The sequence below is a fragment of the Rhodococcus sp. IEGM 27 genome, assembly GCF_033142305.1.
Lineage (GTDB): Bacteria > Actinomycetota > Actinomycetes > Mycobacteriales > Mycobacteriaceae > Rhodococcus_F > Rhodococcus_F oxybenzonivorans.
This window is the reverse complement of sequence record NZ_JAWLSG010000003.1, coordinates 459668-517338: the sequence shown is the minus strand read 5'-3', so window position 1 is coordinate 517338 and position 57671 is coordinate 459668. Positions and strand designations below refer to the sequence as shown.

47 protein-coding genes and 2 pseudogenes (2 of these 49 running past the window's edge) are annotated in these 57671 nt (G+C 63.8%); 26 read left to right on the top strand and 23 right to left on the bottom strand.

Annotated elements, in window-relative coordinates; translation table 11 throughout:
• Together R4P95_RS13290 and R4P95_RS13285 are read right to left on the bottom strand one after the other, a co-directional pair.
• Positions 1–2036, bottom strand: the 5' portion of a protein-coding gene (locus R4P95_RS13290) for a 3-hydroxyacyl-CoA dehydrogenase NAD-binding domain-containing protein (protein WP_213575942.1). It extends 115 nt beyond the left edge of the window; 2036 of the gene's 2151 nt are visible here — the first part of the coding sequence; its start codon is at positions 2034–2036; its stop codon lies beyond the left edge, outside the window.
• Between the two features lie 17 nt (positions 2037–2053).
• Positions 2054–3265: an acetyl-CoA C-acetyltransferase gene (locus R4P95_RS13285; protein ID WP_317744237.1), complete on the bottom strand. Its 1212-nt coding sequence runs from the start codon at positions 3263–3265 to the stop codon at positions 2054–2056.
• Between the two features lie 178 nt (positions 3266–3443).
• Between R4P95_RS13285 and R4P95_RS13280 the strand changes: the two genes are divergently transcribed.
• From R4P95_RS13280 to R4P95_RS13265, 4 genes are all read left to right on the top strand, one after another.
• Complete coding sequence (locus R4P95_RS13280) at positions 3444–4490, top strand: LLM class F420-dependent oxidoreductase (RefSeq protein WP_213575940.1); 1047 nt, start codon at positions 3444–3446, stop codon at positions 4488–4490.
• A 258-nt stretch (positions 4491–4748) separates the two neighbouring features.
• Complete coding sequence (locus R4P95_RS13275) at positions 4749–6092, top strand: NlpC/P60 family protein (protein ID WP_213575939.1); 1344 nt, start codon at positions 4749–4751, stop codon at positions 6090–6092.
• 196 nt (positions 6093–6288) lie between these two features.
• Positions 6289–6510: a hypothetical protein gene (locus R4P95_RS33575; RefSeq protein WP_397517679.1), complete on the top strand. Its 222-nt coding sequence runs from the start codon at positions 6289–6291 to the stop codon at positions 6508–6510.
• Positions 6511–6913: 403 nt separating this feature from the next.
• A complete protein-coding gene (locus R4P95_RS13265) occupies positions 6914–10288 on the top strand; it encodes a protein kinase domain-containing protein (RefSeq protein WP_317744238.1) in 3375 nt (1124 codons plus the stop codon).
• A 116-nt stretch (positions 10289–10404) separates the two neighbouring features.
• Here R4P95_RS13265 and R4P95_RS13260 read toward each other — a convergent pair whose 3' ends face one another.
• From R4P95_RS13260 to R4P95_RS13250, 3 genes are all read right to left on the bottom strand, one after another.
• Complete coding sequence (locus R4P95_RS13260; protein WP_317744239.1) at positions 10405–10776, bottom strand: multidrug efflux SMR transporter; 372 nt, start codon at positions 10774–10776, stop codon at positions 10405–10407.
• A 5-nt stretch (positions 10777–10781) separates the two neighbouring features.
• Positions 10782–11096 carry a DMT family transporter gene (locus R4P95_RS13255; RefSeq protein ID WP_317744240.1) on the bottom strand — a complete coding sequence of 105 codons (315 nt, stop codon included), beginning with the start codon at positions 11094–11096 and terminating at the stop codon, positions 10782–10784.
• 163 nt (positions 11097–11259) lie between these two features.
• On the bottom strand, positions 11260–12351 hold the full coding sequence (locus tag R4P95_RS13250) for an alpha/beta hydrolase (protein ID WP_317744612.1): 1092 nt from the start codon (positions 12349–12351) through the stop codon (positions 11260–11262).
• Positions 12352–12694: 343 nt separating this feature from the next.
• Here R4P95_RS13250 and R4P95_RS13245 point away from each other — a divergent pair, with 343 nt between their 5' ends.
• A complete protein-coding gene (locus R4P95_RS13245; RefSeq protein ID WP_317744241.1) occupies positions 12695–12937 on the top strand; it encodes a DUF3263 domain-containing protein in 243 nt (80 codons plus the stop codon).
• A gap of 640 nt (positions 12938–13577) precedes the next feature.
• Positions 13578–14030: an AMP-binding enzyme gene (locus R4P95_RS13240; RefSeq protein WP_317744242.1), complete on the top strand. Its 453-nt coding sequence runs from the start codon at positions 13578–13580 to the stop codon at positions 14028–14030.
• A gap of 380 nt (positions 14031–14410) precedes the next feature.
• On the opposite strand, the gene R4P95_RS13235 is transcribed toward R4P95_RS13240, so the two are convergent.
• The 4 genes from R4P95_RS13235 to R4P95_RS13220 all read right to left on the bottom strand — a co-directional run bounded on the left by R4P95_RS13235 (position 14411) and on the right by R4P95_RS13220 (position 19363).
• Positions 14411–15256 (bottom strand): PaaX family transcriptional regulator C-terminal domain-containing protein, encoded by an 846-nt coding sequence (locus R4P95_RS13235; RefSeq protein ID WP_317744243.1) that lies wholly within the window; start codon positions 15254–15256, stop codon positions 14411–14413.
• A gap of 12 nt (positions 15257–15268) precedes the next feature.
• Positions 15269–17095 carry an AMP-binding protein gene (locus tag R4P95_RS13230; protein WP_317744244.1) on the bottom strand — a complete coding sequence of 609 codons (1827 nt, stop codon included), beginning with the start codon at positions 17093–17095 and terminating at the stop codon, positions 15269–15271.
• Between the two features lie 76 nt (positions 17096–17171).
• Positions 17172–17984, bottom strand: coding sequence for an SDR family NAD(P)-dependent oxidoreductase (locus R4P95_RS13225; protein ID WP_213575931.1), 813 nt, complete (start codon positions 17982–17984; stop codon positions 17172–17174).
• Positions 17981–19363 carry an MFS transporter gene (locus tag R4P95_RS13220; protein ID WP_317744245.1) on the bottom strand — a complete coding sequence of 461 codons (1383 nt, stop codon included), beginning with the start codon at positions 19361–19363 and terminating at the stop codon, positions 17981–17983. Before R4P95_RS13220 ends, R4P95_RS13225 begins: the two co-directional genes overlap by 4 nt.
• 413 nt (positions 19364–19776) lie before the next feature.
• On the opposite strand from R4P95_RS13220, the gene R4P95_RS13215 reads away from it, so the two are divergent.
• The 5 genes from R4P95_RS13215 to R4P95_RS13195 all read left to right on the top strand — a co-directional run bounded on the left by R4P95_RS13215 (position 19777) and on the right by R4P95_RS13195 (position 27130).
• Positions 19777–20940, top strand: coding sequence for a 2-hydroxyacyl-CoA dehydratase subunit D (locus R4P95_RS13215; RefSeq protein WP_397517680.1), 1164 nt, complete (start codon positions 19777–19779; stop codon positions 20938–20940).
• A gap of 31 nt (positions 20941–20971) precedes the next feature.
• Positions 20972–22297, top strand: coding sequence for a 2-hydroxyacyl-CoA dehydratase subunit D (locus tag R4P95_RS13210; RefSeq protein WP_213575928.1), 1326 nt, complete (start codon positions 20972–20974; stop codon positions 22295–22297).
• A gap of 20 nt (positions 22298–22317) precedes the next feature.
• Positions 22318–23196, top strand: a complete 879-nt coding sequence (locus R4P95_RS13205; RefSeq protein ID WP_317744246.1) for an acyl-CoA dehydratase activase — start codon at positions 22318–22320, stop codon at positions 23194–23196.
• 83 nt (positions 23197–23279) lie between these two features.
• Positions 23280–25445, top strand: a complete 2166-nt coding sequence (locus tag R4P95_RS13200) for a molybdopterin-dependent oxidoreductase (RefSeq protein WP_317744247.1) — start codon at positions 23280–23282, stop codon at positions 25443–25445.
• Positions 25433–27130, top strand: coding sequence for an FAD-dependent oxidoreductase (locus R4P95_RS13195; RefSeq protein ID WP_317744248.1), 1698 nt, complete (start codon positions 25433–25435; stop codon positions 27128–27130). Before R4P95_RS13200 ends, R4P95_RS13195 begins: the two co-directional genes overlap by 13 nt.
• Before the next feature lie 80 nt (positions 27131–27210).
• Here R4P95_RS13195 and R4P95_RS13190 read toward each other — a convergent pair whose 3' ends face one another.
• Positions 27211–28002 carry an SDR family NAD(P)-dependent oxidoreductase gene (locus tag R4P95_RS13190; protein ID WP_213575924.1) on the bottom strand — a complete coding sequence of 264 codons (792 nt, stop codon included), beginning with the start codon at positions 28000–28002 and terminating at the stop codon, positions 27211–27213.
• A gap of 354 nt (positions 28003–28356) precedes the next feature.
• On the opposite strand from R4P95_RS13190, the gene R4P95_RS13185 reads away from it, so the two are divergent.
• The 7 genes from R4P95_RS13185 to R4P95_RS13155 all read left to right on the top strand — a co-directional run bounded on the left by R4P95_RS13185 (position 28357) and on the right by R4P95_RS13155 (position 36070).
• Entirely contained in the window at positions 28357–29985 is a 1629-nt protein-coding gene (locus R4P95_RS13185; protein WP_317744249.1) for an AMP-binding protein, read from the top strand.
• A gap of 69 nt (positions 29986–30054) precedes the next feature.
• Positions 30055–31107, top strand: coding sequence for a nitronate monooxygenase (locus R4P95_RS13180; protein WP_317744251.1), 1053 nt, complete (start codon positions 30055–30057; stop codon positions 31105–31107).
• Positions 31108–31148: 41 nt separating this feature from the next.
• Positions 31149–32000 (top strand): PaaX family transcriptional regulator C-terminal domain-containing protein, encoded by an 852-nt coding sequence (locus tag R4P95_RS13175; protein ID WP_317744614.1) that lies wholly within the window; start codon positions 31149–31151, stop codon positions 31998–32000.
• Between the two features lie 135 nt (positions 32001–32135).
• Positions 32136–33308: a 2-hydroxyacyl-CoA dehydratase family protein gene (locus R4P95_RS13170; RefSeq protein ID WP_317744252.1), complete on the top strand. Its 1173-nt coding sequence runs from the start codon at positions 32136–32138 to the stop codon at positions 33306–33308.
• A gap of 91 nt (positions 33309–33399) precedes the next feature.
• Positions 33400–34674, top strand: a complete 1275-nt coding sequence (locus R4P95_RS13165; RefSeq protein WP_397517689.1) for a 2-hydroxyacyl-CoA dehydratase subunit D — start codon at positions 33400–33402, stop codon at positions 34672–34674.
• Complete coding sequence (locus R4P95_RS13160; RefSeq protein WP_213575920.1) at positions 34674–35609, top strand: acyl-CoA dehydratase activase; 936 nt, start codon at positions 34674–34676, stop codon at positions 35607–35609. The genes R4P95_RS13165 and R4P95_RS13160 overlap by 1 nt, the downstream gene beginning before the upstream one ends.
• Positions 35606–36070 (top strand): SDR family NAD(P)-dependent oxidoreductase, encoded by a 465-nt coding sequence (locus tag R4P95_RS13155; RefSeq protein WP_213575919.1) that lies wholly within the window; start codon positions 35606–35608, stop codon positions 36068–36070. Before R4P95_RS13160 ends, R4P95_RS13155 begins: the two co-directional genes overlap by 4 nt.
• A gap of 228 nt (positions 36071–36298) precedes the next feature.
• Here the strand turns inward: R4P95_RS13155 and R4P95_RS13150 are convergent.
• Positions 36299–36460: pseudogene (locus R4P95_RS13150) on the bottom strand (succinyl-CoA--3-ketoacid-CoA transferase); the annotation flags it as partial.
• Positions 36460–37473, bottom strand: a pseudogene (locus tag R4P95_RS13145) (serine/threonine-protein kinase); the annotation flags it as partial. The pseudogenes R4P95_RS13145 and R4P95_RS13150, both read right to left, overlap by 1 nt.
• 281 nt (positions 37474–37754) lie before the next feature.
• On the opposite strand from R4P95_RS13145, the gene R4P95_RS33570 reads away from it, so the two are divergent.
• Both R4P95_RS33570 and R4P95_RS13140 read left to right on the top strand, forming a co-directional pair.
• Positions 37755–38054, top strand: coding sequence for an NmrA family NAD(P)-binding protein (locus R4P95_RS33570; RefSeq protein ID WP_397517681.1), 300 nt, complete (start codon positions 37755–37757; stop codon positions 38052–38054).
• Positions 37969–38712 (top strand): NmrA family NAD(P)-binding protein, encoded by a 744-nt coding sequence (locus R4P95_RS13140; protein ID WP_397517690.1) that lies wholly within the window; start codon positions 37969–37971, stop codon positions 38710–38712. Before R4P95_RS33570 ends, R4P95_RS13140 begins: the two co-directional genes overlap by 86 nt.
• A gap of 532 nt (positions 38713–39244) precedes the next feature.
• On the opposite strand, the gene R4P95_RS13135 is transcribed toward R4P95_RS13140, so the two are convergent.
• Together R4P95_RS13135 and R4P95_RS13130 are read right to left on the bottom strand one after the other, a co-directional pair.
• Positions 39245–40816: an MFS transporter gene (locus R4P95_RS13135; RefSeq protein ID WP_397517682.1), complete on the bottom strand. Its 1572-nt coding sequence runs from the start codon at positions 40814–40816 to the stop codon at positions 39245–39247.
• Positions 40817–40980: 164 nt separating this feature from the next.
• Complete coding sequence (locus R4P95_RS13130; RefSeq protein WP_317744254.1) at positions 40981–42162, bottom strand: acetyl-CoA C-acetyltransferase; 1182 nt, start codon at positions 42160–42162, stop codon at positions 40981–40983.
• Between the two features lie 271 nt (positions 42163–42433).
• Here R4P95_RS13130 and R4P95_RS13125 point away from each other — a divergent pair, with 271 nt between their 5' ends.
• The gene (locus tag R4P95_RS13125) at positions 42434–43717 is read left to right on the top strand and encodes an amidohydrolase family protein (RefSeq protein ID WP_213575915.1); all 1284 of its coding nucleotides are present in this window, start codon (positions 42434–42436) and stop codon (positions 43715–43717) included.
• A 1381-nt stretch (positions 43718–45098) separates the two neighbouring features.
• Here R4P95_RS13125 and folE read toward each other — a convergent pair.
• Positions 45099–45716 carry a GTP cyclohydrolase I FolE gene (gene folE, locus R4P95_RS13120; RefSeq protein ID WP_317744255.1) on the bottom strand — a complete coding sequence of 206 codons (618 nt, stop codon included), beginning with the start codon at positions 45714–45716 and terminating at the stop codon, positions 45099–45101.
• 191 nt (positions 45717–45907) lie between these two features.
• Positions 45908–46423 carry a DoxX family protein gene (locus R4P95_RS13115; protein ID WP_317744256.1) on the bottom strand — a complete coding sequence of 172 codons (516 nt, stop codon included), beginning with the start codon at positions 46421–46423 and terminating at the stop codon, positions 45908–45910.
• A 267-nt stretch (positions 46424–46690) separates the two neighbouring features.
• Here R4P95_RS13115 and R4P95_RS13110 point away from each other — a divergent pair, with 267 nt between their 5' ends.
• Together R4P95_RS13110 and R4P95_RS13105 are read left to right on the top strand one after the other, a co-directional pair.
• Positions 46691–48004 (top strand): phenylacetate--CoA ligase family protein, encoded by a 1314-nt coding sequence (locus R4P95_RS13110; RefSeq protein WP_317744257.1) that lies wholly within the window; start codon positions 46691–46693, stop codon positions 48002–48004.
• Positions 48001–48705, top strand: coding sequence for a hypothetical protein (locus R4P95_RS13105; RefSeq protein WP_213575911.1), 705 nt, complete (start codon positions 48001–48003; stop codon positions 48703–48705). The genes R4P95_RS13110 and R4P95_RS13105 overlap by 4 nt, the downstream gene beginning before the upstream one ends.
• 102 nt (positions 48706–48807) lie before the next feature.
• Here the strand turns inward: R4P95_RS13105 and R4P95_RS13100 are convergent, their stop codons facing one another.
• On the bottom strand, positions 48808–49479 hold the full coding sequence (locus tag R4P95_RS13100) for a TetR/AcrR family transcriptional regulator C-terminal domain-containing protein (protein WP_213575910.1): 672 nt from the start codon (positions 49477–49479) through the stop codon (positions 48808–48810).
• A 90-nt stretch (positions 49480–49569) separates the two neighbouring features.
• Here R4P95_RS13100 and R4P95_RS13095 point away from each other — a divergent pair, with 90 nt between their 5' ends.
• On the top strand, positions 49570–50046 hold the full coding sequence (locus R4P95_RS13095; RefSeq protein WP_213575909.1) for a PaaI family thioesterase: 477 nt from the start codon (positions 49570–49572) through the stop codon (positions 50044–50046).
• 167 nt (positions 50047–50213) lie between these two features.
• Here the strand turns inward: R4P95_RS13095 and R4P95_RS13090 are convergent, their stop codons facing one another.
• The 6 genes from R4P95_RS13090 to R4P95_RS13065 all read right to left on the bottom strand — a co-directional run bounded on the left by R4P95_RS13090 (position 50214) and on the right by R4P95_RS13065 (position 55547).
• On the bottom strand, positions 50214–50981 hold the full coding sequence (locus R4P95_RS13090) for an SDR family NAD(P)-dependent oxidoreductase (RefSeq protein ID WP_213575908.1): 768 nt from the start codon (positions 50979–50981) through the stop codon (positions 50214–50216).
• Between the two features lie 56 nt (positions 50982–51037).
• Positions 51038–52585, bottom strand: coding sequence for an AMP-binding protein (locus R4P95_RS13085; protein ID WP_317744258.1), 1548 nt, complete (start codon positions 52583–52585; stop codon positions 51038–51040).
• A gap of 61 nt (positions 52586–52646) precedes the next feature.
• Entirely contained in the window at positions 52647–53459 is an 813-nt protein-coding gene (locus R4P95_RS13080; protein ID WP_213575906.1) for a VOC family protein, read from the bottom strand.
• The gene (locus R4P95_RS13075) at positions 53456–53878 is read right to left on the bottom strand and encodes a Zn-ribbon domain-containing OB-fold protein (protein WP_213575905.1); all 423 of its coding nucleotides are present in this window, start codon (positions 53876–53878) and stop codon (positions 53456–53458) included. The genes R4P95_RS13080 and R4P95_RS13075 overlap by 4 nt, the downstream gene beginning before the upstream one ends.
• The gene (locus R4P95_RS13070; protein ID WP_213575904.1) at positions 53875–54402 is read right to left on the bottom strand and encodes a MaoC family dehydratase; all 528 of its coding nucleotides are present in this window, start codon (positions 54400–54402) and stop codon (positions 53875–53877) included. Before R4P95_RS13070 ends, R4P95_RS13075 begins: the two co-directional genes overlap by 4 nt.
• Positions 54402–55547, bottom strand: a complete 1146-nt coding sequence (locus R4P95_RS13065; RefSeq protein WP_213575903.1) for a thiolase family protein — start codon at positions 55545–55547, stop codon at positions 54402–54404. The genes R4P95_RS13070 and R4P95_RS13065 overlap by 1 nt, the downstream gene beginning before the upstream one ends.
• A gap of 133 nt (positions 55548–55680) precedes the next feature.
• Between R4P95_RS13065 and R4P95_RS13060 the strand changes: the two genes are divergently transcribed.
• Positions 55681–56829 (top strand): acyl-CoA dehydrogenase family protein, encoded by a 1149-nt coding sequence (locus R4P95_RS13060; RefSeq protein ID WP_317744260.1) that lies wholly within the window; start codon positions 55681–55683, stop codon positions 56827–56829.
• A 43-nt stretch (positions 56830–56872) separates the two neighbouring features.
• A protein-coding gene (locus R4P95_RS13055) for an acyl-CoA dehydrogenase family protein (RefSeq protein WP_213575901.1) crosses the window boundary here: on the top strand, positions 56873–57671 show its 5' portion. Its footprint extends 236 nt past the window's final position; only the first 799 of its 1035 coding nucleotides appear in the window; it begins with the start codon at positions 56873–56875; its stop codon lies beyond the right edge, outside the window.

Genomic DNA, 57671 nt, shown 5'->3' with positions numbered 1-57671 from the left:
CCCGGGTAGCCGTTGATGTACTGGAGGACGCCTCCGGTCCACGCAGGGAACCCGATACCGAGCAGGGATCCGACGTTGGCGTCGGCGACCGAAGTCAGGACCCCTTCGTCGAGGCAGCGCACCGTCTCGAGGGACTCCGCGAACAGCATCCGTTCCTTGAGATCGTCGAACGGGATCTCGGTGCTCCCCGACTGGAATGCCTCGCGCAGCCCCGGCCACAGGCCGACGCGGCTGCCCGACTCGTCGTACTCGTAGAAGCCGCCACCGGTCGACCGACCGCGACGATCGAGTTCCTCGACCAGCCGGTCGAGGACGGCCTCCGATCCGTGCTCGACCCAGACGGCGCCGTCCGCCTCGGCCGCCGCCCGGGCTTCCTGACGAATCTTCCGCGGCAGGGTCAACGTCAGCTCGTCGAGCAGCTGCAGCGGGGGTGCGGGATAGCCGGCCTGTGCCCCCGCTTGCTCGATGATCACCGGTTCGATTCCCTCGCCGACCGCGGCGGCGGCCTCGTCGAGGAATTTCGTAATCACGCGGCTGGTGAAGAAGCCGCGGCTGTCGTTGACCACGATCGGGGTCTTCTTGATCTGCTGTGCGAAGTCGAAAGCCTTCGCCAACGTTGCCGGCGAGGTGTGTGCGCCAACGATGATCTCGACCAACGGCATACGTTCGACCGGGGAGAAGAAGTGCACACCAATGAAGTCTTCCTTACGGTCGACGCCTTCGGCCAGCGTGGTGATCGGCAGCGTCGACGTATTCGAGCCCAGCACGGCGTCGGGGGCGACGACGTCCTGGATCGACTTGAAGACCGCCTGTTTGACCTCCACGCTCTCGAAGACCGCCTCGACGACAAAATCGACATTCGCGAAGTCGGCCGGATTGTCGGTCGGGGTGATGCGGGCGAGCAGCGCGGTGGACTTCTCCTCGGTCGTTGTTCCACGCGCGAGGGCCTTGGCCTCCAGTTTTTCGGCGTAGGCCTTCCCTTTTCGCGCCGACTCGATCGATACGTCCTGTAGCACGACGTCGATTCCCGCCTTGGCCGAGACATAGGCCACCGCGGCACCCATCATCCCGGCGCCGATCACGCCGACCCTCTGCGCCGCGAACCTGGGATGCCCCTCCGGCCGGCTTCCGCCGGCTTTGATGCTCTGCAGATCGAAAAACTGCGCCTTGATCATGTTCGTCGACACCTGACCGGTGACGAGACCGACAAAGTAGCGTGTCTCGATCTGCGCCGCCGTGTCGAGGTCGACCAACGCACCCTCGGCGGCGGCAGCGAGGATGGCCCGCGGCGCCTCGAGGGGCGCCCCCGCCACGGTCCGGCGCAGGTTCGCCGTCACCGCCGGATTGAGCGCGGTACCGCCGGGGATCCGGAACCCCTTCCGGTCCCACGGCTGTACACCGCCCTCGGGGTTGTCCTTGATCCACTTCTTGGCGGCGGGAACGAGTGCGTCGGCGCTGGCCACCAGGTCGTCGACGAGGCCGAGCGTCTTCGCGGCCGCGGGGCCGAAGGTCTTCCCGGTCAGCAGCAGGCTCGTCAGTGCCTTCTCGAGCCCCAACATCCGAACTGTCCGGGTGATTCCGCCGACACCGGGTAGCAGACCGAGCGTGACTTCGGGCAGTCCGAAGATCACCGATCTCGAATCGACCGCGATGCGGTGGTGGGTGGCCAGGGTGATCTCGAGGCCACCGCCGAGTGCTGCGCCGTTGACCGCCGCCACCACCGGACGGCCCAGGGTCTCGAGACGTCGGAACTGGGCCTTGATCCCATTCGCGAAGTCCGTGAACTTGACCGCGTCCTGCGCGGTGGCACGGACCAGGTCGTTGAGGTCACCGCCCGCGAAGAAGGTCCTCTTCGCCGACGTGATCACGACACCGGTGACAGATTCACGCTCGGCCTCGAGCCGGTCGAGTACGTTGCCCATGGACTCGACGTAGTGCGAATTCATGGTGTTTGCGGACTGGGCCGGATCGTCGAGGGTCAGCAGCACGATTCCGTCCGAATCCTGCGACCACGTGATGGTTGATGTTGCACTCATGTTGTTGCCGTTGCCTTTCAGACTCGCTCGATGATGGCCGCGATACCCATGCCGCCACCGACACACAGGTTGATCAATGCGCGCCGGTCGCCGCGCCGCTCCAACTCGTCGACCACCGTTCCGACGAGCATCGCGCCGGTCGCTCCCAAGGGGTGGCCCATGGCGATCGCGCCGCCGTTGACGTTGAGTTTCTCGTCCGGAATGGCCAGATCCTTCTGGAATTTCAGGACCACCGAGGCAAACGCCTCGTTCAGTTCGAACAAATCGATGTCATCGACGGTGAGTCCGGCGACATCGAGGGCCTTCAGAGCCACCGGGGTGGGGGCGGTGAGCATGATCGTGGGGTCGGCCCCGGTGACAGCGGTGGCGATAACCCGGGCTCGGGGTGTGAGGCCGAACTGTTTGCCGGCCTTCTCGTTGCCGATCAAGACCAGCGCCGCGCCGTCCACGATGCCGGAACTGTTACCGCCGTGATGGACGTGGTTGATCCGCTCCACCGACGTATACTTCTGCAGCGCAACAGCATCGAATCCACCCTGTTGACCGAGTGTCGCAAAGGAGGGCTTCAGTGAGGCCAGCGATTCCACGGTGGTGCCTGGGCGGCGGTGTTCGTCGTGATCGAGCAGCGGGACACCGTTGAAATCCTTGACCGGAACAACCGACTTGGCGAAGTATCCACCGGACCAGGCGGCCTCGGCGCGAGCCTGCGACCGCGCTGCGTAGGCATCGACGTCTTCGCGGCTGAAACCCTCGATCGTGGCGATCAGGTCCGCACCGATTCCCTGCGGGGCGAAGTGAAGATCGTATGCGGTGGTCGGGTCGTTGAAGAGGGCCCCTCCGTCACTGCCCAGCGGCACCCGCGACATGGACTCGACGCCACCGGCGATCACCAGGTTCTCGAAGCCCGACCGCACCTTCTGGGCGGCCAGATTCGTCGCCTCGAGGCCCGATGCGCAGAACCGGTTGATCTGCAGGCCGGCCACGGTCAGGGGCAGGCCCGCCACCAGTGCCGCGGCCCGGGCGATATCACCACCCTGTTCGCCCACCGGAGAGACGACACCCAGCACGATGTCGTCGACGTAGCCCGGGTCCAGGTCCGGAAACCGTGCGCACAGCTCGTCGATCAGGCCCACCACGAGGTCGATCGGTTTGACCGAATGCAGACTTCCGTTCTTGCCCTTACCGCGAGGCGTGCGAATGGCCTCGTATACAAATGCCTCTTCAGACAAGGCAACTCTCCTCGGATCGTGAACGAATCCCTCGGGACGCGGTATTCGAGATGCGCAGAACCCAGGGGACGAAGTGAAAAACCTGCGGTCGAACCACTGTCGCCGACCGTTCGCTCACGGTATCGTCGAACCAACATCCGGTCAACCCTGACTGGATGTTGGAATAGTGGGAGTTCGGATGCTGATCGACGGCAACATAGGCGGATCCATCGACGGGACGGCAGGGGCAAGCCTCCACGAGATACACGAGCAGATCGGACTCGCGGAACGGGCCGGCTTCGACGGGGTGTGGTCGACGGAAGTCAGTCGCGACCCCTTCTTACCGCTTCTGCTCGCCGCGGAGAACGCACCCCGACTCCACGTGGGCACCGCCATCGCAGTGGCATTTGCACGCAATCCCATGACGCTCGCCACGGTCGCCAACGACATGCAGTCCTTCAGCTCCGGCAGATTCACGCTCGGACTGGGATCACAGATCAAGCCGCACATCGAGCGCCGGTTCAGCATGCCGTGGTCCGCGCCGGCGCCGAGGATGCGGGAATTCGTCAATGCACTCCACGCCATTTGGGAGAGCTGGCAAAACCAGACAGCCCTCGACTTCCGCGGGGATTACTACAGCCACACCCTGATGACACCCATGTTCCGACCTCCGCGGAACGAATTCGGCCCTCCCCACGTAATGATCGCCGCCGTAGGCCCGCAGATGACGTCCGTCGCCGCCGAGGTCGCGGACGGGATGCTCGTCCACGGCTTCACTACCGAACGATATCTCCGGGAAGTGACCGTCCCGCAAATCAAATCCGCTCTCGCCAAGGCCGGAAAGACCTTCGAGAATTTCACTCTGTCCTATCCCGGACTCGTCGTCACCGGATCAGATGAACAGCAATTCGAGGAAGCGGCAACCGCCGTGCGTAAACAGATCGCCTTCTACGGGTCCACACCGGCGTACCGGGCGGTCCTCGACCTCCACGGTTGGGGCGACCTGCAGACCGAGCTACACCGGCTGTCCAAGCTCGACGACTGGGAGTCGATGACACGACTGATCGACGACACCGTCCTGCGCACCTTCGCGGTCGTCGGCGAGCCCGAGGCGGCCGCGGCCGAAATATCACGCCGCTTCAGCGACATCATCGACCGATTCACCCTATACACCCCCTATGGCCTCGACGCGGCGACCCGGAGCGCCGTGGTCTCCGGAGTGCACAATCGGCATACCACTCCCTGATCCGCCACGGTGGTGCTCGTCCGCCGTGATCGCGCAGGTGAGGTCGGCGACGCCATCGCCGACCGTTGGGTGCGCGAGGTCGATTCGACGAGCGCACGGCTCGGCTGCAGGCGAAAGTACCGGTACGACATCTTGGGAATCTCCCTAAAGGTGGACCCTTATCCCCAAATGGTGTGAGGAACATGGTCGCCCGGTCGGCGAGACTTGAATCACACTAAAGGATTTCACACGGTTGGGTCACAGTACGGGAGGAAGTAGATGTCGGTCGATCCTTCGGCGATCATCGTCGCAGTCGCCACAGCACTCGGCGGCGCGATACACGGATCGGAGGCCCCACCGGCCTTGAAAGACTATGGCACCCAACAGGTACAACAGATCACCGATGCCGCACCCGCGGTCGGGCAACAGGTCAACGACGCCGTCGAGCAGCTACCGCCCGAGGCGCAAGGCGCAGCACAGCAAGCACTCACCGATACCGCGGATGCAGTCCAGGACGCGATAGAAACGTACGCGCCACCACCTGAGAGCGCCTCTCCCCCACCCGACACCACCGGCGACACCACTGGCGAGATTCCTGCCACCGAGCCCGAATACGAATACGAATACGGCGGGGCAATCCCCGAATACGGTGACACCGCTGACCGATTCGACTCGACGCCGCGTGCCGTCTCGGAGATCTCCCACCTCCCCACCGTCTCCGACGCCTCCACCCCGGCAGCCTCACAGCTGGGCGCGATCGCAGTATTCGTCCCCTGGTTCCAGAAGGCAGGAAGTATCTGCGACGGCATCAAGGCTCCTGTCCTGGCGGCCTTGTACTCGGCGGAGAACAACTTCCTATACGGCGCCTCGGCGCCCGTGTCTCAGGACGGTGCCCGTGGTCCCGGCCAGTTCATGCCCGGCACCTGGGCAAAATACGGGCGCGACGCCGACGGCGACGGAAAGGCGGACGTCCTTGCTGTCGGCGACTCGGTCATGGCGTCCGGACATCTGCTCTGTGACATGTACGAGGAGATCGATTCGTGGAAGCAGGCCGGCATCGTCTCAGGTGACGTGCTGGACCTGACGCTCGCCGGATACAACGCCGGGGTGGGAGCGGTCCGCCGATCGGGCGGAATGCCCTCGGGACTCCCCGACTACGAGAATCAGACAAAGCCCTACGTGGCGAAGATCCGCGCGGCCGAATCCCGGTACGCGGCGATCCTCGATTCTGGGTCGGGCGACAGGGGAGGCGTCGGCAGCAGGATCGTCGAGGCTGCCCTACGTTATCTCGGCCTTCCTTACGTGTGGGGCGGCGGCAACGTGAACGGGCCCTCCGGCGGCGGTTTCGACTGTTCCGGACTCACCTCCTACGCCGTCCACGCCGCAACGACAGAGAATGTATCCCTACCTCGGACGTCGGAAACTCAGTGGAAGGTCGGTACCGAGATTCCCCTCGCCGACGCAAGACCCGGTGATCTGTTGTTCGGCAACTGGGGTCCAGCCGGTCCTGGGCACGTCGCGATCTACATCGGCGCCGGCAAAATGGTGCACGCGCCCACCACAGGCGACGTGGTCCGTGTCTCTCCCGTGTTCGACGGAATGAAAGCGCGGCGAGTGGTGTGAGACGGCACCCGGGGATCCGTCGACACGGGCTCGACCACCATCCTGAGTGCGCCCCGGCCGAACCGCGGAGCCAGCGAACATCGCCTAGGGTTACGAGGAGGGCACCAGCAGGGAGGCCTTGGCCCAGCGAGCGGGAATCGCAACGTCGTCTATCTACCACCATGTTTCAGGCACGACCGAACTGCTAGAGCGACCGTTGGAGCGGGCACTCCCCGCACACTTCGCCCTCCCCACCGAACGGCAGGTCAGCAGCGGCCGCCACATCAACCGCCTCAAGTACCTCGTCCGGCGCACCGCCGAGATCCTGGTCGCAGAACTGCCCTACGTCACCCTCCTGCTGCGCGTTCGTGGGAACACTCCCGTGGAACGCCGTGCCATCGCCCGTCGACGGGAATTCGTTCTCTTTGTGCGTGGGTGACCTCGTCGTCGTACCGCGGAGGAGGGAGACCTCCGGCCAGGCATCGATCCCGCGCTCACCGGCCGCCTTGTGTTCGGCATGATCAACTCGCTCATCGAGTGGCACCGGCGGCGATGGAGGATCAGCCGAGCGTCTCGCCGAGGCAGTCCTACGCCCGACCTTCGAGTGAATGCGGCGTCGGTAGGGGCTGACCAGATGGGATCTGCCGCCACCCCTGCTGTCCACTCGAATTTGGGAACAGCACCGAATCGCACTGGATTAAAATGGGAGTTGGATCACACTGGTTGGAGGTGCGCATGAACCGCTCGCGGGCGGACTTCGCCCCGAATGCCGAGGCCACAGTCGTGGAACATCCTCTGACCTGCCGCAATAAGGTAGAAGTACATAGAGGATTGAGCCACCGATGGACGAGTTCGATGAAGTCGACCTGCCGAATACTCAGCGCGATGTGAGCCGCGATATCGCCACAGAATTGGACACGGCCGGGCTCGAGAATGCGGAGGAGGTCGGGCGCGGAGGATTCGGGGTGGTCTATCGCTGCATCGAGCGTTCCCTCGGTCGGACTGTCGCCGTCAAAGTGCTGACCTCCGATGTCGGACCCGACGACCGCACCCGCTTCGTACGAGAACAACGCGCCATGGGCAAACTCTCCAGCCATCCTCACATCGTCCAAATTCTCCACGTCGGCGTCACCGCGAACGGCTCCCTCTTTCTCGTGATGCCCTACCACGAACACGGTTCTCTCCAAACCCTTCTTCGGCAAAAAGGCCCCTTCCCGTTGCCCACAGTGCTCGGGATCGGCGTGAAGCTGGCCGGGGCTCTGGCGGCCGCTCACCGCGAGGGCATCCTCCACCGTGACATCAAACCCGCCAACATCCTGATCACGGGATACGGCGAGCCGCAGCTGACCGACTTCGGCATCGCCCGGATCGGTGGCGATTTCGAAACATCCGCGGGCAGCATCGTCGGCACTCCCGCCTTCACCGCCCCTGAGGTGCTCAAGGGCCAAGCTCCTAGTCCCGCGTCCGATGTATACGGTCTCGGTGCGACGCTGTTCTGCCTGATGACTGGCCACGCCGCCTTCGAGCGCCGCACCCAGGAAGGGGTGGTCGCACAGTTCGTGCGGGTCACCAATCAACCGATCCCGGACCTGCGTGAGGACGGTATTCCCGACGACGTGTGCACCGCCATCGAACACGCCATGGCGGGCGATCCCGCCGATCGACCAGCCTCGGCCGACGCATTCGGAAACGAGCTTCGAACGGTCCAACTCCTGCACGGGCTGCAAATGGATGCGATGGCCATGCCCGCCGATCCATTCCGGGCCACATCGCCGCCGCCCGGAACGGGCGGCGCTCCCGCGTCGAAGACGTCGGCAGCAGTGCCCAACACCCCGCCCACCGCCGCCACCAAGTTCCGTCCCCCCACCTCGGCTCGGCCACTGGTCGAGCGCCGACGACTCCTCGAGACCCTCCGCGCCGGTGCTGGACGACGCTTGACAGTGATCCACGCCCCCGCAGGTTTCGGTAAGAGCACCCTGGCCTCCCAATGGCGCCACGCTCTCGTCGCCGACGGAATGCCCGTCGCCTGGCTCACCATCGACCGCGATGACAACAACGTCACCTGGTTTCTGTCCCACCTGGTGCAGGCGATCCACACCGCGCTGCCCACGATCGCGCCCGAACTGGAGCGCATCCTCGAAGACCACTACGAAGATGCCGCGCGATACGTGCTGCCCTCGTTGATCAACGACATCCACCACAGTGACCGCGCGATCGCCATTGTGATCGACGACTGGCACCGGGTTACCTCACCCGACACTGTGGCGGCAATGAACTTCCTACTCGAGAACGGATGTCATCACGTCCAGGTCATCGTCGCCACAAGATCCCAAACAGGTCTTCCGCTGAGCCTCATGCGGGTACGCGACGAACTCATCGAGATCGGGCCGACGGCAATACGTTTCGACGGCGCGGAATCCCGGGAATTCCTCGTCGACGTCAACGGACTCGCACTGGACGACGAAGAAGTGAGCAGCCTTCGAAGATCGACCGACGGGTGGGTCGCGGCGCTGCAACTGGCGTCCCTGTCGCTACGCGGCCGCAGCGATAGCTTGGACTTCATCGCGCATCTTTCCGGAGGCCACCATGCCATCCACGAATACCTGGTGGAGAACGTCCTGAGCACACTCGAGCCGCCGATCCTCGAGTTCCTCCTCGCAACAGCCATCACGGAGAAGACTTGCGGTGACCTCGCCGGCATGCTGACACACGTTCCATCCGGCCAAGAAATGCTCGAAGAAGTCGAACGGCGAGATCTGTTTCTTCAAAGCGTCGATGACGACAGGGACTGGTTCCGCTACCACCACCTGTTCGCCGATCTCCTCCATCGCCGCCTCGAACGCCTCCATCCTGGCCGCCGTGAAGAACTCCACCGGATCGCGGCCCATTGGTTTGCCGACCACCACATGCTCAGCGAGGCCGTCGACAACGCTCTTGCCGCCGGCGACACCGACCATGCCCTTCGACTGGTCGAAGACGGCGGAATGACACTCATCGAGGACTCGCGGATGACAACCCTCCTCGGCCTGGTCGCGAAACTTCCTCCGAACCTTGCTGTTACAAGTGCCCGACTCCAATTGAACATCGCGTGGGCGAACATACTGATGCAGCGTCCACGACAGATGAGAGCTGCACTCGATCTCTTCGATGCCGCACTCACGAAGACCGAGGCAGACGAGGCTGCGGCTCACGCCCTTCGCGTCGAAGCCGCCGTCGTCCAAGCATCCGGAAAACTCTTCGCCGACGAGATCGCAGGGGTACAGGAACTCATCGCCGATTGCTTGCACCACCCCGATGCGGTGCGGCCCTTCCTCGCGTCGGGCGCCGGCAGCATCGCTTCCTTCGTCGCCCTCTACACATTCGACTTCGACGCAGCACGTCGTTGGCAGGACTGGGCAGCCGCGTATCACGCGCAAACGAGCGGGCCCTTCAGTGTCATGTACGGATACTGTCTGGCTGGCGCAGCGGCATACGAACAACTCGATATTCCCGCGGCCGAGAACTACTTCCGATCCGCAGTGGCGATGACCGGGAAATCTGGGGTCCATGCCCATGCGGCACGACTCGCCGGAGCCCTGCTCGGAGCGCTTCTCTACGAGAAGGGACAGATTGCCGAAGCCGAACGGCTCTTGGACGAAAGCTACAAACTCGGTTCCGAGGGAGGCGGCCTCGTGGAATTCATGCTCGCCACCTACGGCACCGGATCACGGGTCAAAGCCTCACTCCGACATCATGAGGAGGCCGAACGTCGACTCGAGGAGGGCGCCAGGATTGCCGAATCGCTGCGGCTACCACGTCTGGCCGCCCGGATGGTCAACGAACGGATCCGCTCAGGTGCACCCGTCGACGAGGAGGTCCGCACCCGACTGATCGGCTTGAACGCGTACCGTCCGCAAGCAGACGGGATCGCCACCATCACATCCGAACTCGACGAAGACTCTTCGATCAGACTTCTGCTCCGCGACGGTTCCTCCGACACCGTTGAGCACGCCTGTTCGCGGGCGAAGGAACTCGTACTCAGCATCGAAAAACAGGCCAGACCCCGGGCGCTCATCCGCGCGGAACTGCTGTTGGCGATGTGCTTGTCCGTCGCCGAGCGGTTCGTGGAAGCGCGCACCGTGCTGGCTCCGGTCGCAGCGAAATGCACGGAGCTCGGACTAACCCAGATACTGTTGGACGAGGACGCGCGCATCGCCAACCTACTGGCCTCGACCTGACAGCACACACGTAATAGTCCAACCGGAACCATCGACGAGAAAACCGCCCACGATCGGCATCCCTCCACGCGGGGAACGCTCGCGCCCACACAAGGCCACGCCCTGCGAGATTGAATTCAGTCGCACTCCACCGATTGTGGGGCGTCCACGGACACGGTAGTCCTGGAATGACGGTCCGCCTCCATGTTCAAAATGACCACACCGGCCATGATGCATATCAATCCAGCCACTCGTGCGACCGACACAGCATCGCCGAACAGCAGTACTCCCACCACCGCAACAGAGGCGGTGCCAATTGCCGACCACAACGCGTACGAGACACCAAGCGAGAGCGATCTGAGCGCCTTCGACAAGAAGAAGAACGAAAGGAGGTACCCGGCGAGGACCCCGACCGTCGGAAGCAGCTGCGTGAACCCTTCAGTCGAGTGAAGACCGGTTGTGGCAGAGATTTCCACGACAACCGCACCCATGAGGTAAAACCAGCCCATGGCGCCTAACCTCCCAAGTTCATCGCGGCGATACCAATGACGGTCAGCGCCAGACCGGCTATCTTGACCCGCGAGATACGATCCCCGTGGAAGAGAGCACCGAGTGCGACCACCGCCGCCGTCCCCAGCGCTGACCACAGCGCGTACACCACGCCGATGTCAATGTGTCTGACCGCCTTCGCCAATAGAAAGAAGGCGCCTCCATATAGCGCCAACACCGCAGCAGATACTCGAGCCCGGGTGAACTCGCGAGTGAGCGGAAGCATATTCGTAGCCGCGACTTCGAGAACAATCGCTACGAGAAGCAACAACCATGCCATGGAATCGATTCCAATCCGTCGTGAGATTCGGACCGTTCTCCGCACTGGTAGCTCCTGTGGCGGCGCCTGCTGAAATACCCGGTCACGTAGGCTTTTTCCTCAGGCCCCTCTTAGTTTGACATGGAGGTACATACCAGCTCGGTCGGCCGGCTTGCGATATGCGTTAGGCAATCTCGCGGACAAAGTCGAGGGGGTCAGGTGCCGAATCGTCGTTTCGAACGGTGGTCACCGCGCGAATGAACTCCGCGACATGCTCGATTGCCCTGCGTGCCTCGGGCAGGAAATCTGCGGCCACGTGGAAGACGTGGAACTGACCATCCCAGATCTCGAGCGAGGCCGGGATCCCGGCGTCGGTGAGGCGGTCGAACATCAGCGACGCATCCGGGTACAGCATGTCTGTGGACCCAACCTGAAGTAGTACCGGCGGTAGCCCGCGTAGGTCTGCATCGACGGGAGACGGAGGAAGTTCCGACACGCCACGAGCACGGAGTTCCACCCGCGCGGTCAGGGCGGTCATCGCCACCAACGCCGAACTGGGAAGGATCGGACATCGCGCAGACGCGGGGTGCTGCAACTTGTCTGTTGGGTCCAGGTCGGTGAGCGGCGACAACGCGACCAGGCCGGCCGGCCGCGGCAGATCGAGGTCAGCAAGGGCGAGCGCCACCATGAACGCGAGATAACCACCAGCAGAATCACCAGCAATGACGATCTGCGCCGGGACAAACCCTCGTGCAAGCAACCAGCGATAGCCAGCGATCCCGTCGGCGACCGCGTCCCCGATCGTATGTGCAGGCATAAGTCGATAGTTAACACTGAGCACACTTGCCTCCGCCGACTGCGAAATCCGAGAGGCAAGTCGCCGGTGCGTATTGAGGCCACCGGTCAGGAACCCCCCGCCGTGAAGGTAGAGGACCACGCTGTGCAGGTCGGCGTTGTGTGCCTGGATCCAATCCGCATCGCAATCTGTCAAGCGCACACGACGATGCCCGACGCCATCGAGCGGGGGTAACACGCGCGCGGCCTGGTCAACGACCTGCGCGGCCCAACGTGCGCTCGGAATACGCGCCCACACACCGAGCACAGGTTTGACCGTCACACGTAACGCGTGTGTCAGGAGTTTTGACTGAATGCTGTTGCCAGGAAGGAAGCTCGAACGTGGCACGAGATGCGATTCGGAGCCCACACAATGCGTGTGGTTTCCTCCCACACCGCCAACCGCGGCCCCGGGCTGTTCCACCGAGCTAACGGCTGACATCGGCACTCCAAACTTCCAGGGATACACGGCCGGGATCTAAGGCGATAGCCCCAAAGCCGTACGAAGACGTCCTCTCAACTTATGGCTCAGATCACCCGACCGGACTCCCCCACAGGGGGAAAAACACCCCCCAAACGGGGGATCCTTCCTCCAAGGAGTTGCAGTTCGCTCCGCGCGCTGATGCACTGGAGCGAGATCGAAGGGTCTTGTGCACGCGGCAGAAATTTCAGATAACAATCCAAGTCTGGCGGCAACCTGACCGGTGCGGGCAGTCCCGGAACAACTCGGCCGGGAAGACACATCGCTCCATGCTTGTCCAGGTATGACGGTTGGAGGTAGTACCATGATCGACGACCCTGTCATCGAAGACGTGCGAATTATTGAGTTCGCACGCCGCTGGCTTCCCTACGGTGGTGGCACAACCGGAGACCTCTTGGTCGAGTTCGGCATGACTCCAGCCTGCTACATCGCGAGACTGGACAGCATCCTCGCACGACCGAAGGACAACCAACTCGACCCCAACTTCCGCGAGGACCTCCGCCGTTTCGTATCTCTACGCGCGCTCACGGCTCGCCCGACATCGTAGATGCAGAACCTCGAGCATCGGGATACTTGGAGGCGTGAACCTTCGGGCGGCGTTGTCTTATCTTCGCGCGAGCGTGGTCACAGTCGGTGCTACTCACCCGCAGGGAGAAATCGTGGTTCCATCTGGGGTATTTCAACCTGAATCCCGTAGCGTGGATCACACTGCGCTGCCTACGGTTCATCCGGACGTCATTCCGAGCCGATAAGCCGAGGAACCTCTGTGATCACCGCTGCAGATGTGGACTATCACCCATGTGAGCCATCAGCTCATACCTGGGGTTAGACCATCGTCTTGGTCTTCTCTGTCCCGGAAGCGGGCGTCCTCGGTAACGCCTACGTGCTGTCTCGGCCGAATGTCGGCGTCACCATTTCGTCGGGAAGTGATTGGTCCGAAGTGCCGGTGTGCGGGGTGTCAGCCAGCCGCGCAGAATGAGGGCGACTCACCTTTTTCCATACCTGCTCACACACCGTGCCGTAACTGCAAGGACTAAAAGACCTTCTGCCTGAACATCAACCCCCGACCGCCCGGGCGCCACCTACGGTTGCGTCGACATGGGCGGCTGGGTCTGTGGTCAGTCCTCGTACGTCATGGTCCCGTACCCCGACTGGACCTGCTGAAATTCCCCGACCGCGACCAGCCGATGGGGAAGATCCTCGACCTGACGATGCTCTCGACGTCTTCCCACCGGCTTCCACGGCTGCGTGACCGCCGGAGTCAAAGTCGGTTCTACCGCGTATATCGTCAGCGAACCATTGAGAACCTCTACCCACGCGAAATCGAAGAATTACTGTTCCAGCACCCGGACGTGGCCGACGTAATCGTAGTGGGCATCCCGGATGAGAAGTGGGGCGAGCAGGTCGGCGCCGTCATCCGACTCCACGAAGGTCGCGAGCGCCCGGCGTCCGATGTAATGAAAAGTTGGTGCCGTGAGCGTATCTCGGCTCACAAGGCTCCATCCCTGTGGTTCTTCACCGACCAGTTCCCGATGACGCCGACCGGTAAGATCCAGAAGTTCAAGCTCTCTGAACAGATCAGCGCGGGTGAGCTGAGGTCGGCAGTCGAAACCGCAGTTTCCCCCTCCCGGTCACGTTGAACGTCCGCTTCCAGCGTAGGAGCCGCTGAACACCGGCGTCGGATTGATCAGGACTGAATAACACGAGGCGCACCGGCCCCACCATCCTCAGCAGTGCAGTGGTGTCAGGCGTGCGTCCTACTCGGGAATGACGTCACTGGGACGTCAGCGAGCTCGAGGCCGGCCGACGCGAGGGCAGGGTTCGGGGACGGTCGTCGACGTCGGCACCCGCACCGAACCGCCGCACTACTCGGATGGCATCCGTATCACATCGGTAGCTGCCGACAATGCCCAACCGGATGTGGTCGCAACCGCAGTCCTACAACGTTTGCGGCTGAAGTGATGACTTCTCTTCGTGGTGCGAACTAGTGCCCTCAGGAACTCATACGCGCCACTCGACGTCAGCGGGGTGCCGATTCTTCCACTACTTTGGCCCAGTGCTCATGGGCCTTCGCTGCCCACTGTTCGCGGCGTCGCTGAAACAGCACAGCACCGTCACGCCCGATCCATTCTGGCAGCAGTTCCTTGGGCAATTGTGGGTCGAGCCGCATGAACCTCTGTTGCAGACTTACCAACTCAATGTAGGCAAGTAGCAATTCATCATCGCCGCGCGGCTCGGATGCGCAGTCCTGAGTGAGCAGTGTTCGGTAGTTTCCGGCCAGGTCGGTCAGGTCCCAGGCTCGCTCGACGATCTCGTGATTGTCCAGCCCTCCGGGACGGAGATTACCGGTGACAACGAGTGCATTTTCGGACAGACCGAGCGTCGAGACCAATTCTCCCAGTTCTCGCGCCCTGTCGACGTGCGGTGTCACCCAGACTCCCTGGGTGGGGTTTCCCATTCCAAGCCAGGTCAGCCCCCCGTTGAGACGGTTGCGAACTGAGCTCTTGCGTTGCGACACCGTGATCGTCAGCATGAGCCATTCGCCGTCCCACGGAACCGGTCCGTCCAGAAATGCATGTGAGCGTCTGATGCCATCGGCGGCCAGCGCGCGACCGTGGTCGGCGAGATGCCAGCGCACCCCGCGGCCGACGCGTTCACGTTCGATCCACTTGGCTGACGCGGCACGTGAGAGTAATTGCCGTGCAGCGTGATCTTCGATTCCCATGCCGCCGAGTACCTTCATCAGCGCGGCGGTCCAGGCGCCCTCCTCGGAGTCGTAGAGGAACTCACCGATGACCGTCAATAGCATCGATCTCGCACTCGGCGGCGGCAGTGGCTGCTGAGCGAGTCGGTTGGACGCTATCAACGAATCCTCCTTTTATGTCGCAACGAATGTACCTACTTCGACCCTCGAGAAGAACTCGTAGGCCCCCAACTTGTCCTCCAACGACTCGATGTCGACGCTCGACGCCGACTCGGGCGCCAGTATCACGGTGACTTCACGGCGCAGACCGGTGTCATCGAGTGCGATATCACAGGCCACCGGTGCGCGGCTGGCGCTCGACACCACCTGAAGCACCTCGTCTTTCAGAGCACGCGCCCGCAGCGCGGGCTTCGATATCTTACCGACCGGAGTCAACGGCAGCCGATCGAGCACCGTGACGTGAACCGGAGTAGCCGCTTTCTCTTGCACATGATCCCGGCAGAACTGCAACAGCTCGGCGGATTCGGCGACATACCCTTCCTTGAGCTGAACATAAGCAACCGGCATTTCACCCTTCGCTGGGTCGGGCCGACCCACCGCAGCCACTACTTCGACCGCGGAATGTGAGCCCAGCGCCTCCTCGATATCGCGGGGATCGATGTTGTGACCCCCACGAATGATCAGATCTTTGCTGCGCCCGGACACCCAGACGAATCCGTCGCCGTCCACGGTGCCGAGGTCGCCCGTCCGACCCCACACGCCCCCGCCTGGCACACCGGTCACGAAGAAGCCGACATCGAGCTGCGCATCGAGGTATCCACGACTGACAGTCGGTCCACCGATCAGCAACTCTCCGTGCTCCCCCGGTTCGCAGTCGCGACTCCACCGGCCGTCGGTGTCGAGGACGACAGCGCGCACCCGGGAATGCGGCAAAGGCCGACCGGCCGAACCCACGCGCGGTTCGACACCGTCGTTCGGATGGCCGGTGATGGTGCCATGAAACTCTGTGCCTCCCCAACATTCGCGCAACCATATTCCGAACCGAGCGTGGAATGCCCGAATCAGGGCAGTGGAAACGGTGCTGCCGCCGACGTGGAAGTCGGTCAACGTCGTCGGGCCTTTCGGTGAGGTCGTCGCGTTCAATATTGCGAATGCCGTCGTCGGCGTGGCCATCGTGGAGGTCATGCGGTAACGCTCGACGATGGCCCAGAACTTCTCGACGACGTCCCGCGACCGGAAGCCGCCGGATGTCAATGTCAGCAGGGTCTGTCCGTAGACGACCGATCGCAGGGCGAGCGCGATACTTCCGCCGCAGTGAAAGTTCGGCATTCCGTGGCCTATTACGGTGTCTTCCTCGGATCCCATCAGTGCTCCGACGTTCCACGCAATGACGAGTTGGCCGCGTTGCGTCATACGCACCAGCTTCGGCGCTCCCGTCGTTCCGCCGGTAGGCATGACCATTGCATCCCGTCGGGGGTCGTCCTCGACATCCACGTTGCGGCCGCAATGTTCGGTCAACGCTGCATTGAACGTGCTGTGGTCACCGTCGACGAGTAGGACATCTTTCAGCGTCGGAGCACTCGCCATTACTGCGGCCGTGTCCACGCCGCGTTCCCGAAGGATTTCACCGGTCGTGACCAGAACGGTCGCGGCAGTGCGATTCAGGATGTTGACCAGCGAAGCAAGTTCCAGAAAGGGGTTCAACGGAACAGCGCTGCCGACCCGCTGTGCGCCCCAGGTGGCGAACAGTCCCTCGGGCAACATCGGCACCATCACCGCGACCACACTGGGCGCGCCCCCAGCACGCTCGAGGAACACCGATGCCGACGCTTCCACCGCCGCGAGTAGCTCGCGGTAGGTGACTTCTCGGGTGGGCCTCATGAAGTCCGGGGCCTCGAGGTGCACGATCGCGCTCTTGTGCGGGTGCCGACGAGCCGATTCTGCAATACACGCGTGGATCGTCGCGCCGGGGAGCAGGTCCTCGTGCCGCCGCTGTTCCACCTCGAGGATATCCCGCGGCGACCGGACCCGACGTCGCACTAATTGCCTACGCGCGCTCACCTCGGACAACCCCACCTCACACAACGGAGATACCACCGTTCACACTGATCACCTGTCCTGTGATTCTGCGCGAGAGAGGCGACGCGAGGAAGAGAATCGCGTTGGCCAGATCCTCAGGCTCGGTCAAACCCAGCTGCGCCTGTGACACGATCTTGTTGAAGATCTTCTGGCTGAACTCCGCATTCATGGCCCGATCGTACGAACCGGTGTTCACGATCAACGAAGGAGTCAGGACATTGACGCGGACGCCGTATCGCTTCGCTTCGACCGCCAACGTCTGCGAAAAGGTGACAATCGCTGCCATCGCCGCGCCGATACCTGTCTCTCCCGGGGTCGGGACCTTCGCTGCATCCGAGGCGATCGTGATGATGGAGCCGCGTCCGAGCCCGCGCATCACGGGCACTGCGGCCCTGCTCATCAGGATTGGACCGATCGCCTGCTGAACCAGAATGTCGATCAACTTCTCGGGCTCGATGTCGTGTAGCAACGTCGGTTGATATTGCGCAACAGTAGAATTGACGAGAATATCAACTTCGTCGAGATGCTCCTGTGCCTGCCGGACGACTTCATCCGCTGCGCCGGCCTCGTTGAGGTCCGCGGCTACGAACAACACGTCGCATTCGGGATTCGTCTTTGCGAGTCGAGCGAGTGCGTCCTTGCCACGAAGTTCGTTGCGGCCGACCACTACCTGTTTCTTCGCTCCGGCGTCGGCGAAGTATCGCGCCGTGGCGAGACCTACGCCGGACGTACCACCCGCAATGATGATCCCTGAGCCGGAGAAGTCGTATCCATCCTGCGCAGAGCGGTGCATATCGGATGCGTGGGTCATTGTACGTTACTCGTTTCCTTTGGCGATGATGGAAATACCGGCGTGGTGACCGGACCTTGCTGTGGAGCGTGGATCTTGACGATGTAGGCGGCACTGAACGCGCCCAGCGTGCACAGTGCGAGGCACACCGCGCTGATGGTCCAGACTCCACCGGTGGTGGGTTCGAGAGCCGTCGCTACCAGCGGTGCGAAGCCGGCGACCAGCGCTGCGAGCTGCATACCGAACGAGCCTGCCGTATAGCGAACCGCAGCGGGCAGACTCTCGACGACGAAGGCCGGGAAGATTCCGTTGACCACTGCGTGTCCCAACCCGGCAACGAGGATCAGCGAGACGAACACCAGAGCGAGGTTGCCGACACCGAGCATGGCGAAGTAGAAGAACAGGAGTACAGCCTCGCTGAGCAGGCCGAAGACGATGAGGCGACTTCTACTGACCCGATCGGAGAGTGCACCCCACACCGGGTTCATGAGGACGACGACCAGCGTCGCCGCGGAGACGACCCACAGCATGCTCGTTCGCGGGATGCCCGACTGGTTGACGGCGTAGCTGAGGCTGTAGACAGTGATGACGTACCAGATGGACATCATCCCGGCCATGATGAATGTAATACCGAGGATCGTCATAGGGTGCCTGGACAGCGCGTCACGAATCGGGTTGTGTTTGACCGCGGTCGCATTGGCGGACGCGACAGCACGGTCGGCCTGACTCTGCTTGAAGTCGGGTGTCTCGTCCAGCCCGCGGCGAATCAGCATGCCGACGAGAACGATGACCGCACTGAGTAGGAATGGAATCCGCCAGCCCCACGAATTGAACAGATCGTCCGGCATCAGAGTGACGAACGCGAAGACGATCGTCGCGAGGAGGGTACCGCCCTGAGCGCCGGCGGTGGAAAAACTGCCGTAGAAGCCACGCTTGTTCTTCGGGGCGTGTTCGACCGAGATCAAGACCGCCCCGCCCAGCTCCCCGCCGACCGCGAGCCCCTGCAGGACCCGGAGGACGACCAGCAGGACGGGGGCGAACGAACCGATTGAGTCGTATGTCGGAAGTAGACCGATGCACACGGTCGCGGCGCCCATCACGGAGATCGTGAGTAGCACTGCGGTCCGGCGCCCATACTTGTCCCCGACGTAGCCGAACAGCAACCCGCCGAGTGGGCGAGCCACATATCCTGCGGCGAAGGTGGCGAAGGACAGCAGCAGTGCCACGTGGGTGCTGACATCACGGAAGAAGAGGTCGCCGAAGACGAGGGCTGCGGCGGTTCCATAGGCGACAAGGTCGTAGTACTCGATCGCCGATCCCGTGAAGGCAGCGAAAGAAGCGCGGCGGGATGTGGTTTTCGTTGGTGGCGCGGCGTTGTCGAGAGGCGGGGACGAAGACATATCTTCTCCTGGAACTCATGGAAGAGGAAGAGTCGCGGCGGGATCGACCGCGGCATCGCTCGATGCAGTTCTGCGAATGGTACGACCATAAAGTGTGATTTGGATCTCGTCAAGAGGGTTCCCCGAACGGATGCAGGCGAAGTTGACTGTGCGCCACCGGCTTCCACAAATATGACTCGGCAATCACACATCTCACGCACCTCTCATGACCTCGAGCCTTGAGTTGAAGATTTACCAACCTCGCGCTGACCACAATACCTCCCTAGCTGGGACGTTGTACACTTTTCCGAACATCTAGTTGCAGTTTGTGCAAATTGGGTGCAAGATCGCTTCTGTCGGGTACGTCACAGCCGAAGAGACGTACCCGGGATCTTGCGCCATGCGCTACACGAGAGAAGGACGGGCGAGAAAACATGCCGTCGACGTTCACACAGGCAATGCTCATCATGAGTGCCGTGGCCGATAATCCGACCGACTACGTCGCACAGTGGAAAAGGCGGACCGGGAGAAAAGCGCTCGGGGTGTTTCCGATGAACTTCCCCTCCGAACTCGCGCACGCCGCAGGTGTTCTTCCTGTGATCATCCAGGAAGATCGAGAGCCGATCACCGTCGGCCGAAACCTGTTGGGCGAGTTCAATTGTGGATACACTCGCAACGTCGCCGATCAAGCAGCACTCGGCCGCCTCGACGTCTACGACGCCTTCTTCCACGCGGACCACTGCATCCAGTTGCTGGGTGCAATCGATGTGGTGCGCGAGGACGAGTCGGACAAGCCGGTCTACTTCGGACAGTTGATGTCCTCAATGAGCGATGATTGGGCATTACCGCAGGTACTGGGGAAGATGGAAGACTTCCGCAGCGAGCTCGCGAAGTTCGCCGATCGTACGATCTCTGACGCGGATCTCGCGCGAAGCATCGACATCTATGATACCAATCGTCGCTTGATGCGGACAGTCTTCGAGAACAGACGCTCCGGCGATGCAGCGCTGACATCCGCCCAGCTGCAGGTTCTCGTCAAGTCCAGCATGATCATGGACAAGGAGGAGCACTCGGAATTGCTGAGCCAGGTAATAGCAAGCCTGAACTTCGTGCCCCGCAACGATCGAATCCGCGTTCACCTGTCCGGACACTTCTGCCACGCCCCGAAACCAGAACTGCTGGATCTCATCGAGGACTGCGGAGCCATCGTTGTCGATGACGACCTCTTCCACGGAACACGGTACGTATCAACGGATGTCGGAGCTACAGGCAACCCACTCGAAGCCCTCGCATCGGTGTACCTCCGGCGCAACACAGCTGTACCCTGCCCGACACGGGTGCAGCACGAAGTCGACTGGGATCGTTTCCTTGTCGATTCCGTCGACGCGAGCGGCGCGCAGGGTGTCATCGTTCTGATGGCGAAGTTTTGCGAACCGCACATGCTCTTCTACCCGGAGCTGCGGAAAGCACTGGAAGCTAGATCGATTCCGCTGTTGCTCATCGAAACCGAACACGAAGGTCTACCGATGGAATCCATCCGCACCCGGGTGGAAGCGCTGGTGGAGCGAATCAGACGCAAGCAACTGTCCACCGTTTAGCACCCACACCTACCCTTCGGAGGAACTTACTGTGTCAGCCCCCACGCTCGGCAATTCCAACAAGATCGTCATCCCGACCGCCACCAACATGGTGGGCGACTACTGGGAGAACCTGTTCACGGCGAAGGAACGCGGCAAGCAGGTGGTCTGGTACAACGGTTCAGCCGTGAACCCCATCTTCCAGGCCGCCGGACTCGAGTGGTGCCACGGCGAAGCGTTCTCGGCACGCCTGGCCGCACAACAGCTCGAGAAGCCGGCTCAGCTCGCCGGCGAGGAATACGGGTACATCGGCGAGTTGTGTTCCTACGCGAGAACACATCTCGGTTGCGCCGTACTCACAAAGCAGGCCAAGTCCGAGGATGAGAACGGCATCGTCGGACTCGTCGACCAACAGCAACTCGCCGCCCGCCTGCCTGCACCGGACTTCTTCGTCAACGCGTACGCCGGCTGCAGCACCGGCCAGCAGTGGGACGAAATTTCGTACCGCGTCTTCGGAAAACAGGTACCGATCTTCAACGTCTCCCTCCCCTTCCTGCCCAGCAACAAACCCGACGCAGGCTACCTTCGCGGTGAGGAGTGGGAGCAGGCATCACAATTTGTGGCCGATCAACTGCACAAGCTGATCGCCTTTCTCGAGGAAATGACAGGCCGGCCATTCGACTGGGATGCGCTACGGCAGAACATGTCCTACATCAAACGCGCCTCGGAACTACGTCGTGAGGCGATGGCGCTGTGCCGTGCCGCCCCGACACCGGCCACCTACTGGGACTGGATCGCCAGCATCGCGCACATCAACTTCATGCCCGCCGGACCGGAACTGGTCCAGTACTTCGCCGACGTCAAAACCGAAGTGCAGTACCGTCTCGACCACGCCATCCCCGGCGTCCGCAACGAGCGCTACCGTCTCTACTTCGACGGCATCATGAACTGGAACAAGCTCGGCTGGCTATCGCGCAAATTCGCCGACGCCGACGTCGCCGTGGTCTGCGGAAGGTACACGCACAATGCGTTCTGGCAGGAACCGCACCTGATCGACACGGACGATCCCATTCTCGGCATGGCGCAGCACTATTTGCTGTGCCCGACGAACCATGGCGTCAAGACGCTCAAGCACCTCACCAACCGCGATTGTGTCGACTACGGAATCGACGGAATCGTCTTCCACGCCTCGCGTACCTGCCGAGCATTCACCAACCCCCAGCACCTGCTCGCGAAGTCGGCGCAGAAAGAACTCGGAATTCCTTCGATGTTCTTCGAAGGTGACGTCGCCGACGCATCCTTCTACAAGGACGAGATCCTCGAAAGCCGTCTGGCCGCGATGCTCGAGGGCATCGACGTTCGCCGAAGCCGGGTCTGATCGACGTGACGGAATTCTTCATGGGAGTCGACCTGGGATCGACGTCCGCCAAAGCCGTCGTCCTCGACGGGTCCGCAGCATTTCTAGGCGCGAGTGCCATTCAAATGGGCGCCGTGAGCCGAGCTGGAATGCGGCAGGCAATCGACGACGCCCTCGGCCGGGCCTCGGTGGCGCCGTCGCAGATCACGGCCACCATCAGCACCGGCTACGGTCGCCGACTTGTCCCTGGCATCGGGCGGACGTTCACCGAGATCACCTGTCATGCGCGCGGCGTAGCAGCACTGTGCCCCGGCGTCCGATTGATCGTCGACATCGGTGGGCAGGACAGCAAGGTCATCGCTGTGGACGAAGAGGGACTCGTCGAGGACTTCGCAATGAACGACCGATGTGCCAGCGGCACGGGTCGATTCTTCGAGGTACTCGCGAGGGCCATCGAGTGCGAGGTCGACGAGCTGGCCGACCTCGCCATGTCGGGTGACAAGAACCTGGAGGTCAGCAGCATGTGCGCAACTTTCGCCGAAACCGAGATCGTGTCGCTTCTCGCAAGCGGGTGCGAGCGGACGGACATAGCAGCCTCCGTTCACCGGGCGGTTTCCGCTCGGACGCTCGGTCTGATTGCTCAGGTGGGCAAGAAGACGCCGGTGGTCATGACCGGTGGGGTGGCGAAGAATGCCGCGGCCGTCCATTTCTTGAGCTCGGCACTGGGGGTGCGCGTGGATGTCCCGCCGGACCCGCAGATCACCGGCGCCTATGGTGCAGCTCTCCTCGCGCTCGAGACGCGCGGCACCGTGGCTTCGTCCCCGGACGTCGAGCTCTCGCCCACCGGCCCGTCGGCCCACTCGTGCGGAGACTGCACCGGCTCGATCGAGCTACACATGCCGACCGTACCGGCGTCATAACGCGGCCGCCCAGCCTGCTGAATAGACCGTAGCTACATCAAAAACCTGAACGATCGAGCTCTGTCCACAATGTACGGAGATCAATGAAGCACACGCGTAATTCATTCTGCCGGATCTGCATCAATCACTGTTCGATACGTGTGGACGTCGACGACGGAGTCGCGACCGCGGTCCACGGCAACAGCCGCAATCAGGTGTACGGCGGATACACCTGTGTCAAAGGACGATCACAGCACGAATTCCTCCGGCATCCTGATCGTCTCGTGCACTCGCTGGTGCGAACACCTGACGGCCATGTGCGTGTCCCGGTCGAGCAGGCTATGGACGAGATCGCCGCCAAACTTGCGGAGATACGCGATCGGTTCGGACCTCGCGCGATCGCCAGCTATGCAGGGACGATGGCGCACATCACCACCGCGCCGACTGCAGCACCAGTACACAACGCCCTGTTCGATGCCCTCGGCTCCGATATGAGGTTCGATCCGAACACCATCGACAAAGGTGGGAAACAGGTCGCGCAGTCCCTCCTCGGGTACTGGTCCGCCCCGTCCCAAGGATTCGACGCACCGGAGGCAATCCTGTTGATCGGGATCAACCCGATGGTTACCTGCACGGGCTTTCCAGCGGGCTCGCCCAAACGTTGGCTCCTGGACACCCTTGCCCGGGGGTGCAAGCTCATCGTCGTCGATCCGCGCCGGACCGATGTGGCACAACACGCCGATTGGTATCTGCAGGCGGCACCCGGGCACGACATCCCACTTCTCGCGGCCATGATCAGGATCGTCATCGACGAGGGCCTGTTCGACCGGGACTTCGTTGCCCGGCACGTGCGCGGCCTTCCGGAGTTGACCGCCGCGGTGCACCGGTTCGATCCCTACGAGGTGGCGCGGCGGGCGGGGATATCCGGTGCGGACCTCGTCGCCGCCGCCCGCTGCTACGCCACCGCGAAACGCGGCTACACCATGGCGGGAACCGGACCGAACATGGCGGGCGAAGGCACGCTGGTCGAGTACCTGGTGCTCGCCCTCGAGACCTTGTGCGGACGCTGGCTGCGCGCGGGCGAGACCGTGTCAGCCTCACCCACGTTGCTCCCGTCCTACGTTCCTGTCGCCCAGGCCACATCGCCGGATGCCGATTGGGCGTTGCCGGGCACGGTGCGGGTCCGCGGATTGCGTAAGACTCGGGCGGGGATGCCGACGGCAACGCTGCCGGAGGAGATTCTCACCCCGGGAGAGGGGCAGGTGCGTGCACTGATCAGCTGGGGAGGTAATCCGGCCGTAGCGTTCCCCGACCAGCGGCGGACTGTCAAGGCGCTCGAGTCCCTGGAATTGTTCGTCCAGCTCGACCCCTGGTATTCCGCCTCGGCCCGTGTGGCCGATTACGTGATCGCACCGACGATGCCGTTGGAGGCGCCGTCGACGACCGTGTTTCTCGATGCGCTCGCAGCGAGGGGAACGGGCTATGGAATCGGACAAGCCTACGCACAGTATTCGCCTGCCGTCGTCGAGCGCCCCGAGGGGTCCGATGTCATCGAAGAGTGGCGGTTCTTTCACGGGCTCATGAAACGACTCGGGTATCCGGTCGCGGTATCACCGTTCGGATGTCCGTCTTCTCCCCCTCGGCCGATCGACGGCGTCTCGACAACCGACGAACTCATCGACATCCTGTCCGAGGGTTCCGCGATTCCTCTCTCGGAGGTCAAATCCCATCCCGACGGAATGACCAGGACGACCCGCCTCCTACAGGTGCAACCAGGTGACCCAGACGTGCTCGATCGCCTCGACATAGGCAACGGCCTGATACTCGCCCAGTTGGCCGGACATGCCGGCGTTGTCGAGCTACCCCGGTCGGACCGGCCGTACCGTCTCCTGTGCCGACGACACCTCCACGTCTACAACTCCTCCTGCAACATCGATCGAACCCACCGCGGCGTCCCCTACAACCCCGCGTTCCTGCACCCCGACGACATGACCGAACTCGGTGTGTCCGACGGCGCGCTCGTTCGTATCAGCTCGGACCTGTCCTCCATCACCGCTGTGGCAATGAAAGATCCTGCACTACGAACCGGAATGGTGTCGATGGCGTTCGGCTACGGACCCTCTGGTGACACCGAGGGAGTATGGGCAGCCGGCAGCAGCCCCAGCCGCCTCGTGTCCATCTCCGAGAAGTTCGACCGGTACACCGGGCAGCCGCGAATGACGAACATTCCCGTCTCGATCGACAGAATCGACCCTCCATGCCACACGTGATCACCCAACAGTGCTGCAACGATGCGAGCTGTGTGAGCGTCTGCCCCGTCAACTGCATCCACCCGACTCCTGACGAGCCTGACTACGCACGCGCGGAAATGCTCTACATCGACCCTGCGACCTGCATCGACTGCGGTGCATGCACGGATGTCGACGTTTGCCCGGTGGACGCGATCGTCCCGGACTCGGCTCTCACACCCGAGACCATCCGATACGCGGACCTCAACGCGCGCTACTTCAATGAATCGACGCGCACGCAATACAAGCGCGAAAGAGTCGCGCGCGAGCGATCCGACCACAACCGGTCATCAGTAGGCCCGCTGCGCGTGGCCATCGTGGGGTCCGGGCCGAGCGCCTGCTACGCGGCGGACGAGTTGACGACCACACCAGGTCTCGACGTCGAGGTTCACATCTTCGACCGTCTACCCACGCCGTGGGGCCTGGTTCGCTACGGAGTTGCACCGGACCATCAACACACCAAGTCCGCGACACGGACATTCGAGCGCATGGCACGTCGGCCGGGGGTGTTCTTCCACCTCGGGGTAGAGATTGGCACGCACCTCACCCACGACGAACTCCTCGCCCACCATCATGCGGTGATCTACGCGGTAGGTGCGCCCGCCGACAAGCGACTGGACATTCCCGGAGAAGACCTGCCGGGCAGTGTGTCGGCAACCGATCTGGTCGGGTGGTACAACGGCCATCCAGATCACACAGACCACGCCTTCGACCTGTCCACCGAGCGGGCGGTGATACTGGGCAACGGGAATGTGGCGCTGGATATCGCACGCATCCTCACACGCGACGTCGCGGAATTGGCACGCACGGATATCGCCGGACACGCCCTGTCGGCGCTGGCCGACAGCGGCATCCGAGAGGTTGTCGTAGTAGGTCGTCGCGACCCGGCACACGCCGCGTACACGACACCCGAGTTGCTGGGGCTCGCCGGGTTGACGACCGAGGTCGAGCTGACCCTCGACTGTCCCGCGACGGAAGTCGACCACACCGAGGATGACACCGATCAGACGGCCTGTTCACCGACGACCTTGAAGGCACTGGTTGCGGAAGAACTCGCGCTACGACGCGTCGGCGGTGCTCCACGCAGGATAGTGCTGCGCTATCTGGCGTCCCCAGTGGAGATCGTCGGCGGCGATCGCGTTCGAGGAATACGGTTGCGGCGCAATGAGATGATCGCTGAAGAAGACGGCCGTTCCGGCATCCGGCCCACGAAGACAACTGATGTGCTCGAATGCGGACTCGTCGTACGGTCGGTCGGCTACCGAGGCCGCCCGATGCCCGGCCTTCCCTTCGACATCGATCGCGGAATCATTCCGAACCACAACGGGAAGGTTGTGGATCCGGGTACAGGAGAAACTCGGACGGGTGTGTACGTGACGGGGTGGATCAAACGTGGTCCTTCCGGCGTCATCGGCACGAACAAGCACTGCTCGATCGAAACGGTCACGAGTCTTCTCGACGACCACGCGAACGGGCGACTCACAGCTCCAGCGGGCGGACGTCGCTCGCTGTTCGAGCTCGTGCGAGACCGAAGGCCGAACACGGTCGACTACGAAGGCTGGCAGCGAATCGACAAGTTCGAACAGACCGTAGGACAGCGTGAGGGACGCCCACGGGTCAAGATCGTCGATACCGATGGCATGCTTGTTCGGGCCCAATTTTCCTGACACTACGCCCTCACCGCCCCACCGCCCCTGGCTGCGATCGCGCCCCGCGGCAGGTGGGCGAGGGTGGGGTTCATGGTGTGTCAGAACGCGGAGATGCCGCCGTTGACACTGATCGTCTGACCGGTCAGGCGAGCTGCATCGGGGCCGCCGAGAAACACGATGAGGGATGCGAGATCCTCGGGCACAGCCACCCCAAGATGAGCTTGAGCTGACGCCTTCTCGAAAAGCGACTTGCTGAAGCCATCGCTGAGCACGTTGGCCGCTGTTGGCGTGCCATCGATCAATGAGGGAGTCACCGCGTTCACTCGCACACCATTGCGCTTGGCTTCGATCGCGGTAACCCGCGTAAACATTACGATCGCGGCCATCGCGGCCCCGAGGGCACTCTCGCCTGGCGTCGGCACCTTGGCCGCATCTGACGCGATGTTGACAATGCTTCCCCCTCCTTGTTGCTGCATCAGCGGCAACACTGTCCGGGTCACCAGCATCGGGGGTAGGGCCTGCCCCATCAGGATGCCCGCGATGTCGGCGACTGGAGTACGGTGCAGCAGCTCCGGCCGGTAGGACGTGGTTGTGGAGTTGACAAGAACGTCGACCGATCCCAACGCGCGGTGAGCCGCGGCGACGGAAGATTCCACTTGGCCGATGTCGGATGCATCGGTCGCGATGAAGGTTACGTCGACATCCGAACACCGGTCTCGGACCGTTCGCTCTGCGGCCTTCCCTCGCTCTTCGTTCCGACCGAGCAACACGATTCGGCGTACGCCTGCGGCGGCAAAGCCGAGAGCCGTCGCGAGGCCGACACCCGACGTGCCACCGGCGATCAGTACTCCCGAGTCTTCGTAGTGTCGGACCAGCGTGGATGAGGACATGCACTTACCTCCAGAGATGGCGCTACCGCACATTAGTTGACAGATATTGATGTGACATGGACATTTATGTAGAGTATAGACACAGCGCAACACATCTCCGGAAGGGCTTCAGGAGTTCGGAGGCTTGGTTGTTTTTGACAGATGATGAGGTAAACGTTCCACTCTGGCCGGCATCGCAGGCATCCACGGGCTGCCCGGTTCGCCGCTCTAGTCGTTTGACACTACTGGACGAATTCAGATTTTCGATGTATTACTTCAGCGTGTGATAGAGGCAACAAGGTTTCGAGATGCCTCGTGTACCGCGTATCGAAACGACACTTCAACTCTCAAACGCTGAAGACAGGACTACGCACCATGCACCCAGAATTATCACTGTGGCCGTCGACTCCCAGCACCGGAGTTCGCGACATTACCCTCGGCGGGTTGCTTCGCGAGGCTGCAAGCACAGTTCCCGACCGCATCGCCCTCGTCGATGCCGTTCCGGACCCCAGCGAGCGGACCTCGTGGACCTACAGCGAACTGCTGGCCGAGGTCGAGTCGGTTGCCAAGGCACTGCTGACCAAGTGCGAGCCAGGAGATCGGATCGGTATCTGGGCGCCGAACAGTGCCGATTGGGTCATCCTGCAGCAGGCCGTCGCGATGGCGGGGATGGTCGTCGTCGCAGCGAATCCCGCTTACCGCGCCCACGAACTCGAGTACGTGCTCGAGCAGGCCGGTGCCGTTGCGCTGTTCTATCGCGACTCCTACAGAGGAGTCGACCTGCGATCGATCATCGACGAGATTCAGCCCAATCTTCCCGAGCTGCATACGATCGTCAGCACCAGCACGTGGCGGTCGTTCGTCGACGCCGCCGACAGCACGAAGGAATTGCCCGACGTAGACCCCATGGATCCCGTGCAGATCCAGTACACGTCGGGAACAACGGGCTTCCCGAAGGGGGCTCTACTGCACCACAAGGGCATCATCAACGAGGCCAACTTCGTGTTCGACCGCGCCGACATGGACGAGGGCGGCGTGTGCATCAATGCGATGCCGATGTACCACATCGGCGGCGGCGCAGTCACCGAGTTGGGGACTTTCTCAAAGCGAGGCACCTACGTCGTACTCCCTGCATTCGATGCCGCGCAGACTCTGGAAATGGTCGAAACCTACAACGGCACGCACTCGCTGATGGTTCCCACGATGCTCATAGCACTGCTCGAACACCCAGATCTGGAGACGAGGGACATCTCCAGCTTGCGCACGGTACTGTCCGGAGCCGCAACCGTGCCCGAGAGCCTGATTCACCGAGTCATCGACCGCCTGAACTGCCGGTTCACGATCCTGTTCGGACAGACCGAGATGCACGGTGTGATCAGCCAGACTCGTGTCACGGACGATCCGGTCGATCAAGCAACCACCGTTGGTCAGCCGTTACCCGAACTCGAGGTGAAGATCGCGGATCCGCTGACGGGTGAAGCACTGCCAATCGGTGAGCAGGGTGAAATCTGTTGCCGCGGTTACCAGAACATGCTCGGTTACTACGAGATGCCCGATGCCACTGCCGCAACCATCGACGCCGAGGGATGGCTGCACATGGGAGATCTCGGCACCATGGATGCCCGTGGCTTCATCAAGGTCACCGGACGCCTCACCGAGGTGATAATCCGCGGCGGCGTGAACCTGTATCCACGCGAGATCGAGGAGCTACTGTTCCAGCATCCGTCGATCGCCGACGTCATCGTCGTGGGCGTGCCGGACGAGCGGTGGGGTGAGCAGGTGGGGGCGGTCATCCGACTCCACGACGGCCACGATCGCCCCGATCCCTCAGCGCTCAAAGCTTGGTGTCGCGAACGTATTTCGGCCCACAAGGCGCCTTCGCTCTGGTATTTCACCGATCAGTTCCCGATGACGCCGAGCGGCAAGATTCAGAAGTTCCGCCTGCGCGACCGAATCATCGCCGGCGACTTGGCGTCGGCACCTGAACGCGCGGACGTGAGTTGACTCAGCAAGGCGCTGACGCACCTTCTTTGTAGAACTACGAGCACCCCATTTCCCAGGCAGGAGCCCTATATGCATCCCATCACCAACCGGTATACGCGCCTGATCGGAATCGACCACCCGATCGTCCAGGAAGGACTCGGCCCGTTCCGGACTCCCAAGCTCGCGGCCGCTGTCTCCAACGCAGGCGGGTTGGGGACGGTCTCGATGCCCGGCATGCCTACCGACCTCGAGGCGGGCGCACGCACGTTCCGCGATCATATCGAGGAGTGCGCGTCCCTGACCAGCAATCCGTTCGCAGTTAACATTCCGGTCGGTGTCGACGGCAACGGCGTCGTACTGCCGTTCACCGACGTCTATATCCGCACGGTACTCGAGGCTCGGCGGTCAGATTCGGCACTGGCCGACCAGTTGACCGTCCTCACCACCTCGGCGGGATTCCCCGGCGACTACATCGGGCTGATCAAAGACGCCGGGATGATCCACCAGCACAAGGTGGGATCCACGAGGCAGGCGGTCAAGGCCGCAGAGGCCGGCGTCGACGTCGTCATTGCTGCGGGATTCGAGATGGGCGGGCACGCACCGAGCAAGGCCGTTCACTCGTACGTATTGATTCCCAGCGTCACCGAAGTGGTCGACGTTCCGGTTCTGCTCACCGGCGGTGCTCGCGATGCCCGGGGCCTTGCATCCGCGCTGGCGATGGGTGCGGACGGTGTGGCGATGGGAACCCGGTTCATCGCCAGCACCGCGAACTCCGACTGGCATCCGGCGTATATCCAGGCGATCCTCGGCGCCGGAGAGGGTGATGACGTCGCCTTCGACGGTGTCTACGGACCGTGTCGAGGTCTGCGCAATGCTGCATCGAAGAAGCTCACGGAACACCAGGAGTCGGAGGGTGAGATCCTCGACACCGTCGAGCTCACACGGTGGAAGATCGAATCGATGCAGCGCGCTCAGACAGACGGGGACGTCACAGACGGCCTGGTCCTGACCGGCCAGGTGGCGTCCGCGATCAACGACATCATCGATATCGCCGAGTTCGTCCCTCGCATGGCGTCCGAGGCTGCCGATATCCTTCGCCGACTCGCATCTGCGTTGCCGACACCGATGCCGGCGCCGGTCTGAGCAGATTCCGGGGAGCGGTGGTTCGAGTGGTCGCAGATAGCATGTCGTCCGTGACCGAATCAATGTCGAAGCCGGCGGCGGGGGAGTCGACCTCGGTTGGCAGCGCGCGTTCCGCACTCATCTCGATTCTCGGCGAGTTCGTCGCTCCGTACCGTCGACCGGTGCGGACGGCGGCGCTGCTCTATGCCCTCACCGGCCTGGGCTTCGGGGAGTCGGCCAGCAGGCAGGCAATCGCTCGCGCAGGTGCATCCGGTCTGATCACCGCCAAACGAGACGGTCGCGAAACGAAGTGGAGTCTCACCGAGCGGGGCCATCAGCTGTTCATCGAAGGTGTGAGGCGTGTGTTCCCGGACGCGTCCCAAGCCGGGCGATGGGATGGCCGGTGGCTCGTCGTCATCGCTCCTGTTCCCGAGTCGCACCGCGCGGTACGGAAGAAGCTGTATGCCGCGTTCCGGTGGGCAGGTTTCGGCAATCCCAGTCCCGGTGTGTGGGTCACTCCACACGTGGATCGACTGGCCGAAGCCACGAGGGTGATCGATTCCCTCGGATTGTCGCCGAACACCGTCTCCTTCATCGGGTCGCCCGCGGCCGCCGGCATCTCGGAGGACGAGTTGGTGCAGCGTTCGTGGGATCTCGAGAAGATCGCCCAGGATTACGACGACCTCCTGACCAGGTTCGCAGACAAGAAAGGTCTGTCGGGCGAGGCTGCACTGTTCGCCCACCTGGAGTTGGTGGACGCACTCCGGCAGACGCCCTACATGGATCCGCACCTGCCGGACGTCCTCCTGCCCGACTGGCCCGGTCTCGGGGTCGTGAAACGACTCCAGGATTTCCGCACCGAGTGGGCACCTGCAGCGCACGCGCACTGGCTGTCGATAGCGCGCCTCGACTGAACACCGTCTCAACACGTTCGGGCATACGTCTGTCCAAATATAGTTTTACATTTCTAGACAGCACATATCCCAAAATGTATAGTTCTAGGCAGCGCCGTTGCGGTGCGTTTCACTTGAGGAAGTTGAAGGAGAACAGTGAGCGAACTCCACGCACCCTCGCTGGCCACGCTACGAACTGCCGCCGACGATCCGGTTTCGTACGCACAGAATTGGAAAGACACACATCGACGACCCGTCATCGGCTCGTTCCCCATGAACTTTCCGTCGGAGATCGTGCATGCTGCAGGCGCCTTGCCGGTGATCGTTCAAGAGAGCAAGACACCGATCACCGAGGGTCGCAGCATGCTCGCCGAGTTCTACTGCGGATACACCAGGAGCGTCGCCGACCAGGCTGCCATCGGCGAACTCGACGTGTTCGACGGATTCGTCGCTGCCGACCACTGCGTTCAACTTCTGGGCGCCGTCGATGCCATCCGCTATGCACGGCCCGAAAAGCCGGTGCACTTCGCGCAATTCACCAGCGCGATGGATGACGCATGGACCAAACCGCGCGTCGACAGTCGAATCGGCGAACTGAAGACCGAGATCGAAACCGTCGTCGGCACTGTCGTGACCGCCGAGGACCTCGCACACAGTATCGGACTGTTCAATGCGAACCGTCGCCTGCTCCGCCGGTTCTACGACTTGCGCCGATCAGGCCTGACACGCATCACTGCCGGCGAGATGCAACTTCTCGTCAAATCGAGCATGGTCATGGACATCGAGGAGCACACAGCCGTCCTCGAGACATTGCTCGATCAACTCGTGCTGCGCGATCAGGCACCGGATGACCTGGTACGGCTGCATCTTTCGGGCCATTTCTGCCACGCACCCAAACCTGAAATCCTCGACGTCATCGAGGAATCCGGCGGACTCGTCGTGGACGACGACCTATACACCGGCTACCGATACATTTCTACCGATGTCCCCGAAAGTGACGATCCACTGAAGGCGCTGTCGACGTGGTACATGCAGCGAAACATCAACGCACCATGCCCCACTCGCGTTACCAGCAAGGTCGACTGGGATACGTACCTACTGAATTCGCTTGCGGAGAGCCGCTCGGTCGGAGTCGTCGTGCTGATGGCCAAATTCTGCGAGCCGCACATGCTGTACTACCCGGAGTTACGCAAGGCGCTCGACGAGCACGATGTGCCATCGCTGTTGATCGAGACCGAGCACGAGGGCATTCCGGTGGAGACGTTGCGGACCAAGATGGAGACCTTCATCGAGCGCATCCGTCGTCATGCCGCACCCGTCCCTGCCTGATTCGTAACCACGTTCGAAGGAGTTCGTAGTGTCGATCGCAACGCCCCAAGACAAAACCAACCGATTGTCGAGCACTCGAGTCGGCGGCAAGATGACCGCCGATTACTGGGACAACATCTTCACCGCCAAGGAGCGTGGCAAGCACGTTGTCTGGTACAACGGTTCCGCCCTCAACCCCATCTTTCAGGCAGCGGGTCTCGAATGGTGCCACGGTGAGGCGTTCGCTGCCCGACTCGCCGCACAGCACCTCGAGGAGCCGGCCCAGGCTGCTGGTTCCGAGTACGGCTATATCGGTGAGCTCTGCTCGTATGCCCGCACTCATCTCGGGTGTGCCGTCTTGACGCAGAAGAACGTCAACGAACGCGAAAGCGGCGTCGTGGGCATGCTCGACCAACAGGAACTCGCAGCCAAACTTCCCGCACCAGACTTCTTCGTCAACGGATATGCAGGCTGCAGCACCGGTCAGCAATGGGACGCGATGACATATCGAGTCTTCGACCGAAAGCTCCCCATCTTCAACGTGTCGATTCCGATGCTGTGGGGCAACAAGCCTGACGCCGGATACATGCGTGGTGAAGAGTGGAACGAGGCCAGCACATACGTAGAAGGCCAGCTGCGGGAATTGGTCACATTCCTCGAGCAGCAAACCGGGCGACCGTTCGACTGGGATGCGCTGAGCGAGAGCATGTCCTACATCAAGAAGGCATCGCGACTGCGCCTCGAAGCGATGGAACTGTGCACGCTCGCCCCGACACCGGCGACGTATTGGGACTGGGTCGCCAGCATCGCACCCATCAACTTTCTCCCCGGTAATCAGGCACTCGTCGACTACTTCGCGGGTGTGAAAGCCGAGATCCAGCAGCGAATCGTCGACGGAGTCTCCGCCGTCGCAAATGAGCGGTACCGTGTGTACTTCGACGGCATAATGAACTGGAACAAACTCGGATTCCTCACCCGCAAGTTCGCCGAGTACGACGTCGCTGTCGTCGCCGGTCGTTACACGCATGAATCCTTTTGGCAGGAACCGCAACTCATCGATGTCGACAATCCGCTGCGCGGGATGGGCCAACATTACCTGCTGTGCCCACTGAACCATGGGCTCAAGAATCTTCAGGAATTGCTGCTCGAGCGCCTCGACCAGTACTCCATCGACGGTATCGCCTTCCACTCGACTCGCACGTGCCGAGCAATGACGAATCCGCAGTCGATGCTGGCCAAAACAGCCGAACGGGAACGCGGGGTCAAGTCGTTCGTCTTCGAAGGCGACGTCGCGGACGCGTCGTTCTACAACGATGAGCTGTTCGACAGCCGCCTCGAGGCGATGTTGGAGGCCATCGACGTGCAGCGGATGAAGACGCTGGTCTGATGAACTGGTACGTGATGGGCGTCGACCTCGGCTCGACGACGGCCAAGGCCACCGTCGTCGACCAGGACGGTGGCTTGGTCGGCTCGAGCGTTGTCCAGATGGGTGCCGTCAGTAAAGATGCGGTGACACGCGCAATGAACCGGGCGCTGACAGCAGCAGATGTCACTCAGGACGACATCAGACGAACCATCAGCACAGGATACGGGCGCAAGCTCGTCCCAGGCGCCGACCGGTCGTTCACCGAGATCACCTGCCATGCGCGCGGAGCAGCCGCCCTGTACCCAGGGGTCCGATTGGTCATCGACATCGGCGGGCAGGACAGCAAAGTCATTGCGGTCGATGCCGACGGATTGGTGGATCGCTTCGCCATGAACGATCGGTGTGCAAGCGGGACCGGGCGCTTCTTCGACGTGCTCGCCCGCGCACTGGAAGTCGATGTCGAGGAGGTGGGCAATCTTGCGCTGGCGGGTGCCGACGGCCTGGAAGTCAGTAGCATGTGCGCCACCTTCGCCGAGACGGAAGTGATCTCCCTCCTCGCGCAGGGGCAAGCCAAGTCTGATATCGCCGCCTCGGTCCACAAAGCTGTTGCCGCGAGAACCCTCGGCTTGGTCGCCCAGGTCGGCAAGGCGACGCCGACCGTCATGACCGGCGGTGTCGCCCAGAATGCGGCAGCCAGGCATTACATCGAATTGGCATTGCGCCACCCTCTCGAACTGCTCGAGCAGCCACAGATCGCAGGGGCCTACGGCGCCGGCCTTCTGGCACGGGACGAGTACGCAGGATCGGTCGCCCCGACCGAATCGCGTGATAGCGCAGCCAAGCAACAGCTGGCCGCCCGGGCAGCCGGAATAGTCCCCCAATGCGCCGGTTGCGACGGAACCGCCGGTGACCACAGCCACGTCTCGATTCCGCTGACGGTGCGGACCACGACATGAGTCCCCTGCATGACTCCACGATCTTCATCGTGGGTGGTGACCGTGGACTCGGTTTGCTGGTTGCGCGTCGGCTCGTCGAGCTCGGTGCGCAGCGCATCGGTCTGATCGGCCGCGATGTCGAACAGGGTGAAATTGCGGCGAAAGGACTGTTCGAATCGGCGTCGGGTATTTGGGCGCTGTCCGGAGCCGGGAACCTGTCGTCGAACGAGGACGCATGTCGAGTGGTGACGGAACTCGTAGCGTCACTCGGCGACGCCGACATTCTCATCGACTGTCTGCCCGGCGATAATGCCGTCACTGATGTTGTGCTGCAATCCATGCATGCGCTCGGCAACGGAACCGTTGTGAACGTCGGTGGGACCCTCGAGTCCGATTCCGGCGGTGTTCGTGTCCGGTCCGTCGCCCTCGACGAGGATCTCGTCGTTGCAAACGAGGTGCTCGACCGGCTGCGACACAACTAGCTCCCTTCCATGTCGGAATGATTCGATTCCCCGGCATGCTGAGTCAGTTTGTCGAGGGACGCGGACAGTGCGGTGAATACATGCTCGGGGGTGTCGTGGGTGAAGGTCAGTGTGATCACTTGGCCCATCGGCATTTTGCGGTCCTTGTCTGGAGAAAGTGGGAGGAGGGAGATGCCCGGGATCGGCCTGACTCGGTCATCTCCCTCGGTTCGCGTCGGCGACCGTCGCCTAGGGCAGCGGCGCACCGGTCGCGGCACGAACCTGTTCTGAGGTGACATCGGGGGCGCATTCGCGCAGCGCCAGCCCGGTGTCGGTGATATCGAGGACCACCAGGTTGGTTTTGATGCGGTTGACCACGCCCTCGCCCGTGAGTGGCAGGGCGCATTCTTCGTGACAAGCCGGGATCCGGTGAGCAGGTTCTTCGTCTCGGTCAGCTCGTGTCGGCGGCCGATGAAGCTGCTCAGTTCCAGGGGCAGACGTCCCGTCGCGCCCAGCACGGAGGACGGTGGCGACACGTGTCCGCTGTGCGTGGACCCATGCCGTCCGTTTCCCTGTGCATCGGGCTCCGCGCGCAGGGCCATCTCGTCGACCGGCAGACCGTGTTGCCGTTGCAGGGTGCGCAGTTCCTCCCCGAAATCGGCGGCGCTGGCGGGACGCTGGCCGGGAGTCCGGCACATCGCCCGGGCAATCGTGTCGGACACATCGTCCGGAATCCCGTGTTCCCGCAGATCGGGCACCTCATGGGTGGTGATCCGCAGGAACTGGGCTATCACCTGCTCCCCGCTGTGACGTTCGAAGGCGGCATGACCGGTCAGCGCACTGAACAGGGTCGCGCCCAGGCCGTAGACGTCGGCGGCCGGGCTCGGCGGATCACCACTGAGCACCTCCGGCGCGGTATACGTCGGCGACCCGGTGACCGCACCGGTGACGGTCTCGAATCCACCGCTGATGTGCGCGATTCCGAAATCCGACAACTCGGGTTCGCCGTAGTCTGAGAGCAGGATGTTCGCTGGTTTGACGTCGCGATGGAGGATGCCGAGTCCGTGCGCCGTCTCGATCGCACCCGCCATCTTCACCCCGAGCCGCAGTGCCTCACTCAAAGTTAGCGGACCGTGGCGACGGATCCGGACCTCGAGGGAGTCCTGCGGGTGATACGGCTTCACGATGTAGGGACGCCCGCGGTCGCTGGCGCCGACTTGCAAAAGCCCACGATGTTCGGATGCCCGTTCGACGGTGAGGACCTTCACCGCCACCGTCCGGTCCAGGTCCGCCTGGGTGCACCGGTAGACGACCCCGAAACCGCCGCGCCCGATTTCCTGCGCCTCGTCGAAGCCGATGCGCGCCAGCTCCGCGGCGGGCGACGGCGGATAGCGTTGAGTATCGAGCGGATCACCTGCACCCATCGGACGGTCTGCTCACTCCGTCGCTCGAGTCATGAGGCACTGGACCCGACGGCACAACCGGCGCCCATTCACCAGTGGACTCACCTTTCGATGGCGTCCTTTCGAGGATATCGCTGACAAAGATCGGGTGGGCAACCCTGGCCGGTGACCGGCGTGAGAGCCCCGAGCTATCGCCACCGGCCGTTGCGCCAACCCCAAAACTGTGGGTTACCTAAGCAATTTATTCTACGCTGTATAGTGGGTGTTTCAAAGCCTGAGGGCAGGGGTCGATCTCGGCAAAGTTGTCACGGAAGGAACGCTATGAGCGAGCGGAAACTATTCTTGTCCCCGGAGCCACCAGGATGCAGGGTGGTGCGATGATCGATACCCTCCTCGGTGTGGAAGCGCCGGTCAAGGTTCGGGCACTGGTACGAGATTCCTCGTCGCCGGCGGCTCAGGCGCTGGCCGAGCGGGGGGTGCAGCTCGTCGAAGGATCCTTCTTCGAAGGGTCAGGCGATCCGCTCTGCGCTGGCCGGCGCCGACGGGGTGTTCTCGATGCAGATGCCGCCGAATCCTTCCGACCGGGAAGACCTCGAGAGTGAAGCTCGCGTCGCACGAATTCTGATGGATGCCGCCGCTGCCGCGGGCGTGGAGACGGTGGTCCATACCTCGGTGGCCCGGGCGGGTGACCACGAGCAGTTCACCGGATGGAGCGAAGGGCGATGGTGGGAGCCCTACTGGATCAACAAGGCCGCTGCCAATGACGCGGTGCGGGCGGCCGCGGTCGAGCATCGCGTGATCCTCGAGCCGGCAATGATGATGGAGAACCTCCTCCCTTCCAAGGAATTCATGTTCCCGGGACTGTCCCGCCGAGGCGAACTGGTGTCCGCAATGGACCCCGACACGCGGATGGACTACATCAGCGCCGCCGACGCCGGCCGTTTCGCTGTGGCCGCGTTCCTGGACTGCGCCCGATTCGCCGGCCATGAGATCGATCTGGCTTCCGATTCCCTGACCTTGGCCGAGGTTGCGGACACGATCGCCGGCGTCACCGGTGCGAGCGTGCGGGCCCGCCATGCGAGCGCCGAGGAGGCCCTCGCCGCAGGGGCGTTCCACGGTGCGGTGTCGAGTCAACGGTGGCAGACCGACGAGGGGTACCAGGTCGACCTCCGCAAGGCCGCGAGCTGGGGCGTCGAGCCGTGCAGGTTCGCCGACCGGGCGACTGCGCATCGTTTCGACTTCGTGGTCGGAGCGGCATAGAACGCGACGATCCCTCCTTCGAGGCGCGTCATGGACCGTATTGCCGCTGCCGTGCGGGTGGGCTGGCGGACCGGTCGATCGTGCTCGCGCAGTGTCGGGGTCGGCCGCGCCGACAAATGCGGTCGGCCTTCGGGCGGTCCTGTCGGATTACTCGCTGAATCCGTCGTCGCGGCAACAGCACTGCGCGGGCCGATGGGCACTCGCCGTCCACGCGGTGGGCGGCCGCCTCCGCGGACGGGCTTCAGGCGGCAGCCAATGCGAGGAGGATCCCGACGGCCCCGGGCCGGTAGATCGACGGTCTCGGCGGTGCGGGGCGCTTGCAGCAAAGACTGTCCGAGGGGCAGGGTCGGCGCACGGTCCCGGGCCCGGGACCGTCTGTCGGACATCGGTGTAACACCTGGTGTATCAGGTCGGTGGTGGAGGATGAGGGGACCGCACCGGCAGCGCCGTGCAGACCCCCGGGTCGCTACCCGAACACGTCGGGGTGTTCAGCCGGGCGAAGTGTGGGGCCGTCCCAGGACGGGTGCGCGAGTTACCGGGCGGGTTCTCGTCGGGGTGCTCCCTCCATCGCCGCGCATGTCTCCTTCTCGGCCGATTCCCACACCTCCGCGGCGGGTGGCCCTTCCACGAGGAGGTCACCACGGGGGATGAACATGCCGATGCCGACAGCGAGCAATCCGGCAGCCGCGGCGATCCCGAAGACGGCCGCGTACGCGGCGGCCGTGGGGTACTCAACTCCCGCAATGTGCATCACCGATGCGGTTGTCAGAGCTGCGACGACCGCGCTGCACGTCGACGTACCGAGGGACCGGGCCAAGGTATTGAGGCTGTTCGCCGCGGCAGTTTCCGTGGTCGGGACCGCTCGCATGATCATCGCAGGAATCGCGCCGTAGGCGAATGCAGCGCCGACCGAGGTCACCGTTGCCGCCCCGATCACGACGACGAGGTGAGGTGGGGTGACGGCGCGGACGAGATTGGTGGCCATGAGGATCATGGTGCCGATCAGGAAGGTCCTTCGGGGACCACAACGGTGGGACAGGTAGGCGGTCACCGGGGAGAACGCCACCATCATCAGACCGGCGGGGAGCAGCGCGAGACCGCTGAGGGTCAACGACATCCCGTAGCCGTAACCGGTCTCGAGGGGGGCCTGGAAGATCTGGGCACTCACCATGAAGGACGTGAACATGGCAAACCCGACGAGGATCGAGGCGATGTTGGTCAGAAGTATCGGACGGCGTGCGGACACGCGTAGGTCCACCAGCGGCTGCCGAACTCCGGCCGCACGCCTTGCCGGGGTGAGCCGTAGTTCGTATCTACCCCACACCAGGAACAGCGCTGCCGCCCCGGCGAACAATCCGAGAACCGGTCCGCTCCCCCAGCCCCATCCGTTGCCCTGGGTGATGGCAAGCAGCAGGCACACCAATGCCGCGGTCAGCCCGAGGGCGCCGAGCAGGTCGAACTTGCCGCCGGAACGGACCGGGGATTCGGGCACCACCGCCCAGATCGCGCCCATTCCGAGCACTCCGATCACCGCGGCACCACCGAAAAGCCAGTGCCAGCTCAGATGTTCGGCAACGACACCGGTCAAGGGCAACCCGATTGCCCCGCCTGCGCCCAGCGTGGAACTCATCAACGCGATCCCACCGGCCACCCGCCTCGGTGGGAGTTCATCGCGCATGATGCTGATGCCGAGTGGTACGGCTCCGACCGCCGCCCCCTGCAGGGCGCGCGCGATCAACACCGCGGCGAAGGTATCGAAAAGCGCGCCGAGAGCACTACCCGTCGCCATCACCGCGAGCGCGATCAACAACAGACGCCGCTTGCCGTACATGTCTCCGAGCCGACCGAGAACCGGCGCACAGACCGCGCCGGCGATGAGGTTGACCGTCACCAGCCACACGGCCCCGCCGGGTGTGGTGTGCAGCAGCCGAGGGAACTCCGGCAACAGTGGCATCACGATGGTTTGCATCAGCGAGACCGCGATGCCGCACGATGCCAGGGCGAGGACGACCAGTCTGCCGGACCCAGCACAGGCCGCGCGGGCCTTTCTCCGAGAAGGACGGGTGTGGAGAGAGGGACGTCGATCTACCGAATTCAATTCCATCAAGTACTTCTCTCCGCCGATACGGCACGGTGTTCAGGTCACGGTCGGACTTTCCGCGAGCTCGGCGGCAGACCCGGAGGAAGGCAGAGTCCGGCCCAGCACCGGCCAAGAGGGGGGAGCGCCGATGGTGAGGGCCGGCGGCCGCGGAGATTACGGGCCCGGCGCTACGGCACGCGCAGGATCAGGGCGTCGCCCTGTCCGCCACCACCGCAGAGGGCGACCGCACCGGTGCCACCACCGCGGCGCCGCAATTCGAGCGTGAGGTGCAGCGTGATCCGGGCGCCGGACATTCCGATGGGGTGCCCGAGTGCGATGGCGCCGCCGTTGACATTGACCAGGTCGGCGTCGACCCCGAGTTCACGGGTGGAGGCGATCCCAACCGCGGCGAACGCCTCGTTGATCTCGATCAGATCCAGCTCGACGGGTGAGATATCGGCTGCGCCACAGGCTTTGGCGATGGCACCGGACGGCTGGAACTGCAGACCCGAATCCGGCCCGGCGACCATGCCGTGCTCACCGATCTCCGCCAGCCACGTCAGTCCCTCGGCCTCGGCGCGCTCCTTGCTCATCACCACCACCGCGGCGGCGCCGTCGTTGATCGTCGACGCGTTGCCGGCCGTCACCGAGCCGCCGTCCCGGAAGGCGCCGCGCAGTCGCGCCAGGGTGTCGGCGGTGGTGTCGGGGCGGATGCCCTCGTCGCGGCGTAACCAGGTGCTCTCACCCTTACGCGCGGGGATCTCGACGCGGACGACCTCGTCGTCGAAGATCCCGCTGTCCCACGCCTTGGCTGCCAACTGGTGCGAGCGGGCCGCGAACGCGTCCTGGTCCTCGCGGGCGATGAGGTCCTTGTCGTTGCCGGCCTCGGTGAGCACGCCCATCGGCTGATCGGTGAACACGTCGTGCAGCCCGTCGAGGGCCATGTGGTCGACGAGGGTGACGTCGCCGTACTTGAAACCGCCCCGGGAACCGGGCAGCAGATGCGGTGCCTGGCTCATCGACTCCATCCCGCCGGCGACGATCACGTCGAACGCGCCGGACCGGATGAACTGGTCGGCGAGGATGATCGACTCCACACCCGACAGGCACACCTTGTTGATGTTCAGCGACGGCGTGCTCATCGGAATCCCGGCCTTCGCCGCGGCCTGACGGGCGGGCATCTGCCCGGCTCCAGCGGTCAGCACCTGCCCCATGATCACGTACTGCACGCGGTCGGGGGCGACACCGGCCTTGCCGAGCGCCGCCTCGATGGCTATGGCGCCGAGGTCGGCGCCGGAGAACCCGGAGAGGGAGCCCTGCAGGCGGCCGATCGGAGTGCGGGCGCCGGACACAATCACAGAAACGGGCATGCGGAGGCCTTTCACAAAGGTAGGCGTAGGTGTGAGTAGGTCGTGTGCCGGAGAACGGCGGAACAGGCACGGTACTGCTCAGGATAGACCAACGGTTATACGCAGTATAACTCTTCGGTGCAGCAAGAACTCCCTAAAGCTGCGTTTGAGGAGTTCGATAACCCGGCCTTGCGGGCGGTCCATTCTATGGTGTACAAATGTGACCGAGGCCTCATTGACTGCGCAGAATCCCTGCGTCCGGCCGTTCGATTGGTTCGAGGAGAGGACTGCCATGACAGCAACAGCCGCCGCCGAAACCGGGCAGAAAAGCCTGAGCACTACGCCGTACATCCTGGTCAGCACCGACGGGCACGTCGGGCCCTCCCTGACCGGGCAGCTGCGCGAGTACTGCCCCGCCGAATACCTCGAGGAGTTCGACCGATACGCCGAAGCCAACGCCGGCCCCGTGGCGTTTGTCGGAACCAATGACATGCAGAGTGAGCGCAAGCAGAGCGAAGCTCAGCGCGAGGCGGTGCGACTCGCCTTCGAATGCCGCGGACAGCAAGATCCGCACGTGCGGATCAAGGACATGAACGCGGACGGGGTTGCCGCCGAGGTGATCTTCGCCGGTGGCCAGAACGACGAGGTCCTGCCGTTCCTGTCCCCGCTCGGCCTCAGCGTCGACGGGGTCGACGCCCAGCTCCAGCAGGTCGGCCAGCAGATCTACAACCGCTGGCTCGCCGACTTCGTCACCGTCGAGCCGGAACGGCATGTCGGCCTGGTCCACGTACCGATCTGGGATATCGACGAAGCGATCAAGGCGGTGCGGTGGGGACACGAGCACGGCCTGAAGGGTGTGAACTTCCCGGCACCGCGCCGCGGACTGACGGCCTACAACGACCCCGCCTACGACCCGTTCTGGCGTGTAGTCGAAGAACTCGACATGCCGCTCTGCGCCCACAGCGGCGGCGGTGAAACACCGCTCGGAATCACCGGTCCCGGCGGGATGGAACTGTTCCAGAGCGAGGCGCTCTGGCTCGGCCGACGCGCCATTCATCAGATGATCTTCGGCGGGGTCTTCGAACGCTTCCCCGGCTTGAAGCTGGTGTTCTGCGAGCAGCGCACCGCGTGGGTTCCGCAGACCATCGCCGATCTCGACTCGATCTACTACGGCGCGACTGCGACCCCGTTCGTCAAGAAGCTTGCGCCGCCGTCCGAGTACTACCGCCGCAACTGCTTCATCGGCGGCAGCTTCCTGGCACCGTTCGAGGCTGCGCAGCGTTACGAGGTCGGAGTCGACAACCTGATGTGGGGTACCGACTACCCGCACCAGGAAGGCACCTGGCCGAACACCGCTCTCGCGGTCCGGAATACGTTCCATTCGATTCCGGAGGACGAGACCCGCAAGATCCTCGGCGAGACCGCCGTCCGGGTGTTCAACTTCGACGCGGACAAGCTCCGCAAGATCTCCGACCGCATCGGCCCCCAGCCGGCTGACGTGGCGCGGCCGGTCCCCGCCTCGGAGCTTCCCGCCCACCGCGGCTTCGCCTTCCGTGAGCGGGGTCAGTACTCCTGACCGGAAGAGAAGGGCGGGCCATGCCGAGAGCATGGCCCGCCCTTCGTCCTCTCCCACTCTGTTTCTCGGTCGAGGCGCGACGAACCCTGTGTCCGACACCGTGATCGGAGCGGACAACGGCCGCCTGTCGAACCGCCCCCCGAGCGGTGCATCCCTGCAGCACAGACGAGCACTGAGACCGTAGCCCGTCGGCGTCGGCCGAATGGACGACGTCATAAAGGTACCTACAGATGAACACGGGTGCATACCCCGATCTGCTCGATTATCGACACGGGGCCGCCGCCGTCGCGAGTGGAGTACCGGCGGTGCAGGAGGCCGAACCGCTACGACGGCAACGACATCCATCGCGCGAGGCGGTTGGACGATAAGTGGATCCTCAGTAAACCTGGCAGTCAGATGAGAACGACAGGCGTCCCCGCGTAGCCCTCGCTGCAGCTTGGGACCTCCGGAATTCCCGAGGGCTTCAGTCACGGTAGAGGTGTGAAATCCGTGAACTCCCGCGAGTACCGTCAAATGCAGCGGCGTCGTGCGCGTGCCGCTTTGCTCGAGGCAAACCGCAAACGCCCCCATCATGGCATCGAGACGGAGCGCGTCATCGAGTTTGCCAGCAGGTGGGCGCCGTACAGGGGCGCGACCGAGGAGTTCCTCCTCGGTCGAGTTCGGAATGACTCGGTGTCGGTTCATCGAGCGATTGTGTGCAGGTCATCCCTGAGTCGAACTGCACCCAAGACGAAGTGAGCCGGTTGGCGAGCGCATATCCTGCCCGACAGGGAGTTCCCTCCCCCAATCTCTGAGCCCCGTCCACCTGTCCTTGGGCTACCCCAACCAGCTGACTGACAGGTCCCGAGGATCAGTGAGATGCCAAGAGTATGTGGACTCACTCCTCCTTGGAAAAATGTGGAACAGCCTTTAACGACAACGGCATCCGATTTTGCACTCCTCGGGGCTCCGCTTGGAGGAACCGCGCTGGAAGTCGTGCACAGGGTACTCCAGTGCATCGTGCGCGCGGGTGAGGTCGCAGTGACTGGATCTTGTAGTGGGCCACGCAAGGTCGTCACCGAATCGGGGGGTTGTTCTGGCCGCGTCGGCGGCGGCCCGCCGAACCCGTCCATCGCGACCACCGCGACGCGGTCCCGGAACTGGTGCTCTGCCGGACGAGCCAGGCCGTGACGTACCGCCGATGACGGGCCGGAACCAGATGGGGGCAACAATGCCGGCCGGTGCCCGTTCGAAGATCGGCGTCAGGTCCACGGCGACGGTGACATGGCCGTCTCCGCCCAGCGCCGCGGGTGTGAGCCCACCGGTGTAGGCAGGCCGATGCCGTCTGCTCGGCCGTTCCCCTGCTACTCCGGGAGCGCAGGAATTGCTCACATCGCCGCGGTCACTTGCGCAGGATCAAGCTCAGCGCCTCGGACCGCGAGGCTGCACTGGACTGCAGAAGCCCCCGGACCGCCGACGTCGTCGTCACCGCTCCCGGCTTGCGGATTCCGCGCATCGCCATACACAAGTGCTCGGCCTCGACCACCACGATCGCGCCCTGAGGGCTGAGTTTGCGCATCACGGCGTCGGCAATCTGGCTGGTGAGTCGCTCCTGCACCTGCGGTCGCTTCGCGTAGAGGTCGACGACCCGGGCGATCTTGGAGAGGCCAGTAACTCGGCCGGAGCTGCCCGGGATGTATCCGACGTGGGCCAGGCCGTGGAACGAGACCAGATGATGCTCACACATGGAGTACATCGGGATATCCCGGACGAGTACCAACTCACGGTGACTTTCGTCGAAGGTGGTGCTCAGAACATCGTCTGGATCGGTGTAGAGACCGGCGAACATTTCCCGATAGGAGCGAGCGACACGGGCGGGAGTGTCGATCAACCCGGGGCGGTCGGGATCTTCACCGACGGCCAGGAGCAGTTCTCGTACCGCCTTTTCGGCACGCGGTTGGTCGAACACTCGGTTCTTCACGAGCGTTCCGGATTCATGTGGGTGGTGATTCACCGACATACCGACTCCTTCGAGACGTCAACGAGAGGGCTCGCCGGGCAGGCAGTTGGACTGCCCGGCCGAACGGCGTACCCGGCCCGGATCCGCCATGCACCGGCGTCCGGGAGGTGAGATGGTGCGAGGTCGCGCGAGACCGGAGCACGCGAGTGTCGTGTCCGGGCGACCCGTGCCCCGCTACAGCGACAGTGGGATCAGCGCTGCTCCGCCGGAACGGGAGGGCGGAAGAACACGGCAATCTGTCCGACCCCCGCACCCAGACCGATGACCAGGGCGATCACCAGACCCCACCACTGATCGATCTCCGAGCCGAGGCCGATCAGATGATCCACCGACAGCCTGCCGGAACCGGTGACAGCGACACTGAGCGCCACGCAGGCCAACACGAAGTTGTATTCCCACCCGTTACCGACGATGAAGAAGCCGCTGTCGCGATGCACCGTCCAGGCAGCAACCACCATCAGCGCGATCATCGCCGCGGCCGCCAGCGGGGTGAGAAATCCGAGGGCGAACAGTACGCCGGCGCCGATTTCGGTGAATGCCGCCAACGGTGCATGCAGCCGCCCCGGCCGCATCCCGATCGAATCGAACCAGCGGGCAGTTCCTGCCAGGCGACCCCCGCGGAAGATCTTCGCGTAGCCGTGCGCGGCGAGCGTCACCCCGACGGTGACTCTCAGGATCAACAGTCCTACGTCGATGGCAGTGGTCATGTGTTTCGTCCTCCCTGGGACCGGGCGCCGACAATGGCATTACTTCTATTATACAGCGTATACCCTACGGCAGCCGACGGTCGTGCATTTCTCACCTCCCGCCCCAAGAACGCTTCTTCGACACGACAATCACTGACATCGAACGTGACTTGCGTCGCAGTCGACCCGCTACCTATGATCGTACAACGTACAAATTGGTTGTGACGACGGTCACCCTGCACAATGGGGAGCTCGAATGGAGCCCGGATTGAAGACAAGGCGGAGGCCATGACACCAGCATCGAGCTATCCAGACGGTGCGTTGGAGCCCGAGGTCGAATTCCTCTCTCGGGAGGAACTGGAGGCCTATCACGACGAGAAGCTTTCCGAACTGGCTCGCCAGGTATACGGCCGAGCTCCGCTCATCACTGAGATGTGGGATGCCGCGGGAATCACGCCCGCCGACATTCGAGGCCGGGCGGACTTTCAGGCCAAGGTGCCCTTTGTCACCAAGGACATGATCCGGGCGTACCGCAGCGAGCACCAGTTGCCGTTCGGCGGCCTCGAGTGCCGTGACCGGACAGCCTTGAACGGCGTGTTCACCTCGTCGGGCACGACAGGCGATGCAACGTTCTTCGCCGAGGAGTGGATCGACGGCTGGTCACCGCACTGGATCGGAGCCTCCCGCGCGCTGTACGCCGCGGGGATCCGTCCCGGGGACTACATCCTCACCGGAGCCAGCACCATGCGTGGCCCGAGCGCCCAGCAAGCGCAGCTGCTCGGTGCGGTCCCGATCTTCGTCGACGTGTACACCGACGGTTGGCCCAAGGTCATCGAGGTCATCGAGAAATACCGCCCGGCCTACATGACTTTGATCGGTCTGTCCGCGGTGTCGTTGCTCGACATCGGCCGCACGCGCGACATCAAGCAACTCTTCTCCTCCTTCAAGGCGGTCGGCTTCGCCGGCGAGCCCCTGGGAACGACGATGCGGGAGAAGTTCCGGGAGTGGGGCATCACCCTGCTGACCTGGTCCACCGCCGGGGACGTGGCCCTGTGCTTCGAATGCCCTCAGCACGACGGCATGCACATGTGGGAGGACACCGGATTCTTCGAGGTCCTCGACGTGGAAACGGGAGAACCGGTGGCCGACGGGGGAATCGGTGAATTGGTCTCGACATCGCTGTGCAACTCGATTGCGCCGCTGGTGCGGTATCGAACCGAGGATCTGGTTCGGATCACCCGCGAGCGATGTGCGTGCGGCCGGACACACATGCGACAGTGGCCGTTGGGGCGTCTGGGAGATTTGATGATGGTGCGCGGGACACCGGTGACGGTCAGCGATATCTGGACGGCGGTCGAATCCGTGCCCGAGACCTCGGCGGGTGTGTTCCAGGTGGTGCGCACCGGCTCACAGATGGATGGGTTGACCGTTCGTGTCGGCTACTCGCCGGAGACCTCCTCCACTGTCCCCGACATGACCGACCGGGTCGGTAAGGCCCTGTGGTCCGCGCTCGGCATCGAGACCAACCTCGAGCTCATGCCGATCGACAGCATCCTCGCCACTTCGGCGACGGGAAAGATCCAGAGGGTGGTGAAGGCATGAACCTGCACGACACACTTGACGCCAATCTCGAACTCGAGCGGGGACCGCTCTGGGGGATCGGGTGGGCCGATCTCGCCGATGATCGGGTGGCTGCCCCGATCAGTTGGGCGGATCGTACCGCCGATCTCGAATGGGCCACCGCGATCTTCTCCGACTACGCGGTAGGCCCCGGGGATCATTGCCTGGTCGTGTCCGACGGCAGAAACTACTGGCCACGCCAGGTCGAGGGGGCCGTCACCGCGCTCGGCGGCTTCGTCGGCAACATCAACACCGCCTCATACGAAGTACGCCGGTTGAGCGTGTACCTGCGCTATCTGACGCCGAAGATCCTGGTCGGCCTGACCATCAAGCTTGCCGAGGCGATCGGGCAGGACGAGGCGCTGGTTGCGCTGATGCGCCAGGTTCCGTACGTATTCGCGTACCCGGACGCTGCCGCCGAGCTCCGACGAGTAGGGATCACCGCCCGGGCCTTCGGCCCGATCGGACCGGCCCTGGCGCTGCCGTGCCGGCACGGCGACGCCGCGCACGTCGACGGTACCCAGTTCACGGTGCGTCAGCACTCCGACGGGCGACATATCGTTGTGTCCACCGACCCTGGGCGGGAACTCCAGCTCACGGACGCGGTCGTCGCCGCGACCGGCCAGGTCCGTGATCGCTGCAGCTGCACCGGTTCCGGCCCGGTGGTCGATTTGGACAGCTGAGCGGACGGAGCGGGGCACCACCGACGACAACTGGTTGTGCCCCGCGCGTGCACGCCAGAGGCGCACAGAGTCGGTGGCGACGCCGTGCGGCGGTGGACGGAACTACATCTCCAAACCGTCGGCGGTGTTCTGCCGCCGCAGTTGTACCCGCAGGCCGTAGATGAGGGTTTCGATGCCGAACGTGTAGTAGTCACGACCGGTGAGCGTGCGGGTGACGGGCATCAACCGGGCAATGGTGTCGTCCACCTCGAGTGGGGTATCCGCCTCGGCCTTCGTCGGTCTCATGGTCTCCTCCTGCGCGATGGCCACCCGATAGCGGCCGAACAGGTAGGTGTGGATCGATGCGTAGCCTTTGACGACGCTGGCGGAGTCGAAGCCGGCATCCACCAGGATCTCCATGACGGCGTTCATCACTTCACGCTGGGTGATCATGATGCGACTCAACAGCACTTCGGCGATGCCCTTGTTGTGACGCAGCGCCGTTTCGACGCGGTCGATCAACAAGCGCAGCCGCTCATACCACTCCCCGGAATCCTTCTCCGGGATCTCGATGGTGCCCACGGCCCAGCGTGCGACCAGGTCCAGCAGTCCCTGCTTGTCGGCGACGTAGTAGTACGTCGCCATGGGCGTGACGTTCAACTTGCGTGAGAGCAGACGCATCGACAGGCCATCGACCCCGGATTCGCGGATGATCTCCAGCGCGGCATCGACGATCTGCTGTTCGCTCAGTCGTTCCGCCTTGCGTTTGCCTTGCCGCTCAGTGGTTTCGGTCACGTGCGCTCCGCCTGTCCGTCGAGATCTGCGATCATCATACTCTTCCCCTTATACACTGTACTAATCTATCGTTGTTGCGACAGGAACCCCATGAATTCTCAGAGATCCGGCCTGTGCGGTGGCTGCCGTTCCCGCGGGACATGCCAGATGGGCATCGCGGAGATCCGACTCGATCCCGACGGAACAGTCCGCGCGCCCGTACGGTTGAGCAGCGCCATGGAAGGCGGCCCGGGTGTCGCCCACGGCGGCTGGACCGCTGCGGTGTTCGACGAGGTGCTCGGGCAGGTGCCGCTCCAGTACAACGTTCTGTCGGTCACCAAGACTTTGACCATCAATTACCTCCGGCCGGTGCCGATCGAGCGGGACCTCGTCGTAGAGGCCACGATCGTCGCCCGTCAGGACGGTCGCTGGGAGTTGACCGGCCGGCTCGTCCTCGACGCCACCGGCGCGGACCTGGCCACGGCCTCGGGAATCTGGATCGAACGTGACCAGAGCCATTTCGACCGCCACCGACATTGGCTGCGGTCGCAAGACGCTTTAGCGGATCTCCCGGCGCAGTCCTTGTAGCGGGCGTTGATTCCCGGGGCACGATCGTCGCGTCGTGCCCTCCCCCATGCGACCCGGATACCGCCGCGGATGCCATGAGCATTCCGCGGCGGTATCGCCTTCGCCGCACACAGCTGCGCCGGCAAGAGCCACTTTCGTGGTCTTGCCGGCGCAGCCCGTGGTGGGTGTCAGTCGTTCGTCTTGAAGTCCGCCCGCGGGCGGACCCAGGACCCGGCGGTCGAGCCGCCGTCGACCGGCAGATCGATGCCGGTGATGTAGGCGCCCCGGTCGGAGGCCAGGAAAAGTGCTGCCTCGGCGATTTCCTCCGGGGTCCCGTAGCGCGCGATCGGGATCTGCGGCGGCGGGATCTCCTGATCGCTGCGGCGCAGCATCGGCGTGTCGATGGCTCCGGGCTGGATGGAGTTCACCCGGATGCCGAACACTCCGAACTCGATGGCGGCGGACTTGGTCAGCCCTCGCAGTCCCCATTTCGACGACCCGTACAGCGCCCGTCCGGCGACCCCGCTGAGCGCCGAACCGGATCCCACATTGATGATGGACCCGCCGCCGGCGCGCTGCATCGGTTCCAGGACCGCCCGCATGCCCAGATACGGTCCGACCAGATTCACTGCGAGGACGCGGTCGAACTCTTCGCGGGGGCTGTCTTCGATGAGCTTGTGGTGCACGATGGCGGCGCTCTGGACCAGGATGGTCGGGTCGCCGAAGGCGTCGATCGTCTGTCGGATCGTCTCGGCCCAGTCTTCTTCGCTCGAGACGTCGGTATGGACGTAGATCGCTGCGCCGGCGAGTTCGTCGACCAGGTTCTTGCCCAGATCGTCCTGGACGTCGGCGATGACAACCTTGGCGCCTTCGGCTGCGAACAGCCGCGCCTCCGCGGCGCCTTGACCTGAGGCACCGCCGGTGATCACGGCGACCTTGCCGTCCAAAATTCCCATTACGTCGACTCCTTTGAGGATATGAGGGGTGGTGCTGGTGAAAAAACTCGAGGGTGTCAGGCCGGGCTGCCGGGATAGCCGCCGCCGCCGTACTGCCGGTCCAGCGCGTCGTGGTCGTTGGCGCCGAAGCTGTTGCGCGGCAGCGGCTCACTGCGGAAGTGCACCGTCTTGGGCTTCTTGTACGAGGCGAGCTGGCTGCGGCAGTGCTCGATCACCTCAGCCTCGGTCAGGGACGCCGATGTGCTCACCACGACGGCGACGACGTTCTGTCCCCAGCGCGGGTCGGGGACACCGATCACCGCGGCCTCGGAGATCGCCGGGTGCAGCTCGAGGGCGCGTTCGACTTCGGCGGGGAAGATGTTCTCGGCCCCGGATTTGACCAGACGCCCCTTGGGTCCGACGAAGACGAGTACACCGTCGTCGTCGACGAATCCGAGATCGCCGGTGTGCCACCATCCACCGCGCCAGCGAATGTCGTTGACCTCGGGGCGGTTCCAGTATCCGAGGTGCACGTGCGGTCCGCGGACGGTGATTTCGCCGATCTGCCCGGGAGGACACACCGCGCCGTCGGCGTCGACGATGCGGGTGCGGTATCCGGGGGCCGGCCGGCCGCACATCCGGTAGCCGTCCGCTGCTCCGAGGGCCCCGTACGCCATCGAGCCGCCCACCTCGGTCTGGCCGTAGACTCGGCCCGAGGGGTTGGCGAACGGCGAGGGGTCACGGCGGACCCGCTCGGTCCAGCCGGGGACTTCGAGGTTGTCCTGGAAGGTGGAGAGGTCGAAGTCGGCGATGTTGGGCAGGACGGCGATCTTCTCGGCGGTCGGTTGCATGATGTAACCGCGGGTGATCCTGTGCCGGGAGATCAGCTGTGCCACCTGCTCGGGTTCGGCGTTGGGTGCCATGACCACCGTGCCGCCGTACATCAGGACCGGTATCAGGGTCTGCCACATCCCGATGTGGAACAGCGGTCCGGAACCGAGCAGCACGGTGTGCCGGTCGATGTCCTGCAGATCGGCCTGCAGGGTGGCGTGGGCGAGCAGATTGTCCGAGCAGAGCATCGAGCCGTTCGGATCTCCGTCCCAGGCCATGCCGTAGATGATCAGGACCGCGTCCCGGCCGGTGACGGCCGGGCGTGAGAGCACCATGGAGCCGCGTTCGAGCAGCTGCTCGTAGCTGCCGTCCCCGCTGCCGTCGTAGTCGTAGGCGATCTGTGTGCCCGGCAGCTCGCTGACGAAGCTCTTGGCGTCGACGGGTGGGTTCACCGATTGGACGAAGACGATCTTCGGGGCCAGGTCGGTGTAGATGAACTGCAATTCCCGGGTGCTCAGGCGCCAGTTCACCGGGCACAGGCTTGCGCCGAGCATGCTGGCCGCGGCCAGCGTTTCGAGGAGCCGGTGACAGTTCTGTCCCAGCCACAGCATCCGGTCACCGTGGCCGACGCCGTCGGCGGCGAGTTCGTTGGCCAGCAACTCCGCCCGCCGCAGGAACTCGGCATAGGTATAGCGGGTGTCCCCGCAAATGGTGGCCGTGTGGCGGGGATAGTGTTTTCCCAATTCGGCGGCCATGTCGCCGATCGTGTATTCGAACGCGTCTGGGTGCGTCATCTGCCGTTCTCCTCCATCCAGGCGGTGCTGCTCTGGCACGTAGGGCTTGTCTCAGGGTGGGTCATGCCTGAACGAATTCGATCCGGGTGCCGAGATTGAGTTCGGCCGGCAGCGCGAGCCGCGCCCCGCCGGCAGCCTCGACCACCGGGACCCCGCACGTGCGGGCCCACTGATGGACGGCGTCCAGATTGCGCACCGTGAAGTCGAGCGAGGCCATTTTCCCGCGCGAGGCGCCTTGGGGGGAAGGTGAAAGCAGCCGGAAGGTTTCCCCGGCGATCTGCACCTCGACGAAGTCCCGGCCGGATACGGTGCCTTCGTCGGTGACCTTGGCCGCGCACAGGCTGTGCAGCTGGGCGGCGACCTCGGCGGCCGGTGCGGTCACCTCGATCGAGATGGACCGCAAGCCGACGATCCCGAGGGGGCCGTCGGCCCAGCGGTCGGTGGACCAGCCCGTCTCGGCACGGGGGTCGCCGCGGAACTGGGCCGGCGACAGCTCGATCGAGAGGCCGCCGAGATCGGCCGGGTGGATCCACAAGTAGTGGGGAGCATCCGCGGCGGTGATCCGGAGCCCGTGGGCGAGAACGGCCTCGCGTGCCTGCTCGTAGTCGGCGACGGTGAACTCGATGGCGAACGCGCCGGGACCCTGCTTGGCGAGGTTGCGGCCGAGCACCGAGTCCGCGTGGTACGGCGCGAACAGCTCGATGCAGGTGTCACCGATGACGCCGAGGGTGTTCGTCGATGCGACGTCGGGGACGTGCATGAACAAGAAGAACTCGGTGTCGAACAAGCGCCGGTAATGTGCGACGGCAGTGTTGTGGTCGGCCACCAGCACGTTGAGGTGTCCGAGTCGGGTAGCTCCGATGTCTGTGCTCACTTGGACGAACATCCTTTCTTGGGCTGAAGTCGGAAGATCGGGATGATCCCGCTTCCGTCGCCTGCAGCGGTGAACGAAAGCTGCACGCGCGAACCGCATGTGACCGTCCCGAGGTCAGACCGATCGTCGACGTTGGCCAGCAGCGACCAACCGTCGTCCATGTCGATCACGGCCAGCACGTACGGGGTGGGAAAGTTTGGCCCGGGGGACCGGTGAACGACGCTGTACGAATACACGGTGCCGGTGTGCTTGCTGGGGATCCAGGTCAGCTCGGAGCCGATGCAGTGCGGGCACATGGGTTCGGGCGGGGAGATTCTCCGGTCGCAGTGACCGCAGTACTGAACCAGGAGTTCCCCGCGTTCGCATCCCCTCCAGAACGGAGCCGCGTAGTCGGATGTGTTCGTCTCTGTCGCAGTCATTTCCGGTGTCCTTCGTCGGTGTGCTCGGGGGCCGCGGCGATCAGCCGCACGGGCTCGTACTCCAACACCACCTGACCGTGCTGATTGCGCACCAGGTTCTTGGTGGTGACCACCCCGCGCCGGCCGCTCGATGCTTGGCGCGCAGAGGTGACGGTCCAGCAGACCTCGAGGGTGTCGCCTACGAAAACCGGTGCCATTACCGTGATCGTGGTGCCGAGGAATGCCATGCCGGTTCCGTGGATGACGTTCGTCAGCATCACCAGCCCCTCGGCCAGTGAGAAGGTCAGTGCTCCGGGGACCAGCCGCCCGCGGTAGCCCGCGGCCGCCGCACCCGTTGCGTCCATGAACAGTGGTTCGGTGAAACCCATGCCGACGAAGGTGGCGAGATCGTTCTCGGTCACCGTCCGGGTCGCGCTGGCGAAGGAGGATCCGACGGTCATCTCCGTCCAGTACAGTCCACGCGCGTACGGCGCCGGCCAGTCCGTCTCCGTGGCCGGGGTGTCGAGTGAGGTTGGGCTTGTCATCACATCCTCCCCAGGAGTGCGACTTCGAAGTGTTGGGCGGCCGAGCCGGAGTTGGTTGCCAGTGCGACCTCGAGATCGTCGAGCTGGCGTTCGCCGGCGTGTCCGCGCAATTGGATGACCGATTCGACGATTTTCAAAGTCATCTGCTGAATCATGTTCCAGGTGTAGGAGAGCAATCCACCGTCGAGATTGGTGGGGCAGGCGCCCTTCTTGGTCAGCGTGCCGCCTTCGATGAAGGCTCCGCCTTCACCTTCGGCGCACAGCCCCAGGACCTCGAACTGCCGGATCACCTCGAACGAGGTGGGGTCGTAGAGATTGAACAGGTCCACATCCTGGGGGGTCAGGCCGGCGGTGCCGAAGGCCCGGGCCACGGCGTCGGTTCCCACCTGTTGCAGATCCTCGTACCGCGGCAGCCCCGACCACTGGCCCTGCCGCATCTCGCTACTCATCCCGAGGAATCCGACGGGGGTGTGCTTGAGATCGCGGGCCCGCTCGGCGGTGGTCAGCACGACCGCGGCGCCGCCCTGGGCGACCAGACAAACATCGAGCAGGTGTAGCGGCGAGGCTACCATCCGGCTCGCCAGAACGTCTTCTACGGTGTATGGACCCTTGCCGTACATGACGGCCGCGGGGTTGCCGGAGCCGTGGTTGCGGATCGTGGCGGCGACGGTGGCCAACTGCTCGGGCGTGGTCCCGAATTCGAACATGTGCCGCTGGGCGACGTTGGCGAACATCGGTACCGTGTAAGCCCCGAACGGGTCCTGGAATTCCGAGGGCCGGCCGATCAGGCCGGGCGGGCGCGGGCCGGCAGTGCCGCCGCCGACCACCACCACGTCACACAGTCCGGCGGCGATGGCCGCAGCCGCCTTGGAAATCCCCCGGATACCGGCGGTGTCCTGCATGCCCTCGGCGGTATAACGCAAGGGAGAGCCGGTAAATCGGGCCCAGTGCTGGGAATCCTGATACTGCGGTCCGGGCACCGGCCAGTCCACGCCGACGCCGTCGACGTCCGCAAGGGTCAACCCCGCATCCTCCACCGCGCCGAGCACCGCCTCGACGGTGATGTCGAAATCGGTACGGTCGGGAATGCTCCGCGCCTGACGGGTGGCATACACCCCCGCAATTGCCACTTCTCGCTGCTTCACCGCGAGCCACCTTTCTGTCGCTGCCGTAGCGGCCCGATTGAGCGGATCAACCTGTGACCGTCGACACGCATGACTGTACGCTGTATAACTAGTGGTGACAAGAACGAACCTCGAAACAGAAAGGGTGGCGCTTATGACTGCGGTCTCCACCCCACCCGACGTCACGGCTACACCCCGGGCGCAGGTCGATCTCGATCAGCTGCGTCGGGAGGTGCAGACCTTCCTCACCGAAGCGCGCGACCGCGGCCGCTTCACCCCGATGTGCGACGGCTGGCTCCGCGGGTTCGATCTCGCGTTCAGCCGTGAGCTGTCCGCTCGCGGATGGCTGGGGGTGACCTGGCCGGTCGAGTACGGCGGCCGGAACTGGCCCAATGCCGCGCGGTTCGTCATCACCGAGGAACTCCTGCGATTCGGCGCTCCCATCACTGCACACTGGATGGGTGACCGGCAGATCGGCCCTTCCTTGCTGCGCCACGGCACCGACGAGCAAAAGGCGCACTTCCTGCCACGCATCGCAGACTCGGAGATCACGTTCTGCATCGGCATGAGCGAGCCCGGATCCGGCTCGGATCTAGCGTCGGTGAGCACCCGCGCAGAACCGGTCGAGGGCGGCTGGTCGGTCACCGGCACCAAGGTGTGGACCAGTCACGCACACCGCGCCTCGCACGGCTACCTTCTCGCCCGCACTTCCCGAGAAGGTAGCCGCCATCAGGGATTGACCGAATTCGTCGTCGACATGAACTGGCCGGGAATCACCGTGACTCCCATCCTCGACATGTTGGGCGGACACCATTTCAATCAGGTCGTCTTCGACCAGGTCTTCGTCCCCGCGGATCGGGTGCTGGGCACCATGGGTGGGGCGTGGCGTCAGGTCACCGAGCAGCTCTCGTTCGAACGTGGCGGCCCCGAACGCCTGCTGACCACCTACCCGCTACTCGAGGCGATCGTCGCCGCGGTGACCGACAAGCCCCACCTGCACGGCGAGCTGGGTGAGGTCATCAGCCGGATGCGCACCCTACGACGCATGGCGCTGGCCCTGACCGATTCGCTCGATCGAGGTGAGGCACCGATCCAGCAGGCGGCGGCGCTGAAGATCATGGGCACCGAACTCGAGCAGCGCATCGTCGATTTCGCGATCCGGGCACTCGACGTCGAAGCCGATCCCGCCGGAAACGGCCCCGCGGCCCTGTTGGCGAGCGCCCTTGCCGCCAGCCCTGGTTTCACCATTCGCGGCGGCGCCACCGCAGTGCTGCTGTCGATCCTTGCCAAGGAACCCGCGTGACCGAGCAGTCGACGACATCCCTTAGCCCCCGAGGAGAACCCCGATGACAATCGAGACCGCAGCACTGCTGCGTTCGATGAGCGACGAGGTATACGCATCCCTGCGGCCTCAACTCGACGCCGACCCGACCGGCCTGGACATCCCGTGGGACACCGTCCGCGGCCTCGAATGGCCGCTGGTCGGTATCGACGAGCAATCCGGCGGTGCGGGAGGCGAATTCGACGACGTGCTCGCACTCGCCGAAGGCCTCGGACGCAACGCCGCCGCCCTTCCCCTCCTCGAGGCCCACGTGGCCGCCGTGACCGCTGCCGCCGGATCGCGCACGGACATCCTCACCCGCAGACTGGTGGTCGAAGCGGCGGCCCCGGGCGCCACCCTCGAGGTGGCCGAACGAGACGGTCACTTCGTCGTCTCCGGATCCATCCCCCGTGTTCCGTGGGCCCGGCACGCCGACGCCTTCCTCCTGCGCCTCCCGGACCGCAGGCCACGCTGGGTCGAGTGCGCCGCCGACGCCCCCGGCATCCGGATCCGGCGGGGGGAGAATTTCGCGGGTGAACCCCGCGACGAGGTGCACTTGGACGCCGTTACCGTCGACGCCGATCGCTCCTGGTACGGCGACGATCCGGTCCTGCCCTCGCTCGCGATGCTGCTGCGCAGCGCTGCCACCATCGGAGCGATGGAGGCAACCGTGTCATTGACCGCCAAATACGTCGCCGAACGCGAGCAGTTCGGCCGGCCCCTGCAGGCTCAGCAATCGGTCGCCCAGGAAGTGGCGCTGATGCGATGCCAGCTTTCCGCAGCCCGCTTTGCGCTGGATGCGGCGCGGCAGACGCCGACCACCG

What these genes read in the sequence shown, in the direction of transcription:
- R4P95_RS13095 (WP_213575909.1), top strand. Translation starts at nt 49,570, where the DNA reads ATGAATTCTCAGAGATCCGGCCTGTGCGGTGGCTGCCGTTCCCGCGGG.
- R4P95_RS13225 (WP_213575931.1), bottom strand. Translation starts at nt 17,984, where the DNA reads ATGACCCACGCATCCGATATGCACCGCTCTGCGCAGGATGGATACGAC.
- R4P95_RS13265 (WP_317744238.1), top strand. Translation starts at nt 6,914, where the DNA reads ATGGACGAGTTCGATGAAGTCGACCTGCCGAATACTCAGCGCGATGTG.
- R4P95_RS13190 (WP_213575924.1), bottom strand. Translation starts at nt 28,002, where the DNA reads ATGTCCTCATCCACGCTGGTCCGACACTACGAAGACTCGGGAGTACTG.
- R4P95_RS13115 (WP_317744256.1), bottom strand. Translation starts at nt 46,423, where the DNA reads ATGACCACTGCCATCGACGTAGGACTGTTGATCCTGAGAGTCACCGTC.
- R4P95_RS13250 (WP_317744612.1), bottom strand. Translation starts at nt 12,351, where the DNA reads ATGTCAGCCGTTAGCTCGGTGGAACAGCCCGGGGCCGCGGTTGGCGGT.
- R4P95_RS13155 (WP_213575919.1), top strand. Translation starts at nt 35,606, where the DNA reads ATGAGTCCCCTGCATGACTCCACGATCTTCATCGTGGGTGGTGACCGT.
- R4P95_RS13135 (WP_397517682.1), bottom strand. Translation starts at nt 40,816, where the DNA reads ATGGAATTGAATTCGGTAGATCGACGTCCCTCTCTCCACACCCGTCCT.
- R4P95_RS13245 (WP_317744241.1), top strand. Translation starts at nt 12,695, where the DNA reads ATGATCGACGACCCTGTCATCGAAGACGTGCGAATTATTGAGTTCGCA.
- R4P95_RS13110 (WP_317744257.1), top strand. Translation starts at nt 46,691, where the DNA reads ATGACACCAGCATCGAGCTATCCAGACGGTGCGTTGGAGCCCGAGGTC.
- R4P95_RS13205 (WP_317744246.1), top strand. Translation starts at nt 22,318, where the DNA reads ATGGGAGTCGACCTGGGATCGACGTCCGCCAAAGCCGTCGTCCTCGAC.
- folE (WP_317744255.1), bottom strand. Translation starts at nt 45,716, where the DNA reads ATGTCGGTGAATCACCACCCACATGAATCCGGAACGCTCGTGAAGAAC.
- R4P95_RS13220 (WP_317744245.1), bottom strand. Translation starts at nt 19,363, where the DNA reads ATGTCTTCGTCCCCGCCTCTCGACAACGCCGCGCCACCAACGAAAACC.
- R4P95_RS13185 (WP_317744249.1), top strand. Translation starts at nt 28,357, where the DNA reads ATGCACCCAGAATTATCACTGTGGCCGTCGACTCCCAGCACCGGAGTT.
- R4P95_RS13130 (WP_317744254.1), bottom strand. Translation starts at nt 42,162, where the DNA reads ATGCCCGTTTCTGTGATTGTGTCCGGCGCCCGCACTCCGATCGGCCGC.
- R4P95_RS13280 (WP_213575940.1), top strand. Translation starts at nt 3,444, where the DNA reads ATGCTGATCGACGGCAACATAGGCGGATCCATCGACGGGACGGCAGGG.
- R4P95_RS13160 (WP_213575920.1), top strand. Translation starts at nt 34,674, where the DNA reads ATGAACTGGTACGTGATGGGCGTCGACCTCGGCTCGACGACGGCCAAG.
- R4P95_RS13085 (WP_317744258.1), bottom strand. Translation starts at nt 52,585, where the DNA reads ATGACGCACCCAGACGCGTTCGAATACACGATCGGCGACATGGCCGCC.
- R4P95_RS13215 (WP_397517680.1), top strand. Translation starts at nt 19,777, where the DNA reads ATGCCGTCGACGTTCACACAGGCAATGCTCATCATGAGTGCCGTGGCC.
- R4P95_RS13260 (WP_317744239.1), bottom strand. Translation starts at nt 10,776, where the DNA reads ATGGGCTGGTTTTACCTCATGGGTGCGGTTGTCGTGGAAATCTCTGCC.
- R4P95_RS13105 (WP_213575911.1), top strand. Translation starts at nt 48,001, where the DNA reads ATGAACCTGCACGACACACTTGACGCCAATCTCGAACTCGAGCGGGGA.
- R4P95_RS13275 (WP_213575939.1), top strand. Translation starts at nt 4,749, where the DNA reads ATGTCGGTCGATCCTTCGGCGATCATCGTCGCAGTCGCCACAGCACTC.
- R4P95_RS13200 (WP_317744247.1), top strand. Translation starts at nt 23,280, where the DNA reads ATGAAGCACACGCGTAATTCATTCTGCCGGATCTGCATCAATCACTGT.
- R4P95_RS13195 (WP_317744248.1), top strand. Translation starts at nt 25,433, where the DNA reads ATGCCACACGTGATCACCCAACAGTGCTGCAACGATGCGAGCTGTGTG.
- R4P95_RS13070 (WP_213575904.1), bottom strand. Translation starts at nt 54,402, where the DNA reads ATGACAAGCCCAACCTCACTCGACACCCCGGCCACGGAGACGGACTGG.
- R4P95_RS13240 (WP_317744242.1), top strand. Translation starts at nt 13,578, where the DNA reads ATGGGGAAGATCCTCGACCTGACGATGCTCTCGACGTCTTCCCACCGG.
- R4P95_RS13165 (WP_397517689.1), top strand. Translation starts at nt 33,400, where the DNA reads ATGACCGCCGATTACTGGGACAACATCTTCACCGCCAAGGAGCGTGGC.
- R4P95_RS13255 (WP_317744240.1), bottom strand. Translation starts at nt 11,096, where the DNA reads ATGGCATGGTTGTTGCTTCTCGTAGCGATTGTTCTCGAAGTCGCGGCT.
- R4P95_RS13075 (WP_213575905.1), bottom strand. Translation starts at nt 53,878, where the DNA reads ATGACTGCGACAGAGACGAACACATCCGACTACGCGGCTCCGTTCTGG.
- R4P95_RS13125 (WP_213575915.1), top strand. Translation starts at nt 42,434, where the DNA reads ATGACAGCAACAGCCGCCGCCGAAACCGGGCAGAAAAGCCTGAGCACT.
- R4P95_RS13060 (WP_317744260.1), top strand. Translation starts at nt 55,681, where the DNA reads ATGACTGCGGTCTCCACCCCACCCGACGTCACGGCTACACCCCGGGCG.
- R4P95_RS13180 (WP_317744251.1), top strand. Translation starts at nt 30,055, where the DNA reads ATGCATCCCATCACCAACCGGTATACGCGCCTGATCGGAATCGACCAC.
- R4P95_RS13090 (WP_213575908.1), bottom strand. Translation starts at nt 50,981, where the DNA reads ATGGGAATTTTGGACGGCAAGGTCGCCGTGATCACCGGCGGTGCCTCA.
- R4P95_RS13175 (WP_317744614.1), top strand. Translation starts at nt 31,149, where the DNA reads ATGTCGTCCGTGACCGAATCAATGTCGAAGCCGGCGGCGGGGGAGTCG.